43 protein-coding genes and 2 riboswitches (2 of these 45 only partly in view) are annotated in these 57,671 nt (G+C 60.4%); of the genes, 8 read left to right on the top strand and 35 right to left on the bottom strand.

Going from position 1 to position 57,671, the window contains the following annotated elements; genetic code table 11:
- The 5 genes from rho to rpoE all read right to left on the bottom strand — a co-directional run.
- Nucleotides 1-229, bottom strand: partial view of a transcription termination factor Rho gene (gene rho / locus ACFSKT_RS30925; protein ID WP_377717558.1) — the 5' portion only. 1,103 nt of this gene lie to the left of the window's left edge; 229 of the gene's 1,332 nt are visible here — the first part of the coding sequence; the start codon lies at nucleotides 227-229; its stop codon lies beyond the left edge, outside the window.
- Nucleotides 230-330: 101 nt separating this feature from the next.
- Nucleotides 331-1,584: a UDP-N-acetylglucosamine 1-carboxyvinyltransferase gene (locus ACFSKT_RS30920; RefSeq protein ID WP_377717557.1), complete on the bottom strand. Its 1,254-nt coding sequence runs from the start codon at nucleotides 1,582-1,584 to the stop codon at nucleotides 331-333.
- A 663-nt stretch (nucleotides 1,585-2,247) separates the two neighbouring features.
- On the bottom strand, nucleotides 2,248-2,646 hold the full coding sequence (locus tag ACFSKT_RS30915; protein WP_377502245.1) for a response regulator: 399 nt from the start codon (nucleotides 2,644-2,646) through the stop codon (nucleotides 2,248-2,250).
- Nucleotides 2,647-2,808: 162 nt separating this feature from the next.
- A complete protein-coding gene (locus ACFSKT_RS30910) occupies nucleotides 2,809-4,413 on the bottom strand; it encodes a CTP synthase (RefSeq protein ID WP_377717556.1) in 1,605 nt (534 codons plus the stop codon).
- A 213-nt stretch (nucleotides 4,414-4,626) separates the two neighbouring features.
- Nucleotides 4,627-5,178 (bottom strand): DNA-directed RNA polymerase subunit delta, encoded by a 552-nt coding sequence (gene rpoE, locus ACFSKT_RS30905; RefSeq protein ID WP_377717555.1) that lies wholly within the window; start codon nucleotides 5,176-5,178, stop codon nucleotides 4,627-4,629.
- Nucleotides 5,179-5,558: 380 nt separating this feature from the next.
- Between rpoE and ACFSKT_RS30900 the strand changes: the two genes are divergently transcribed.
- Entirely contained in the window at nucleotides 5,559-6,704 is a 1,146-nt protein-coding gene (locus ACFSKT_RS30900; RefSeq protein ID WP_377717554.1) for a S8 family peptidase, read from the top strand.
- Nucleotides 6,705-6,926: 222 nt separating this feature from the next.
- Here the strand turns inward: ACFSKT_RS30900 and argS are convergent, their stop codons facing one another.
- The 6 genes from argS to speE form a co-directional block, all read right to left on the bottom strand.
- Nucleotides 6,927-8,606, bottom strand: a complete 1,680-nt coding sequence (gene argS / locus ACFSKT_RS30895) for an arginine--tRNA ligase (RefSeq protein WP_377717553.1) — start codon at nucleotides 8,604-8,606, stop codon at nucleotides 6,927-6,929.
- A 74-nt stretch (nucleotides 8,607-8,680) separates the two neighbouring features.
- Complete coding sequence (locus ACFSKT_RS30890) at nucleotides 8,681-9,151, bottom strand: YwiB family protein (protein ID WP_377717552.1); 471 nt, start codon at nucleotides 9,149-9,151, stop codon at nucleotides 8,681-8,683.
- A gap of 386 nt (nucleotides 9,152-9,537) precedes the next feature.
- Complete coding sequence (locus ACFSKT_RS30885) at nucleotides 9,538-10,059, bottom strand: DNA-deoxyinosine glycosylase (RefSeq protein WP_377717551.1); 522 nt, start codon at nucleotides 10,057-10,059, stop codon at nucleotides 9,538-9,540.
- 105 nt (nucleotides 10,060-10,164) lie between these two features.
- Complete coding sequence (locus ACFSKT_RS30880; RefSeq protein WP_377717550.1) at nucleotides 10,165-10,425, bottom strand: DUF7667 family protein; 261 nt, start codon at nucleotides 10,423-10,425, stop codon at nucleotides 10,165-10,167.
- A gap of 298 nt (nucleotides 10,426-10,723) precedes the next feature.
- Nucleotides 10,724-11,593 (bottom strand): agmatinase, encoded by an 870-nt coding sequence (gene speB / locus ACFSKT_RS30875; RefSeq protein WP_377717549.1) that lies wholly within the window; start codon nucleotides 11,591-11,593, stop codon nucleotides 10,724-10,726.
- A 13-nt stretch (nucleotides 11,594-11,606) separates the two neighbouring features.
- Nucleotides 11,607-12,434, bottom strand: coding sequence for a polyamine aminopropyltransferase (gene speE, locus ACFSKT_RS30870; RefSeq protein WP_377717548.1), 828 nt, complete (start codon nucleotides 12,432-12,434; stop codon nucleotides 11,607-11,609).
- Between the two features lie 210 nt (nucleotides 12,435-12,644).
- Here speE and ACFSKT_RS30865 point away from each other — a divergent pair, with 210 nt between their 5' ends.
- Nucleotides 12,645-14,741, top strand: a complete 2,097-nt coding sequence (locus ACFSKT_RS30865) for a transglycosylase domain-containing protein (RefSeq protein WP_377717567.1) — start codon at nucleotides 12,645-12,647, stop codon at nucleotides 14,739-14,741.
- Between the two features lie 144 nt (nucleotides 14,742-14,885).
- Here the strand turns inward: ACFSKT_RS30865 and ACFSKT_RS30860 are convergent, their stop codons facing one another.
- The 14 genes from ACFSKT_RS30860 to ACFSKT_RS30795 all read right to left on the bottom strand — a co-directional run bounded on the left by ACFSKT_RS30860 (nucleotide 14,886) and on the right by ACFSKT_RS30795 (nucleotide 32,418).
- A complete protein-coding gene (locus ACFSKT_RS30860; RefSeq protein ID WP_377717547.1) occupies nucleotides 14,886-15,815 on the bottom strand; it encodes a type II secretion system F family protein in 930 nt (309 codons plus the stop codon).
- Nucleotides 15,816-15,818: 3 nt separating this feature from the next.
- A complete protein-coding gene (locus tag ACFSKT_RS30855) occupies nucleotides 15,819-16,778 on the bottom strand; it encodes a type II secretion system F family protein (RefSeq protein WP_377717546.1) in 960 nt (319 codons plus the stop codon).
- Between the two features lie 8 nt (nucleotides 16,779-16,786).
- Complete coding sequence (locus ACFSKT_RS30850) at nucleotides 16,787-18,223, bottom strand: CpaF family protein (RefSeq protein WP_377717545.1); 1,437 nt, start codon at nucleotides 18,221-18,223, stop codon at nucleotides 16,787-16,789.
- Nucleotides 18,224-18,260: 37 nt separating this feature from the next.
- Complete coding sequence (locus ACFSKT_RS30845) at nucleotides 18,261-19,115, bottom strand: AAA family ATPase (protein WP_377717544.1); 855 nt, start codon at nucleotides 19,113-19,115, stop codon at nucleotides 18,261-18,263.
- A gap of 86 nt (nucleotides 19,116-19,201) precedes the next feature.
- A complete protein-coding gene (gene cpaB / locus ACFSKT_RS30840) occupies nucleotides 19,202-19,954 on the bottom strand; it encodes a Flp pilus assembly protein CpaB (protein ID WP_377717543.1) in 753 nt (250 codons plus the stop codon).
- 43 nt (nucleotides 19,955-19,997) lie between these two features.
- Nucleotides 19,998-20,915, bottom strand: a complete 918-nt coding sequence (locus ACFSKT_RS30835) for a pilus assembly protein TadG-related protein (protein ID WP_377717542.1) — start codon at nucleotides 20,913-20,915, stop codon at nucleotides 19,998-20,000.
- 10 nt (nucleotides 20,916-20,925) lie between these two features.
- Nucleotides 20,926-21,306: a TadE/TadG family type IV pilus assembly protein gene (locus tag ACFSKT_RS30830; RefSeq protein WP_377717541.1), complete on the bottom strand. Its 381-nt coding sequence runs from the start codon at nucleotides 21,304-21,306 to the stop codon at nucleotides 20,926-20,928.
- The gene (locus tag ACFSKT_RS30825) at nucleotides 21,303-21,815 is read right to left on the bottom strand and encodes an A24 family peptidase (protein WP_377717540.1); all 513 of its coding nucleotides are present in this window, start codon (nucleotides 21,813-21,815) and stop codon (nucleotides 21,303-21,305) included. The genes ACFSKT_RS30830 and ACFSKT_RS30825 overlap by 4 nt, the downstream gene beginning before the upstream one ends.
- Before the next feature lie 84 nt (nucleotides 21,816-21,899).
- Nucleotides 21,900-22,094, bottom strand: coding sequence for a Flp family type IVb pilin (locus ACFSKT_RS30820; RefSeq protein WP_148933094.1), 195 nt, complete (start codon nucleotides 22,092-22,094; stop codon nucleotides 21,900-21,902).
- Nucleotides 22,095-22,216: 122 nt separating this feature from the next.
- On the bottom strand, nucleotides 22,217-22,411 hold the full coding sequence (locus tag ACFSKT_RS30815) for a Flp family type IVb pilin (protein ID WP_377717539.1): 195 nt from the start codon (nucleotides 22,409-22,411) through the stop codon (nucleotides 22,217-22,219).
- A gap of 52 nt (nucleotides 22,412-22,463) precedes the next feature.
- On the bottom strand, nucleotides 22,464-22,838 hold the full coding sequence (locus tag ACFSKT_RS30810) for a DUF192 domain-containing protein (RefSeq protein WP_377717538.1): 375 nt from the start codon (nucleotides 22,836-22,838) through the stop codon (nucleotides 22,464-22,466).
- Between the two features lie 56 nt (nucleotides 22,839-22,894).
- Nucleotides 22,895-22,984, bottom strand: a riboswitch (cyclic di-GMP riboswitch).
- 438 nt (nucleotides 22,985-23,422) lie between these two features.
- The gene (locus ACFSKT_RS30805) at nucleotides 23,423-29,122 is read right to left on the bottom strand and encodes a carboxypeptidase regulatory-like domain-containing protein (RefSeq protein WP_377717537.1); all 5,700 of its coding nucleotides are present in this window, start codon (nucleotides 29,120-29,122) and stop codon (nucleotides 23,423-23,425) included.
- 229 nt (nucleotides 29,123-29,351) lie between these two features.
- Nucleotides 29,352-31,586 (bottom strand): methyl-accepting chemotaxis protein, encoded by a 2,235-nt coding sequence (locus ACFSKT_RS30800; protein WP_377717536.1) that lies wholly within the window; start codon nucleotides 31,584-31,586, stop codon nucleotides 29,352-29,354.
- Between the two features lie 295 nt (nucleotides 31,587-31,881).
- Nucleotides 31,882-32,418 carry a YwhD family protein gene (locus ACFSKT_RS30795; protein WP_377717535.1) on the bottom strand — a complete coding sequence of 179 codons (537 nt, stop codon included), beginning with the start codon at nucleotides 32,416-32,418 and terminating at the stop codon, nucleotides 31,882-31,884.
- A gap of 182 nt (nucleotides 32,419-32,600) precedes the next feature.
- Here ACFSKT_RS30795 and ACFSKT_RS30790 point away from each other — a divergent pair, with 182 nt between their 5' ends.
- From ACFSKT_RS30790 to ACFSKT_RS30780, 3 genes are all read left to right on the top strand, one after another.
- Complete coding sequence (locus tag ACFSKT_RS30790; protein ID WP_377717534.1) at nucleotides 32,601-34,670, top strand: M1 family metallopeptidase; 2,070 nt, start codon at nucleotides 32,601-32,603, stop codon at nucleotides 34,668-34,670.
- 37 nt (nucleotides 34,671-34,707) lie between these two features.
- On the top strand, nucleotides 34,708-35,532 hold the full coding sequence (locus ACFSKT_RS30785; protein ID WP_377717533.1) for a hypothetical protein: 825 nt from the start codon (nucleotides 34,708-34,710) through the stop codon (nucleotides 35,530-35,532).
- A 272-nt stretch (nucleotides 35,533-35,804) separates the two neighbouring features.
- Nucleotides 35,805-35,957, top strand: a riboswitch (cyclic di-AMP (ydaO/yuaA leader).
- 4 nt (nucleotides 35,958-35,961) lie between these two features.
- A complete protein-coding gene (locus ACFSKT_RS30780; protein WP_377717532.1) occupies nucleotides 35,962-36,462 on the top strand; it encodes a C40 family peptidase in 501 nt (166 codons plus the stop codon).
- 257 nt (nucleotides 36,463-36,719) lie between these two features.
- On the opposite strand, the gene ACFSKT_RS30775 is transcribed toward ACFSKT_RS30780, so the two are convergent.
- Nucleotides 36,720-37,163 carry a hypothetical protein gene (locus ACFSKT_RS30775; RefSeq protein WP_377717531.1) on the bottom strand — a complete coding sequence of 148 codons (444 nt, stop codon included), beginning with the start codon at nucleotides 37,161-37,163 and terminating at the stop codon, nucleotides 36,720-36,722.
- Between the two features lie 112 nt (nucleotides 37,164-37,275).
- Here ACFSKT_RS30775 and ACFSKT_RS30770 point away from each other — a divergent pair, with 112 nt between their 5' ends.
- Nucleotides 37,276-41,874 (top strand): DEAD/DEAH box helicase, encoded by a 4,599-nt coding sequence (locus ACFSKT_RS30770; protein WP_377776382.1) that lies wholly within the window; start codon nucleotides 37,276-37,278, stop codon nucleotides 41,872-41,874.
- A gap of 63 nt (nucleotides 41,875-41,937) precedes the next feature.
- Here the strand turns inward: ACFSKT_RS30770 and ACFSKT_RS30765 are convergent, their stop codons facing one another.
- The 5 genes from ACFSKT_RS30765 to ACFSKT_RS30745 form a co-directional block, all read right to left on the bottom strand.
- Complete coding sequence (locus tag ACFSKT_RS30765) at nucleotides 41,938-48,273, bottom strand: fibronectin type III domain-containing protein (protein ID WP_377776381.1); 6,336 nt, start codon at nucleotides 48,271-48,273, stop codon at nucleotides 41,938-41,940.
- Nucleotides 48,274-48,507: 234 nt separating this feature from the next.
- The gene (locus ACFSKT_RS30760) at nucleotides 48,508-50,550 is read right to left on the bottom strand and encodes a bifunctional diguanylate cyclase/phosphodiesterase (RefSeq protein ID WP_377717527.1); all 2,043 of its coding nucleotides are present in this window, start codon (nucleotides 50,548-50,550) and stop codon (nucleotides 48,508-48,510) included.
- A gap of 388 nt (nucleotides 50,551-50,938) precedes the next feature.
- The gene (locus ACFSKT_RS30755) at nucleotides 50,939-51,370 is read right to left on the bottom strand and encodes a universal stress protein (RefSeq protein ID WP_377717526.1); all 432 of its coding nucleotides are present in this window, start codon (nucleotides 51,368-51,370) and stop codon (nucleotides 50,939-50,941) included.
- A gap of 127 nt (nucleotides 51,371-51,497) precedes the next feature.
- Entirely contained in the window at nucleotides 51,498-52,172 is a 675-nt protein-coding gene (locus ACFSKT_RS30750) for a PspA/IM30 family protein (protein WP_377717525.1), read from the bottom strand.
- Nucleotides 52,172-52,696, bottom strand: coding sequence for a hypothetical protein (locus tag ACFSKT_RS30745; RefSeq protein WP_377717524.1), 525 nt, complete (start codon nucleotides 52,694-52,696; stop codon nucleotides 52,172-52,174). Before ACFSKT_RS30745 ends, ACFSKT_RS30750 begins: the two co-directional genes overlap by 1 nt.
- Nucleotides 52,697-52,864: 168 nt before the next feature.
- On the opposite strand from ACFSKT_RS30745, the gene ACFSKT_RS30740 reads away from it, so the two are divergent.
- Complete coding sequence (locus tag ACFSKT_RS30740; protein WP_377717523.1) at nucleotides 52,865-53,539, top strand: response regulator transcription factor; 675 nt, start codon at nucleotides 52,865-52,867, stop codon at nucleotides 53,537-53,539.
- The gene (locus ACFSKT_RS30735) at nucleotides 53,532-54,935 is read left to right on the top strand and encodes a sensor histidine kinase (protein WP_377717522.1); all 1,404 of its coding nucleotides are present in this window, start codon (nucleotides 53,532-53,534) and stop codon (nucleotides 54,933-54,935) included. The genes ACFSKT_RS30740 and ACFSKT_RS30735 overlap by 8 nt, the downstream gene beginning before the upstream one ends.
- 83 nt (nucleotides 54,936-55,018) lie before the next feature.
- Here ACFSKT_RS30735 and ACFSKT_RS30730 read toward each other — a convergent pair whose 3' ends face one another.
- From ACFSKT_RS30730 to ACFSKT_RS30715, 4 genes are all read right to left on the bottom strand, one after another.
- Nucleotides 55,019-55,345 carry an antibiotic biosynthesis monooxygenase gene (locus ACFSKT_RS30730; RefSeq protein WP_377717521.1) on the bottom strand — a complete coding sequence of 109 codons (327 nt, stop codon included), beginning with the start codon at nucleotides 55,343-55,345 and terminating at the stop codon, nucleotides 55,019-55,021.
- 302 nt (nucleotides 55,346-55,647) lie between these two features.
- Nucleotides 55,648-56,688: an ABC transporter ATP-binding protein gene (locus tag ACFSKT_RS30725; protein ID WP_377717520.1), complete on the bottom strand. Its 1,041-nt coding sequence runs from the start codon at nucleotides 56,686-56,688 to the stop codon at nucleotides 55,648-55,650.
- Complete coding sequence (locus ACFSKT_RS30720; RefSeq protein ID WP_377717519.1) at nucleotides 56,615-57,505, bottom strand: ABC transporter permease; 891 nt, start codon at nucleotides 57,503-57,505, stop codon at nucleotides 56,615-56,617. The genes ACFSKT_RS30725 and ACFSKT_RS30720 overlap by 74 nt, the downstream gene beginning before the upstream one ends.
- Nucleotides 57,505-57,671 carry the final stretch of an ABC transporter permease gene (locus ACFSKT_RS30715; RefSeq protein ID WP_377717518.1) on the bottom strand. Its footprint extends 691 nt past the window's final position, so only the last 167 of its 858 coding nucleotides appear in the window; its start codon lies off the right edge, out of view — the gene reads right to left on this strand; it ends in the stop codon at nucleotides 57,505-57,507. The genes ACFSKT_RS30720 and ACFSKT_RS30715 overlap by 1 nt, the downstream gene beginning before the upstream one ends.

The raw sequence follows: 57,671 nt of genomic DNA, 5'->3' as shown, positions 1-57,671 counted from the left end.
TGCTTGGCAAGTAATTGATCGGTCTTAAGAATCCGAAGCCTTCCGGCAAAATCTCGAGCACGCCCTGCATGAACATGAGCCCGCTCTTCTCGGCTTGCGCGCGCAATATCGCAAATATAAGTTCCTTCTTCTTGAGCTGCCCGTAGTACGGGATCTGGTATTGCTTGGCCAGCTTATACAGCTCGGTTAGCTTCATCTCTTCCAGATCAGCGATCTGAAGATCTGTCATATTCTCACCACTTTGTCCATGATCTTGATTCCATCCATCATTGCCGGAAATGGCCCGATCTATTCCGACCCGGGCCTCCCGGCTCGCCTATCGAATGGCGACTACTCGATCTCGCGCCACACATCAGCGCCAAGCGCGCGAAGATTCTCGACCAGGTTGTCATAACCACGGTCGATGTACTCCACGCCCGAAATCTCAGTCACGCCATCCTCCACCGCCAGCGCCGCTACAACTAGCGAGGCCCCGGCCCGAAGATCGGCGGCGCGTACCTTGGCCGCGTTCAACGGACCGCCCTCGATAATGGCCGAGCGGCCTTCCACGCGAATATTCGCACCCATGCGAGAAAGCTCTGGAACATGTTTAAACCGATTGCTGTAAACATAATCACTTAATATACTGACTCCCGCCGCCTGCGTGAGCAAGCTGGTCATGGGAGATTGAAGATCGGTTGCAAAACCCGGGTACACCAGTGCCTTCACGTCGACCGCTTCGTAACGAGGCTGACCGACGATCCGGATCGATTCGTCCATCTCGTAGACATGGACGCCCATCTCCTGCAGTTTCGCCGTCAACGCTTCCATATGCTTCGGAATGACATTATCGATAAGAACGTCGCCGCGCGTCGCCGCGGCCATAATCATATAGGTGCCGGCTTGAATCCGATCCGGGATAATCGAGTGGCGGCAGCCATGCAGGCGGTCCACGCCTTCGATCCGAATCGTCTCGGTTCCCGCGCCTTTAATCTTGGCGCCCATGGCGTTCAATAAGGTGGCTACATCTATGATTTCCGGCTCTTTGGCCGCATTCTCGATAATCGTCGATCCTTTGGCCCTAGAAGCCGCCAGCATAATATTGATGGTCGCGCCCACGCTGACGACGTCGAGATAGATCTTCGCGCCCCGCAGCTCCTTCGCGACAATGCGCACGGAACCATGATCGTTGGTGACCTCCGCGCCAAGCGCCTCGAACCCCTTGATATGCTGTTCAATTGGCCTCGGCTCGAAGTTGCATCCACCCGGCAAGCCGATGGTTGCCTCGCCGAATCTTCCCAGCATCGCGCCCATGAGGTAGTACGACGCCCGAAGCAGCTTGACGTTGCCGTTGGGCATCGGCTTCGAGGTCATCGAGGCCGGATCGATGACGAACGCATCGCCATCCCAGCCTACGCTGCCGCCGAGTTCTTCCAAAATTTCGCTGTATACCGCCACATCGCTAATGTGCGGCAGATTGTCCAGTACGACCGTCGACTCCGCCAAAATGGCAGCCGGAAGCAGCGCCACCGCGCTGTTCTTGGCGCCGCTGATCTGAACGGTGCCGCGCAGCGGGCGTCCGCCGCGAACCATTAATTTTTCCATGAACTCTTAAATCCTCCCATTCGGAAAGACACTAGCGTTTCTCCCAAAAGTGAAGTGTACCGTGAATTTTCCGGATTGCTGTACGATTGCGAACTTGGCGACTCTCGGAACTTGACTCTGTGCTGTAAGCAAGAATGAGGGCAAGATGAAACGGCTGGCGCCGTCATTGCCGGCGAAGCGCATTTCATTCCTGAGAAGCTGATTGGTGTGCGTTCACAATCCGAAGATTGGGAATGCAGCATTCAGCGAAAGAGAAATACAACCTTGCTTGATAAGCGTAGAACGTATATATGCTTGTATTTCAAAAAAAACGCCGGAAGCAACGCATCCCGCCCCCAGCGAGAGACCGGCAGGCTAGCGTGCGAGCAGCTAAGCCGCCGTCCTCTGTCGAGATGCGGGATCTCCGCCGCCGAAGGGCAGCGTACGCTTCCTATGTCATATAACGCCGTGCCATGTTGGCTGCTTTACGAAAAATGATCTTGACTTGCCATCCTGTGTCATTATACCACATCGCCGTCCCGTTTTGTACAACCCGCCAATCCCGTACCAACCGCGCAATCAAAGGGATTCGCGCCTCCGCCGCGCATGCGTGGCGAACGGCTGGCGCCGCCTTTCGCAGCGAGGCGCGTTTGATTCCGAGAATATCAAAAAAGGACCCTGATATCAGGATCCCGTCGCGAACCAACTGCCCGATCCTTTGCCCCGAAGCTGCATATTTACCGCAATTCTCATCTCGTCAATGTCGAACGGCTTCGTAAAATGCATCAGCGCGCCATGATCGGTCGCTTCTTTAATCATATCCAGCTCGCCATACGCGGTCATCATGATGACTTTGATGTCCTTGTTGATGGCTTTGACGTGTTTCAATATCTCGAGCCCGTCCATACCGGGGATCTTCATGTCCAGCAGGACGAGGTCAGGCGATTCGGATCTGACGATTTCGAGCGCCAACTTGCCATTGGAAGCTTGAAAAGTATTGTAGCCTTCGCTGCTGAACACTTCCATCAGCAAGACACGAATCCCGTTTTGGTCATCGACGATCAACACTTTCTTATTATCCAACCTGAAACCCTCCCATAAATCCGCGACGCCAGGCGACACGATTTGGTCAACTCTTCCATAATCGTTAATATATTCGCGCGCAGAACCGCAATATCCTGCTTCGGCTCCGAAAAAAAACGGAGAATCTGCAATCGGCAGATTCCCCGCATCTTGGACTAGTGCTTAAGCTTCCGATACTTCCAGTGCCGCTCTTACGAAACCGCGGAAAAGCGGTTGCGGACGGTTCGGACGGGACGTGAATTCCGGATGGAATTGAACGGCCAGGAACCATGGGTGATCCGGCAACTCGACCATCTCGACGAGGCGACCGTCCGGCGACGTGCCGGAGATGCGAAGGCCGGTCGCTTCGATCCGCTCGCGGAACTCGTTGTTGAACTCGTAGCGGTGACGGTGACGCTCGTACACGAGCTCGTCGCCGTATTCGCGCTCGGCCAGCGAGCCTGGAACGGTCTTGCACGGATACAGGCCCAGACGCATCGTGCCGCCCAGATCCTCGATATCCTTCTGCTCCGGCAGCAGGTCGATGACCGGATAAGGCGTCGACGGGTTGATCTCCGAGCTGTTCGCGTCCAGCAAGCCCGTCACGTTGCGCGCGTGCTCGATGACGGCCACTTGCATGCCCAGACAGATGCCGAAGAACGGAATGCGCTGTTCCCGTGCGTAACGGATCGCATTGATCTTGCCTTCGATGCCGCGGTCGCCGAAACCGCCCGGCACGAGGATGCCGGAGACGCCCTGCAGCTTGTCCGCCACGTTCTGCTCCGTGACTTCCTCCGCGTTCACCCAACGCAATTTCACTTCCGCGTCCCAAGCAAAGCCCGCGTGACTCAGCGATTCCACGATGGAGAGGTAAGCGTCGTGAAGGGCCACGTACTTGCCGACGATCGCAATCTCGGTCGTACGCTTCAGGTTCTTCACGCGATCGACGAGCCCTTGCCATTCGGTCATGTCCGGTTCGCCCGCGTTCAGCTTGAGGTGATTCACGACGAAATCGTCCAGCCCTTGCTCGCGAAGCATCAGCGGCACTTCATACAGCGTCGGTGCATCGATGCACTCGACGACGGCGTTCGCGTCGATGTCGCAGAACAGCGCGATTTTGCGCTTCAACTCTTCGGCGATCGGCTGCTCGGTCCGGCAAACGATAACGTTCGGCTGGATGCCGATGCTGCGCAGTTCTTTGACGCTGTGCTGCGTCGGTTTCGTCTTCACTTCGCCCGCCGCCTTGATGAACGGAATCAGCGTAACGTGCACGTACATCACGTTGTCGCGGCCGATGTCGCTCTTGATCTGACGGATCGCCTCGAGGAACGGCAAACTCTCAATATCGCCTACCGTGCCGCCGATCTCGGTGATGACCACGTCCGAACCGGTTTCTTTGCCGGCGCGGAACACGCGGTCCTTAATCTCGTTCGTAATATGTGGAATAACCTGCACCGTGCCGCCGAGGTATTCGCCGCGGCGCTCTTTGGTAATAACGGTCGAGTAAATCTTGCCGGTCGTGACGTTGCTGTTCTTCGACAGATTGATATCGATGAAGCGCTCGTAGTGGCCTAAATCAAGATCCGTCTCCGCGCCGTCGTCGGTCACGAACACTTCGCCGTGCTGGTAAGGACTCATCGTGCCCGGGTCCACGTTAATGTAAGGATCGAACTTCTGGATCGTCACTTTCAGACCCCGGTTCTTTAGCAAACGGCCGAGCGACGCCGCCGTGATACCTTTGCCCAGAGACGACACGACACCGCCGGTTACAAAAATGTACTTGGTCACTGATGATACCCTCCACGCTAGTAAGTTAAAGTATAGGTTAACCCAAATTCCGCACAAAAAATGGTGCTAAAAAAAGAAAAAAGTGACACCCGAATACGGGGGCACTTTTTGACTTTTGTCGTATATCTAATGTCCGAACTTGAAGCCCATGCAATAGTTTAATATGCCGGACATCCCGTGTCAAGACCGCAAAACCTGCGATTTACGTCTCGTTTACTTCTCGCCCTCTTCGTCCGCTAAATCGTCCGCTTCTTCTTCCTCGGCCTCTTCTTCGTCCGATTCCTCATCCTCGAGCTCTTCGTCGTCAATGAGCACTTCCTCGTCGACTTCTTCTTCGGTTTCGACTTCTTCGTCGAAGATCTCTTGATCCTCGTCGTACAAGTCGAAATCCTCTTCGTCCGCCGCGTAGGTTTCCTCTTCCTCGTCGTCGTTGTAGAGATCGTCGTCGTCGTCGTCGTTGATAATGCGCGGACGCTTCGCGTTTGTAACCGGGTCCTCGTTGCGTTCGACCGGATACCAGCGCTTCAATCCCCACATGTTGCTGCCGACGCATGCGAAACGGCCGTCGATGTTAATTTCCGTATATACTTGCGCAATCACCTGGTTGATTTCTTCTTGGGACAATTTCCGGACCTTCGCAATCTCCATCATCAGGTCCCGATAATAAAACGGTGTATTGGCGGCTTTCAGCAATTCAAACGCCAAGTCGACCATCGGCATTTCCTTCACGCGCTCCGGATCGAGTTTCAACGTGAACTCGCTCATGGGTACACTCCCTCTCGTACGAATGCGAATCGTCTCTCTTCGCTGCTGCTTGCGTTCCTTTTTCAACCTATAGTAAAACCTATTTTTTTCAAAAAAGCAAGCTTGGCCGGCGCGCATGAGGGAAATGCCGCGCAAGAACTGAAAATAGCGGAGGGCTGGGCCCTCCGCTTCGACTGTATCCCTCCCGCCGCCTGCTTGCGACAAGCCGCTCTGCGGGAATCAAGAACCGCTCCCGCGGCTCTTCCTATATAGTATGAAGACCCGCGCGAATTGACACTATTCGCCGCCTATTTTGCAAAAAAAGGTCACTTGCTCATACGGCTTGGAACGCTCGGTCATACAATACCTCAGCAGTTCCGCCGTAGGAGGGGACGCCAAATTTGGACAGAACCGAGATACTCCGTTGGTTGCATCGTAAACTGGCCGCGCCCGCTACGGGCACGAAGCGGCGGATCGTCCGTTTTCGGCGGCACGGCGACTACAAGCGGTTTCTGAATGTCTGGACCGAATGGGCCGCATCATCCGCAAAACGGGAACGCGTTCGCCATTTGCCGCTTATACAAGGCTTCTCGTTCCCCGACGAGGGAGGAGCAGCTTCGTCGTCCTGCTTCCCTGCAAAGGACGTCTGGCTGGAAGTGGATCAGCCGGTCGCCGTCGACGCGCCGAACATCATGCCCAAGCCGACCACCGCGGACCGAGGCATCCCTTGGGGCGTGCAGAAAATCAAGGCTCCGCTCGCCTGGAGTTCGACGACCGGCCACCGAATCAAAGTCGGCGTGATTGACACGGGAGTCGATTTCAACCATCCGGATCTGAAGCAGTCGCTCGGCCGGGGGATCAATCTGCTCAATCGCAGCGCGCTGCCGTTCGACGACAACGGGCACGGCACGCATATCGCGGGCACGATCGCGGCGGCCAACCAGGTGCACGGCATGATCGGCGTCGCGCCCAGGGCGACCGTCTATCCCGTGAAGGCGTTCGACAACAACGGAAGCGCCTTCGTCTCGGATATCGTGCTTGGCATCGAATGGTGCGTCAATAACGGAATGAACGTCATCAACATGAGCTTCGGCATGAAGTCCCGCAGCAAATCGCTGCTCTCCGCCGTCAATCACGCGTATAACTCCGGCGTCATCATCGTCGCTTCCTCCGGCAACGACGGCAAACGCAAAGCCGTCGATTACCCGGCCCGCTACCCGCAGACGATCGCCGTCGGCGCCACCACCCGGCTGCGGCGGGTCGCGCCGTTCAGCAATCGCGGCATGCATATCGATATTTACGCGCCCGGCGACAAAATTCTGTCGGCCTGGCTGCGCGGCAAGTACAACGAAATGAGCGGCACGTCCATGGCCACCTCGCACGTCAGCGGCGCCATCGCGCTGCTGCTCGCCCAGCATCCGGGTCTATCGCCCGGCGACATCAAGGCGATTTTGAAGAAGTCGATGGTTCCGCTGCGGGGCACGAAAGTGCCGCGCGTGACCGGCGAGCTCGATATTATGCGTATGCTGCAGGCCGCCGAGCGTTAACCCATTATGCGCCATGGAGCGGCATGCGCGGGCGGCAGCGACAAGCTGCTCGGGCGAAAGGCCGCTCGTTCGCGAGGAGCGTTCATCCTCGGCTCATGCGGCAATGCGCGGATACAGCGAAATAGCATCGTTCGGAAATAAGCAAGAACCCGGAAGCGAACGCGGCAAAGCCGCGCCTGTTCCCGGGTTCTTGCTTTTGGCGTCTCGACGGACGGGCCGCTCCTACATGCGCTCCGGCGCGGATACGCCGATCAGGCGCAGTACGTTGGCCAGCACGGTGCGGACGGCCGACAGCAGCGCGAGGCGCGCCTGCGTCTGCGCGGCGTCTTCCGTGATGACGCGCTCCGCGCGGTAGTAACTGTGGAACAGCGCCGCCAGCTCGTAGACGTAGCGCACGAGGCGGTGCGGGGCGTATTGCTCCGCCGCTTCGGCGATCTCTTGCGGCAGCTCGCCCATTTTGCGAAGCAGATCGTATTCGTGCTCGGTCGACAGCTTAGCAAGATCGACTTCGGCCAGCGCGGCCAGCGAGATGCCCTGCTCTTCGGCTTGACGGAATACGCTGCAGATACGCGCGTGGGCGTACTGCACATAGAACACCGGGTTCTCGTTGGACGTCGAAATAGCCAGATCCATATCGAAATCCAGGTGCGAGTCCATGCTGCGCATCGTAAAGAAGTAGCGGATCGCGTCGACGCCGACTTCGTCCATCAAGTCTTCCATCGTGACGGCTTTGCCTGTGCGCTTGGACATCTTCACCTTCTCGCCGTTCTGGAACAAGCTGACCATCTGCGCGATCAAGACGACCAGCTTCTTCGGATCGTTGCCGAGCGCTTCCATCGCCGCCTTCATGCGGGGAATGTAGCCGTGGTGATCGGCGCCCCAGATATTGATCATCCGGTCGTAGCCGCGGGCATACTTGTCGCGGTGGTACGCGACGTCCGGCGTCAAGTACGTGTACGAGCCGTCGTTCTTCACGAGCACGCGGTTCTTGTCGTCGCCGTACGCCGTCGTGTTCAGCCACGTCGCGCCGCCTTCCTCGAACACCTGGCCGCGCTCGCGCAGCGCCTCGAGCGCCTGCACGACTTGGTTGGTCTCATAGAGCGACGTCTCGCTGTACCAGCTATCGAAGCCCACGCGGAAGCGTCCCAGGTCGCGCTTGATTTTGTCCAGCTCCCGCTCTAAGCCGTACTGGCGGAAGAACGCGTAGCGCTCGTCTTCCGGCAGCGACAGCAGACGGTCGCCTTCCTGCTCGGCCAGCTCCTTCGCGAAACCGACGATGTCCTCGCCGTGATAGCCGTCCGCCGGCATCTCGGCGTCTTGGCCGAGCGCTTGCTTGTAGCGCGCTTCGATGGACAGCGCCAGGTTCGCGACCTGGTTGCCGGCATCGTTGATGTAGTATTCGCGCGTGACCTCATAGCCCGCGAAGTCGAGGACGTTGCACAGCGCGTCGCCGACGGCCGCACCGCGCGCGTGGCCAAGGTGCAGGCTGCCCGTCGGGTTGGCGCTGACGAACTCGACCTGCACACGCTGACCGCCGCCGGCGCTTACGCGGCCGTAGCCGTCGCCTTGATCCAGCACGTCCGCGATGACCGGATGCAGGTAACTGCGATCCAAGCGGAAGTTAATAAAGCCCGGTCCCGCGATTTCGGCGGACTGAATCGACGCTTTCGCCGTATCGAGGTTCGCCACGATCGCTTCGGCGATCTGGCGCGGGTTCTTCTTCGCCAGCTTGGTCAGCTGCATAGCGGCGTTCGTCGCAAGGTCCCCGTGCGCCTTCTCCTTCGGCACTTCGATCGCGAATACCGGCAGTTCTTCCCGGCTTGCCAGTCCCGCCGTGACGACCGCGTCGGCGATGGCTTCTCTTACTTGGGCATGCAGTTGTTCCAGTACGTTGGTGGTCATTCGAACATCTCCTTTATATATGTTGGGCGTGTCGCCCCGGTCGTGGATTCCCTGTGTGCCTGCGTTCGCGCTTCCTACGGCGTGCCCGCCGATTCCTCGGCCTCGGCCAGCAGGCGAATGCGGAACTGTCCGACCGATTCTCCGCCGACCCATAGCGTATATCGCCACTCGAGGAACAGCGGCAGCGAAGGTCTTGGCAAATTGTCCGCCGTGCCCGTGCTGCTCTCGTCGCCGGTCTGCATCCAGAGCAGCAGCGTCTCCGTCTCAAGCGGGAACGTCGCGTGCTCGGACTTGTAGCGGCCCGGCAGCCGCTGGCCGGCCGCGAAGCTCTGTTCGGCCTCAATGCCGCCGTGCCGGGTCAGCCGCAGCTCGCCTTCCCTCCATCTGACGGTCGTGCGCACTTCGCCGTATGTCTCGTCCCGCTCCTCATAGCGGATGTAGACCGTCCTGTCTTTCCGGTACCACTCGCCGGTGAGCTGATGCGCCTGCTTCTCGCCGTCCACGTCGCTCTCGAGCGTGATCCGAATGCTTGCTTTATCGTTCATAGACGCCAAACCGTCCCCCTCCAATGCGCAATAGGCCGTGCCCCACGCGTTTCCTTCAGGTCAAACAAAAAAGCCCCCGTCTCCGAAAGAGACGGAAGGCTGTCCGTGGTACCACTCTTCTGAAACCCGCGTCGGCCCGCAATCGCCGGGCGGCGTTCCACTTGACAGAATAACGGCCTGTACCGGGTCTCCCTACCGGCGAGCGCCTGCGGCCTCTCGCTTCAGGAAACCGACTCCCGGGTGCGCTTCCGGCTGCGCTTCCGTACCGGCTCCCACCACCCCGGCTCGCTAAAACGGCTTCTCGCTAGCGTACTCTCCCGATCATTGTCGCTGAATTTGGTTCTATTATAGTCGTCCCCCGCCGAAAAAAGCAAGGGGCGGCATGATCAGAACGACGCGCCGCGCGCAAGGTCGACGATCGGCCGCCATGCTGCGATGCGGTCGGCGGCCCCGCGCATCTGGGGCGTCGGGATCGGACTCGTGGACGGCAGCTTCAGCAAAACGCGCCCTTCCGTGCAGGGATGATGGCGAAAATGCTTCATGAAGGTATCATGCGCTTTGCTGCCGTTAAAGACGAGGCAGCGAATGCCCGGATATGCCGCGAGCAGCTCCGGAATCGCGTTAGGCGTCTCGCCTTTAATCTTCGCATCCAAGCTGCCTTCCCGCTCGCCTGCGGCAATGACGTCCCATAACGCCAGCCGGTGCCGGGCCGCAAAAGCCAGCCGATCGTCATAATCCGGATCCGGCAAAGCCCCGTCGCCGAACAGCGCGTAGACGACCGTCCAAAAGTAGTTGCGGGGATTGCCGTAATACTCCTTCACCTGCAGGGAAGCATCCCCGGGCAAGCTCCCCATAATCAGCACCCGTGCTCGCTCGTCGATCACGGGCGGAAATGAATGTTTACGCATGGCTCTCGCCCCTTATTGCGGCCAGCAAAGATATGGCTCCGGCGAACCCGGCGTCTTGCCCAGGGCCCAGCGAAGCCAGTCACGCAAGCCCGGTACGCCTGCGCCTTATGCCTCCTCCGTCCGGCGAGAGGCCGGCGGCTGGCCGTTCATTTTCTCGATGCGCGCGCAAATCTCGTGCTGCCACTCCGCGTCGTCCGTCATGGATGCAACCAGCGATAGGTTGTACAAGTTGGCCAACTGCCTGCAATAGACGGCGTTGGCGGCCAAGCAATGCTCGAAATCGGCCGACTCTTGGTCCGACAGCTTCCGCTTCGTCCGCAGGATGTACAATTCCGCCAAACGTTCATGCACCGGTAAAATGCCCATTGTCCCACGCTCCCTTTTCGCCTTACGTGAATGTTAGCTTCTCTAGTAGCCAGTATGGCCAAAACCATCACGTTTCATAGGCAGGGAGCGCCGAAAGTTTTGCCGCGGCGCGACAGCTCCGGCGAGGGCGGATTACGCAAGCGAACCTACTCGGGAAAATCGGAATGGTAGACGGTAGATGAACAGCCAACGCGGAAACTCTATCACGCGCGGTCTTCCCCAAAACAAACCGGCCCGCCCTCGCATCAAGATGCGAAGACGAGCCGGTCGGACGCGGGGCGCTGCGCCCGAACGCGATTTACTTAATAAAGCCGAGCAGCATCTCGCGGATGACTTTGGATGCGACGATCTGCGTCATCTCCGAGTGGTCATAGGCCGGCGCAACCTCGACGAGGTCGCAGCCGACGACGTTCACGCCGGACTTCGCGATCGCGTGGACCGCCTCGAGCAATTCCTTGCTCGTAATGCCGCCCGCTTCCGCCGTGCCCGTGCCTGGCGCCGCGGACGGGTCCAGGACGTCGATGTCGATCGTCAGGTAAACCGGACGACCCGCCAGCTCAGGGAGTACCTTCTTCAGCGGCTCGAGCACCTCATACGGATGGAAGTTGATGTTCTCGCGCGCGTACTGCCACTCTTCGCGGGAGCCGGAACGGATGCCGAACTGGTAGATGTTCTTGCCGCCCATCAGGCTCGCGGCTTTGCGCAGCGGCGTGGAGTGGGACAGCGGCTCGCCTTCGTAGCTCTCGCGCAGGTCGGCGTGGGCGTCGAAGTGAATGATCGCCAGATCCGGGTACTTCTTGTACACCTCTTGGAAAATCGGCCAGGAGACGAGATGCTCGCCGCCGAGACCGACCGGCATTTTGCCATCGGCCAGCACGCCGCTCACGAATTCGCCGATGATGTCGAGCGAACGCTGCGCGTTGCCGAATGGCAGCAGCAGATCGCCGGCGTCGAAGTAGTCGATGTCTTCGAGGCTGCGGTCGAGATACGGGCTGTATTCTTCCAGGCCGATCGACACTTCGCGAATGCGGGCCGGGCCGAAGCGCGAACCCGGACGGAACGAGACGGTAAAGTCCATCGGCATGCCGTAGATGACCGCTTTGGAAGCGGCGTAATCGTCGGAGCTCAGGATAAAGACGTTACCGGAGTATTTTTGATCCAGACGCATGGTTGGGTCCTCTCTATTTCACCAAGTCTTCCACAAACTTCGGCAGAACGAATGCCGCTTTGTGCAGACGAGGGGAGTAGTATTTGGTGTCGATCTCCGGGATGGACGACTCGTCCACCGCGAGCGGATCGTGCTTCTTGCTGCCGAGCGTGAACGTCCACAGACCGCTTGGGTACGTCGGCACATTCGCCCAGTATACGCGCACGATCGGGAATACTTCCTTCACGTCGCGGTTAACGCTCGAGATGAGGTCGGACTTGAACCAAGGGTTGTCCGTCTGCGCGACGAAAATGCCGTCTTCCTTCAGGGCGTCGTAGATGCCTTGGTAGAAGCCGCGCGTGAACAGGTTGACCGCCGGGCCGACCGGCTCGGTGGAGTCGACCATGATCACGTCGTACGTGTTCTTGTGGTCGTGGATGTGCATGAAGCCGTCGTTGACGATGACTTCCACGCGCGGGTTGTCCAGCTCGCCCGCGATGTTCGGCAGGTATTGCTTCGAGTATTCGATGACTTTGCCGTCGATCTCGACGAGGACCGCTTTCTCCACCGAAGGGTGCTTCAGCACTTCGCGAATAACGCCGCCGTCGCCGCCGCCGACGACGAGCACGTGCTTCGGATTCGGGTGGGTATACAGCGCAGGATGGGCAACCATTTCATGATAGACGAACTCGTCCTTGTCGGTCGTCATGACCATGCCGTCCAGTACGAGCATCGTGCCGAATTCTTCGGTCTCGATCATGTCGAGCTTTTGAAAATCGGTCTGTTCGCTCACGTACGTTTCTTTAATTTTGGCCGTAATGCCGTAGCTGTCGGTTTGTTTCTCGGTATACCACAATTCCATGGCTGTTAGGTCCCTTCTTTCTTGTATGTTGGATTCCTATTATTCGTTAGGTCGATGGTTCACACTGTATTATAGTGCTTCCGGGGGAAAAATCAACCTTTCGCGTCCCCCCTGCGCAAAAAAAACATTTTCGCTCCTAAGGGGGTGAATAGGCGTCCCGCACGTTTTCCATACTAAGGAAAAAGAGATGCGAACGTGAGGGATGCCATCATGACCAAACCCGCTTCCAATTCGGCGCCGCGCAAACGCGGCACGCCTTGGCGCGTGCGCGCCGAACGGTGGATGCCGCTAATCCGCCGCCTTCGCAAGGCGGGCTTCGTCGCCGGATGCTGCACGCTGGCGCTGCTCCTTTTCGCCTTCGGCTTCCTTTATTATTTGCGCCATCAGACGCTCCCGGCCGCTTCGATCACGCAAACGTCCCAGATGCTCGACCTGCAAGGCAACGTCATCGATACGTTCCATACGGGCGAGAACCGGCAATCCGTGCCGCTCAAGGCCGTCTCGCGCCACTTGATCGACGCCACGCTCGCGATCGAAGACCAGCGGTTCTACGACCATCTCGGCTTCGACGTGAAGGGGCTGGCCCGGGCGGCCGTCGTCAATCTGGAGCATATGGAGACCAAACAAGGCGCCAGCACGATTACTCAGCAGCTGGCGCGGAATCTTTACCTCACGCACGAGCGGACATGGAACCGCAAAATCAAAGAGGCGATGTACACCGTTCAGCTCGAGATGAACTACACCAAGAACGAGATTCTCGGCCTGTATCTGAACCAAATCTACTATGGGCACGGCGCTTACGGGGTCGAGGCCGCGGCGCGCCTATACTTCGGCAAGCATGCCTCCGAGCTGACGCTGGCGGAGAGCGCCATGCTCGCCGGCATTCCGAAGGGGCCCAAGTATTATTCCCCTTATAATGATATGAAGAATGCCAAGGACCGACAGCGCACGATTCTCGGGACGATGGCCGCGCAAGGCTATATTACCCGGGAAGAAGCGGACGCGGCGGGCCAGGAGCTGCTCGCATTCCAGCCGCTGGGCGGCGGCCAGCAGGACGGCACCGCGCCGTACTTCCGCGACTATGTCCGCAGCGTCGCCGTCGACCAGCTCGGCATCAACGAGCGGATGTTCAGCGAGGGCGGCCTGCGCATCTACACGACGCTCGACGAGGAAGCCCAGCTTGCCGCGGAAGACGCGGTCGCCAAGGGAATTCCGACCTCGTCGCAGCAGCAGGCCGCGCTCGTGTCGATCGATCCGCGAACCGGGTACATCAAAGCGATGGTCGGCGGACGGAACTACAAGACGAACCAGTTCAACCGCGCGCTCGCGAAGACGCGGCAGCCCGGCTCGTCCTTCAAGCCGATTCTCTACCTGACCGCTCTGCAGCAGGGCGGGATGACGCCGGTCTCCCGGTACAAAAGCGAGCCGACGATCTTCACCTACGACGAGGGCCGGAAGACGTACGCGCCGCACAATTACAACGACAAATACGCCGAGGATTATATCGACATGCGGCAGGCGATCGCGAGCTCGGACAACATCTATGCGGTGAACACGATCATGTCCGTCGGGGCCGACAACGTCATCGACATGGCCCGTCGCCTCGGCATTACGGCCAACCTGCAGCCGGTGCCATCGCTCGCGCTCGGCACGTTCCCGGTCAGCCCGTTCGAGATGGCATCCGCCTTCGGTGTATTCGCCAATGCTGGCCAGCGCGTCGAGCCGACCGCGATACTGCGTATCGAGGATAGCAAAGGCGAAGTGCTGTACGAAGCCAAGCCGGTGCACAGCCAAGTCGTCGATCCCGCGCACGCGTACGTGCTGACGAGCTTGATGGAGAGCGTGTTCGAGACGGGCGGCACCGGCAGCCGGGTCGCGGCCCTGCTCAAGCGGCCTGTCGCGGGCAAGACCGGCACGACGGCGACCGACGCCTGGCTCGTCGGCTACACGCCCGAGCTGGTCACGGCGGTCTGGGTCGGCTACGACAAGGATCGGAAACTAACGCCGACCGAGGCGCACCGCGCCGCGCCGATCTTCGCGAACTATACCGAGCATGCGCTGGCCGCCGTGCCGCCGAAAATCTTCCCCGTGCCCGGCGGCGTCTCCACCGTGTACGTCGATCCGAAGACCGGCAAGCTGGCCGGCAAAGGCTGTCCGGACCGACGGCTGGAGACGTTCGTCACCGGCACCGAACCGGCGGAGTTCTGCGGGGCGCACGGCGATCAAGCCGCATCCGGCGGCGAGGACGCGGTCAAGGAGACGTCCAAATCGTGGTGGTCGCAGCTGAAGCGGTGGTGGACGGACTGACCGTAGACGGCGGCCCTGTGCCCACATGGCCGTTCAATTGGCAATAGGAAAGAGCCTCTAACCAGCGTTTGACGCGGGTTAGAGGCTCTATTTGCGGTTTATGGCGGAGGAGACTACCGTCCCTCGAGTCGCTCAACGCGCTGCCTACTTCGAGAACGTCTCGATGAACTGAATGACCGCGGGACCGAGCAGAACGATGAAGAGGCTCGGGAAAATGAAAAGCACGAGCGGGAACAGCATCTTGATCGGCGCCTTCATGGCCTCCTCCTCGGCGCGCTGCTTGCGGCGATCTCTCACCTCCTGGGATTGCACGCGAAGCACCGTCACCATGCCGATGCCGAGCTTCTCCGCCTGCAGGATGCTGCTGATCAGCACGCGCAGCTCCTCGAGCGGCAGCCGATCCCTCACGCCTGCCAGCGCCTCGCGGCGCGTCTTGCCCAGGCGGATCTCCTCCAGGCAGCGCCGAAACTCGCCGGCGAGGACGCCTTCCTTGCGGGCGACCAGCTTATGCAGCGCGGAATCGAACCCGAGGCCGGCCTCCAGGCTGACCGTCAGCAGGTCGAGCACGTCCGGGAGTTCGCGAAGCGCTAGCTTGGCCCGTGCTTTGGCCTTCAATCGCAAATAATAGCCGGGCAGGACAAGCGCAAGGCCCAGACCGGCGAAAGCCATCATCAGCCAGCCGCCCGCCGCCAATCCAAGCAAATACCCGTAGCCGCCCGCCGCGCACGGCAGCAGCACCCCCGTCGCGATTTGCAGCAGCCGGTAATCGACGGGATTCATCTGGAACGGCCGGCCCGCCTGCAGCAGCGCCAGCTCGATGCTGGCTTCCTTGCGCTCCTCCAATCGCCGGCTGAAGGCGCGCCGCATCATCCGCAAGCCCGGCTTCAGCAGCCGGCTCACCAAGGAACGCTCCTCGCCGGGCGCGGAGGAAGGCTCCGGCTCGCGCGGTTTCTCCTCCAGCGTCCCGCTGACCTGGGCCAGCCTGCGCTTGAGCCGGCTGCTCCGCTCCTCCCGCAGGACATACAAACCGTAGACCACCAACGTAACCGTCAAGCAGAACGCCGCATACAGCATCGGTTACACCTCGATCCGGGTCATTTTTCGAATAAGCATAAAGCCGATCGTTCCCGACACGCCGCCGCCGGCCAACAGCCCCATGCCGATCGGATGCCGGAACAGCGTGCCGATGTAGTCGGGCTCGATCAGATAAAGCAGCACGCCGAGCACGAGCGGCAGCAAGCCGATGACCATACCCGAAAGCCGGCCCTGCGCGGTCAGCGTCGTTACTTGCCGCTGAATGCGACCTCGGTCCCGAAGCGTCTGCACGATCGTCTCCAGAATGACGGCTAGATTGCCGCCGATTTGACGCTGGATGAGAATCGCCTGGACCAGCAGGTCAAGATCCTCGCTCGGCATGCGCTCGCGCCAGTTGCTCAGGGCATCCTCGACCGTCGCCCCATACTGCATCTCCTTCAGCACGATATCCGCTTCCTCGCGCATCGGCCCCGTCGACTCTTCCACCACCGTCTTGAGCGCCTGCACGAAGCTGAAGCCTGCACGAAGCGATCCGATGACGGTGGTGAGCATGTCGAGCAGGCTGTCGTTGAAGGCGGCCAGCCGCTTGCGGCGAAGCCGGTTCACCATCCAGCCCGGGAGCATGAAGCCGGCGGCGGCGCCGACGATCACTAGCGCAAGCTGCCCGGTCAGCAAGTACAAAAGACCGCCGCCGAGCGCGATGCTCAACCATTGGAACAGGATATACTCTTCCGGCTTCATCGCGATCCCGGCCAGGCTTAACCGCTCTTCCAACCGCTGGCTCTTCTTCTTGGTCAGCACTCGCTCGCGCACCGCTTGCTTGGACAGCTGCAGCTGGACGAGCAGGCCGAACTTCCGGCGCCCGAGCGGCTTCTTATCGTGCAGCACCAGATAATGCCGCAGCCGGTTCTCCATCCGCTTGTCCGTCTGCAGCAGCTGCAGCGCGGCGACGAACATCAGCAGACTGGTCGCGAACACCATCGCCGTGAGGATGACCGCCATATGCCCACTCACTCCTCTTCAATAAATACGGATGCCGGAATATGCATGCCCGAGCTCTCCAGCCGCTCGTAAAATTTCGGCCGGACACCCGTCGGCGCCAGCTTGCCGACGATCTTGCCCCGCTCGTCCACGCCGGTCTGACGGAAGGAGAAAATATCCTGGAGCACGATGACATCGCCCTCCATCCCCTGCACTTCGGTAATGTTGGTAATTTTGCGGGAGCCGTCCTTCAGTCTCGACTGCTGGATGATAATGTCGATCGCGCCCGCGATCTGCTCCCGAATGGCCTTCACCGGCAGCTCGATGCCCGCCATCAGCACCATCGTCTCTAGACGAGCGATCATATCGCGCGGGCTGTTCGAGTGGCCCGTCGCCAGGGAGCCGTCGTGGCCGGTATTCATCGCCTGCAGCATGTCGAGCGCTTCCCCGCCGCGCACCTCGCCGATGACGATCCGCTCCGGACGCATCCGCAGCGAGTTGCGCACCAGATCGCGAATGGTGACGGCCCCCTTGCCCTCGATGTTGGGCGGGCGCGATTCCAGCGACACGACGTGCTCCTGCCACAGCTGCAGCTCGGCCGCGTCCTCGATCGTCACGATCCGCTCGTCGCTCGGAATGAAGCCCGAGAGCACGTTGAGCGTCGTCGTCTTGCCGGAGCCGGTGCCGCCGCTGACGAACATGTTCAGCCGCGCTTTGACGCACGCCTCCAAGAAAATCGCCATATCCCGCGTAATGGTGCCGAAATCGATTAAATTCTCGATCGTAAAGGGGTCCTTCGAAAATTTGCGGATCGTGATGGTCGGGCCCTTGAGCGATAACGGCGGGATAATGACGTTCACGCGCGAGCCGTCCGGCAGCCGGGCGTCCACCATGGGACTACTCTCGTCGACGCGGCGGCCGATCGGCGAGACGATTTTATCGATAATATTCATCACGTGCTCGTCGTCGCGGAACTGCACGTAGGACAGCTCGATTTTGCCATTGCGCTCCACGTACACCTGGTTAGGGCCGTTCACCATGACTTCGCTGATGTCCGGATCAAGCAGCAGCGGGTTGATCGGCCCGAAGCCGGTCAAATCGTGCAGCAGCTCCTCCACGACCTTCTTGCGGTCGACCTTGCCCCGCAGCGACTCGTCCTCCATGATAATCTCGATGGCCATGGCGTCGATCTTCGGAATGACCGCCTCGACATCCTCGTCCTTCAGGTCGTTCAGCACCTGCTTATGCAGCTTGTTCTTCAGCTCCTGGTGCTTCGAGATCGACGCCTGCGCCTCCTTCGGACGCGGATCGGTCCCCCGGATCTGCCGGAAGGTCGCCAACAGGTCCTTCCTCGGCGCCCTGCCTGCGGCAGCCGGGTCCGGGGTAGGGGCAGCGCCTGCTCCGGTCTCTGCCGGGTCCGCTCCGGCGGCCGCGGCTTTGGCTTGGATTTTATCGAGTAAGCTCATGATTCCGTCCATCCTCTCGCCTGTGTATTTCGACCCGCTACGCTTTGGCCGCCTTGCCGAACAGCTGCTGGAAGAAGGAGCTCTGCTTCGGCTTGAACGTCGAGATTTCCCGCCGCGAGATAAGTTGCTCCGCCATCTTGAACACCGTCTTGGCCAGCTCCGACTTCGCTTGGTTCAGCACGAACGGAATGCCGATATTGAGCGACTGCGCAGCCAGTTGAAAGTCGTTCGGGATGTAGGTCGCGCTCTCCATGCCGAGAATTTCCGGCACGTCCGCCGCCTTCAGCACGCTCTCCATCGTCGAGCGGTTCACGATCAGCTGCGTCTTCTCCCGAAGACCGAGCACCTCGAGCGTCTCCAGCATCAGCTTCGTATTCTTGACCGCCGTCATCTCGAGCGTCGTCAGCATGAACACATGGTCTGCCTTCTCGACCAGCTGCAGCGTCCGCTCCTGCAGCCCGGCCCCCGTATCCACGATGACGTAATCATGATGGGCCAATAATAGGTCGCTCACCCGGTCGATCGCCTCCGCCGTTACGAGATCCGCCAACTCCGGCCGCTCCGGCGCGGCCAGCACCTTGACGCCCGAATGATGGTGGATGAGATAGCCTGCCAGCGCATGGCGGTCCAGCTGCTCCAGATTGCCGATGGCATCTTGAATGGTGAAGGTGGGGTGAAGGTCGAGCGCAAGCGCCACGTCGCCAAACTGGAAGCTCGCGTCCAGCATGCCGATCTGGATATTCTTCTTCGTCAGGGCGACGGCCAAATTGACCGCCAGCACGGTCCGCCCGATTCCTCCCTTGGCGCTGCAGACGACGATCATCTCGCCGCGCTTCCCCTCCGATGCCCCGGCCATGCCGCGCTCTCCGACGCCGCGATCCGCTTGGTTCATCTCGACCATCCTCCTCTGCCCGATTTCCGCTCTCGTTCGACGCTGGCAACGTCATCCGTCTGCCGCGGTTCGGTTCCTTGTTGACGCTATGATTTGCTATTGCTTCCCGCGGGCTTGCCGACCGTCGTGCCGGATTTGGCATCCGTCGTCTTCCCCGCCACGCCTGCCGGCGCCTTCGGCCCGACCGCTACGCTGCCGCGCAGCATCAAGCTCACCGTGCCCGCTTCGTCCGCATGGACCACTTTGACGCCATCAGCCGGCTTCACTTCCAGCGTGACGGTGGCGTACTCCACGTAAGGCGTATCCGACCTTGCTTCCACCATGCGTCTGCCGATGGCCAGTACGCGCACGTTCTCCAGCAGCAGCGTCGATTTCATCGTCTGGGCCGCCTTCTCCTGAACGGTATACACCACGTCTACGTAGTCGCCGGGCTCGATGAGGTTCGAGACGGATTGGACCAGGTTTACCCCGACGGCCGCCGCCCGGTAGCCCTCCCGAATTTTCTTGGACACCACCAGCGCTTCATCCTGCCGGTCCTGCAGATGGTGGGGGAGGATCACCTCGCCCGGCACCAGCGCCGACGCCGTCACTTTGCCCGCGGCCGCCGCCGGATCCCGCAGCGCCGTCCCGTTGATGGCCGTAGCCGGCACCTCGACGAGCTGCAGCATGCCGCCGGACAACTGGGTATTCTCCGCCAACGCCTGCTTTGCCGCCAACACGCGAATCATCGCTTTGCCCGACTCCGCCCGCTCGTCCACTTTCTTCATATAAGTAAAGAAAAGCGCCGTCGTCGCCAAGCCCATCAGGACTGCGGCCACTAATATGATTTTCGATCTCATGCGCGTCCCCCGTCCTCCGCTGTCATCTTGATGTCCTGTAACGCTATTCAATCAACCGAATCGCGTAAGCGCCTTTACTCGCGATGTCCGGCGCGGCATAACCGGTACCGGCCCGCTCAATGAACATGCCCGTGATGGACGTATCCTTGCTCGACATCGGTTCGAGAATGTAGAAATACGCGAATCCTCGAACCTCGATCGATTTCAGTTGATTCGACGAAAATTCATGTGGCTTGTAAACCGGAATCAATATGACTCGGGAAGAGTCCCGATGCCAATACTCCCCGACCGGATACGGGTCCTGGTCGATGCGCAAATTGATGCTGTCGCGCGTCTTGCCCGCCACGTTCCCGGTCTGGGTGTCAATGATATCGCCCGCTTCGATCTCGCTCGGATACCCGAACTTCAGATTGCTCTCGTACGTCGTTGCGCCCGGCCCGCCGAGCGCCAGAATGCCGAAGTAGCCCGCTTCCACCCCGGAGTTGTCCACCTTGAGCTTGTACGGCTTCAAGTACTCCAGCGGAATCGATTCATCGATGCCGAGCGGCGCTACGCCGGCGGCCCTGCCCATCGGCGCAATCCGCGCCGCCGCTTCCGCCGAGACGGTTGCGGTATCTTTGCCGAGCAGTCTGGCGAAGCCGAGTCCGATCTTCTTCTCCAACTTCACGCGCACCGTGGACATCGGCGCGATCTCGGTGCCGGTCAAGCTGCTCTGTTCCCCGTGCGCGGCCAGAATCGATCCGATCACCGCCTCCGCGGCTCCAACCTGTCCGGTTAGTTCCTGCGCGCCCGACAACGCGGCTGCATTGGCGGTTTTCTGCAAATGACTCTTCGTCGCGTACATGATCCCGCCATCCACGACAAGCCCGGCAATCGTGAGCAAAAACATCATCGATAAGCCGGCCCAGACGATCGTGCTGCCGCGTTCTTCCTTTATAAAAGCGCCAAAATCCGTTTTCATCGTGAACCTCCTACTCCACCCGAATGGTGGAATGGGCTGAAAGAACCGGGGCCGGAATGACCCGCGTCATGACGGGCGTCATCAGCGGAAGCGAATAGCGCAGCGTCACCGTCACGTTCTCCCCGGATGCCCGGGTAGACTGACTCGGCGTAATCGTCACCGTCATGCTTGCCGGGTCCCCTACCCGAAGATGTGCTTTGGCATAGGCCGTCATGTCGCCGTCGCTTCTGCCCAGTCCGCCGAGGCGAGCCGTCTCCTGCACGGTCATTTGCAAACTGGAGTAAGCGAAGAGCAGCCTGCCCAAGTCCGCGATTCCGCATAGAAGCAGCATCAGCAGCGGCAGCAAAAGCGCAAACTCGACTAGCGACTGGCCGCGCTCGTCCCGTATCATCCCGCTCCCCATCCTTCCATCATAAAACCGAGTACGCATCCGGCCGCGATCGCCACCCCGTATGGGTACGTGCCGGAGACGAAGTGTCCTTGCAGCGGCAGCTTCAGCCGGTACCGGATGCATACCAAAACGTACTGCATGTAACGGATTCGCGCCCGAAAACCGTTCTTGAACAACACGATCGCAAGCGCCATGACAGCCCCGAACAGCGCCATGTAGACCGATGCGGCCATCACGAAGCCCGCTCCTTTCAACGCCCCGACGAGCGCAAGCAGCTTGACGTCGCCCGCTCCCATGCCGCCGAGAAGATAAGGGATGAGCAGAATCGCGAACCCCGCGCCAAGCCCGATCAGCATATGAAGCAATCCGCTCCAGCCGTCCGTCGCGGCATGATATACGACCGCCAGCACCAGCGCCGGAGCGATGACGTTGTTATAAATTTTGCGGCTGCGCACATCGGTGACGACGCATAGCGCCAGCACGAGCAGCATAATCGCGTTTGCCCACATCTTCGCGTCCACCTCTCAACTGGTTTCGTCCAAAAGGAAAGGCCGCACGCCACTAGTTGACGCACGGCCCTTAGGCAAGGAAGCTTAAGGCGTTCCGCCCATTTCCGTCACGCCGGTGTTGACCGTATCCTCCGCGTTGTCGAACAGGTCGATAATATGACCGCGCAGTGTGATGAGCGCCGTCACGACCGCCACCGCGATTAGCCCGAGCACCAATCCGTACTCCGTCATCCCTTGACCTTGCTCATCGTTCCAGAAGCGGCGAATGCTGTTCATCATGTTGTTAGCCTCCTAAGAATGGTTGTTGTCTCGTGGTTGCGGTTCAAAACAACGGCTTCCGTGCTTTCTTCGTCCGTCTGCTTGTCATCCTATATCCGATCGTACCAAGGATCGACCAAAAATTAAGGCGTGCCGCCCATCTCCGTAACGCCCGTGTTAATCGTGTCTTCCGCATTGTCGAACAGGTCGATAATGTGGCCGCGCAGCGCGATCAGCGCCGTGACGACCGCGACCGCGATCAGACCTAGAACCAATCCGTACTCCGTCATCCCTTGGCCTTGCTCGTCGTTCCAGAAGCGGCGAATGCTGTTCATCATGTTGTTAGCCTCCTAAATTTGTGGTGTCGATCAAAATTCAGTTTACTGCTCGTTAAGGTTCCAAAATCGCGGTCTGTCCCAGCTCGACCTTCGCGGCTGCCAACGTGCCTGCCGGAAGCTCCACGACGGAGCGGGTTCCCGCGAACGCCGCACCGACCCTCCCCGGCCGGAGCCGATGCTCCATGCCGACGACGACGCCTGCCTTGTCCAGATGAAGCACGTCCAGGTCGTAGTTCATAAAGAACATGTGGACTGACTTGCACGGCTGAATATGAAGGCCGCTGCCGCTTGGGAGAGATTGCCTTCCTACGAGGCCTCGCAGTCTCCGCCAAAACGTGTAAGCGCATTCAATTTGGTCGCCAAGCCGTTCCCCGCTCTCCCGAATGACCAGCTTCATCCGGGTCGCCACCTCCTTTTGCGTATGCAAAATAGCCCACCTTTAGGCCCGAAAGGAGGGTTCGAAAAAAGAACTCCCCTGCATCTTTCGGCAGCTGGCTGGCATCCCGCGTCTTCCGCGGCTTAGCCCCTGTAGCTTTGCGTCGCCGGCTTTCGCCGGTTTTGCCTTTATCGAGATCCAGCGAAGTTCGTCTTGCTTGTTCGCCGTTCCGATATCTTGATCACATCTTACCCCGAGGTCCTATACTCCGTAATCCGACAAAATCCCCTATTTTTAGATTATCCGGATAAGGTCCAAATTCCCTCGAAATAGTAGTCTTAATAGACTAAATGTTGATTAGTAATGATTCTTTTCTCCCTATCAGACAATGAAACAACCCTAAAGGAACTAGGTAACATTAACCAATCAACGTGATCCGATTATTCATGCGACCAAAGGTCTGTTCTCCTGGCTGTTAGATGCGCTGCCGCCGCATGAATGTCATGCGTAAATAGCGGCGATTAATTAAAGCGTTTATGAAGCAGAGCATGTGATATTTTCACGGAAAAAGGGCGCCCCCCGTCACCTGCGGACGGCTGCGGGACACCCCTTGATCTGGTTCCGGGCTCAGCCGGCTATTCCTCGTCATCGTCTTGCAAAATCGCGTCCAATACTGTCACTTGACCATTGAAAATAAGGGCGCTTTTCGTGAGCGGACGTTTGTCCGGATAGGTGAACTGCACATCGTAGATACCGGCAGCCAGATTGCCGATGTAATACTGACCGGCCGTGTTCGTAATGACCGCGCGTACGAGCCGCCGATTCCGGTCGAATACTTCCACGAGCGCTTTATAGAGCGGGCGCAGCCTCTCGTCGCGCACCGTGCCGCGCAAGTCGCCCATCTCCTCGGGCATGCTGATGCGAACTTCCCCGCCCATACGCGGATCGAACACCACGACAGCCGATCCAAGCATGAGCGAGCTTGTCGTAATGACGAGCGTCTCGCTCGGCAATCCGCTCACCGCGAATCGGCCTTCCGGGTTGGTTACCGTCACGGCGAGTACTTCATTATTGGCGTTCAGCACCTGTACGACTGCCCCGTTCATCACATTCTGCGCCGTGTTCGTCACGGCGCCGACGATGGTCGTCGGGTTGGCGCGAAGGCTGACATTCAACACGCGCGCGCTTCCCGGTTGAAGCGTTATTGCGTTCGACTCGCTTTGAAAACCGGATTGCGACGTCCGCACGATGTAGTCGTCGGCCCGCAAACCGCCGATAAGGTAAACGCCTCGGGCGTCCGAGAGACCGCTGCGCACCACGATGCCCGTGAACGCGTCGATAACGTCGATTGTCGCGCCGGCAATCGGCAAGCCGTTCGATTGCTGGACGATCGTGCCGGACAGGGAAGCGGGATTCGGCGTGAGCGCAAAATTCAACGTAGTCGTCTGACCCGGTCCGACGTGCGCCGACGTTTCCTCCGTCCCAAAATTGGGCTGACTCGCAATGACGGTATAGTTGGAGGCCGGTACCCGATTAATCGTATAGTTGCCTTGCGCGTCCGTCAGGGAGGAGGCCACCGCCTCGCCGAACGTATTGAACAGCCGAATCTCGATTGCGGCGCCCGCGATCGGCTGCCCGGTCGCGGCGTTCGCCACATTCCCCTGGATGGTCGCGGGATTGCGGGAAAGCACGAAACTGAGCGGCGTCTGTAGATCCGGCGCGACTGCCTCGGACAGAATCTGCGTGAAGAAGCCAGAAGCCTCTGCCGTTACGGTATAGCGACCCGCCCCCAAATCTTGAATGAGATACGCGCCGCGATTATCCGTCAGCGCGGTAGCCACGACGGCATCCGTATCATCTCTCCTGACCGTCACGACGGCTCCTTCCACGGCAGCGCTCGTGTCCAGATCGGTGACGTAGCCGGCCAGCGATCCCGGATTCGGGACCAACTGCAGCACGGCGCTCGTCGACTGGCCGCGGTTCAAGTTGACGACCGATGCGCCGGTTCCGAACCCGGCTGCGGATACGGCGGCGACGAAGGTGCCGGCCGGCAGATTATCAAGTGCGAAAGCGCCGTTCTCATCGGCAATCCCCGTCGCCACAACCAGATCGTTCAAATCGCGCACAATAACCGTGCTGCCGCCTAGGGCGGCTCCGGTCGCTTCGCTTCGCACGATCCCGCTCAGCACGGCCGGCTGCGATTGAAGATTGAAGTTGGCGGTCGCCGTTTGGCTCGCGGCAACCGGCACCTGCTGCGATTGGGCGACAAAGCCGTCGGCAGTCGCGTTGACGATGTAGTTGCCCGGCGCGACTTGAAAGAAACGGTACGACCCGTCGACGTTCGCCAGGAGGGTCTGCAGCAGCACGCCATCCTCCGTATAGAGCCTCAAACTAACGTCGCCGCCTGGCAGAATGGCGCCCCCCGCGTTCACGACGCCGGCAATCTCGCCCGCCAGCGGGCTAAGCGCGAGACTGGCGCTCGTCGTCTGATTGGCGGTCACGATGACGCCGATCGCGGAGACGGCGAAGCCCTCCGCGCTCACGATGACGGTATAGCTGCCCGGCGCGAGATTCTCCACCAGATAGTTCCCGAAAGGACTGGTCGCCACCGTTGCCACCGGCACGCCCAGTTCGTCTAGAATTCGAACCTCGATCGTCGCTCCCGGTACAGGCTGCCGGGTCTGGGCGCTCGTAATTTGTCCCGAGATGCTGCCGACCAGCTGCTGAAGCCGGAAGTCCAACCCCGCGACATTCTCGCCCGGCGTAACGCCGACGCCGCCGACCGCGGTGGCAAAGCCCGGCGCGCTAACCACGACGGTTAGATTGCCTGCCGGAAGGTTGCCGATGGCATACTCCCCGTTCAGGCCGGCAAGGACGACGCCGAGCAGCACGTTATTCGCATCGAACACTTTCACCTCGGCCGTATTAATCGGATTGCCGCCGGCATCGGTCACCCGTCCGCTGACCATGCCCGGATTGGGCGTCAGGCTGATCAGCGCGTTCGATGTCTGCCCGGAGAATACGGTGGCGCCGACCGTTTCCGTCGAATAATTCGCCGCCGTTGCGCGAATCAAGTAGTTGCCTGGCGCGAGGTTATCGAATAGGTAGCTGCCTTCGGCCGTCGTGACAACGGATAGAATGAACACGTTATTCGCATCAAGCAGCTGCACCAGCGTCCCCGCGGACGACGGCGATACCGTTCCGGTTATGGCGCCCGGATTCGGCAGAAGACCGAGGTTAACCGGCGAGGTGGTGTCCGACTGGACGATCGCGCCGATGATCTGGCCCTGAAAACCGTCCGCAAAAGCGCTCACGATATAGTTGCCGGGCGGCAAGCCCCGGACAGTATACGCCCCGCCGCTGTCCGTCACGACGAGATCGTACAAAAATCCGTTCGCATCCGCGATGCGCACCGTCGCGCCGGCAAGCGGCAGTCCCGTGGCCGTATTGAAAACGGTGCCCGCGACGAAGCCCGGATTCGGCAGCAGCGCGATACTCGCGTTCTCCGTCTCGGCCGCTTCGAGCATGACGGTTGCCCCATTGGTCTGAAAGCCTGCGGCCGTCGCAATGACGGTGTAGCTCCCCGGCGGCAGCGAGTCGACGGCGAAATTGCCGCTTGCGTCCGTAAACCCGGTCGCGACTGCAATCCCGTTGGCGCGAAGAAGCCGAACTTCAATGAACGCGTTGGGGATTGGCGCGCCGGTCGCAAGTTCAACGACGACGCCGCTGATCGTCCCAGGCGAAGGCGCCAGCACGAAATCGGCGGCAGCGGTCGCATTCGGCTGCACGATCGCTCCGCTGACGGAAGTCTGGAAATCCTCGGCCGAAGCGGTCAGTACATAATTGCCCGGATCAAGATTGTCGATCGTATACCGTCCCGCGCTGTCCGTCACCGTCCGGGCCACGATCGGGCCGGCGGCGCTGTCTTGCCGGACGATAACGGCCGCGCCGGCAATCGGCGAACCGTCCGTTCCCGTTACCGTACCGCCGATCCCGCCCGGACTCGGCTGCAGCGCGAAGTTCAGCGTCGTCGTCTCGAACGGTTCAATGACGGCGCCGAGCAGCAGCGTGCTAAAGCCGGGCACTTCCGCCGTCACGGTATACAGATTGGGCGCCAGACCTGCCACTTGGTAGACGCCGTTCGCGCCGGCGGTCGTTGTCGCCACGATCACATTGTTCTGGAAGACGTTGATGACCGCGCCCGGCTGCGGCACTTGGCCCGCATCCGTCACGATGCCGTTCAGCGTGCCGGCGAGCATGAACAGGGTCACGTCCAGAACGGTCGTCTGATTGGAGAGGACGATTGCGCCCTGCGTCTGACTGGCGAAGCCTTGCTGACCGAAGTTCACCGTATAGGAGTTCGGCGGCAAGCTCGGGATCGTAAACGCGCCGGCGCTATCCGTAAAGGCCGTCGCGATCGTAATGCCTTCGTTCGTTACGACGCGGATGCTCGTGCCGGCAAGCGGCGTGTCCGCCGCGGTATGGACGATACCGGTCAGCACGCCCGGCTCCGGCTGCAGGATCAGGTTCACGACGCTTGCTTCGCCCGCGGCCAACGTGACGCCAACCTGCGCCGCCGAGAAGTTCGGCGCGCTTGCTCGAACCCTATAACTGCCAGGGGCCAAATTGTTGAATGCATAGTTGCCTGCCGCATCTGTCGTCGTCGTTGTCACCAGCTGCCCGAACGGGTCCACGATATCCACATTGGCGCCGGGGATCGGGCTGCCGTCGGCGCCGAGAACGGTTCCGGTGACCAAGGCCGGGTTCGGGGATAGCGAGATATTGACCGTTTCCGTCTCCGCCGGAGTCAGATTGACGCCGGTCATCGCCGATTGGAACGCGTTCGCCGCGATGACCACCGTATAGTTACCGGGCAGCAGCCCGCTTATCGCATAGTTTCCGGCCGGATCCGTCGTCGCCTGCGTAACGACCACATTAAAGGCGTCTTGTACCGTAACCGTCGCCCCGGCAATCGGAACGCCCCCGGTCGATACCGTCCCTTGCAGCGCGGCAGGCAGCGGTTGAAGCAAGATGTCTGCCGTTGTCACTGAAGCTGGCGAAACGAAGACCGGCTGCGAGCTTATCGCATAGTCGGCGCGCGTCGTGAGGAGGACATAGGGGCCGGATGCGATATTCGCAAACCCGTACGAACCCCCGGCATCTGCGGATGTTACCGAGACAGTCGCGCCCTCTTGCGTTTGCAGCGTGATGACAGCACCGGGCAGCGGCAGCCCCGTCGATTGATCCAACACCCGCCCCGCGATACCGCCGGTCTGCACGACCGTCGCCGACGCGACGGCGGTGGCCGTCGGAATCCGGTTGCCCGTGAAGCTGTCGATCCCGTCGACCAACGCCGTATTCAGCGTTCGCGTCCCGCCGCTCGTGCTCGTGAACTGCCCGCTGAAGGTGACAGTCAGCGTCGCGGTTTGCCCTGCGGGCAAGTTGCCGATATTGTAGCTGATCGTCTGCGTCGATGGATCATAGGTCGCTTGGCCGATACTGACGCCGGTGATTTGGACGGACGATACTTGATCGAAGCCGATCACGTCGGTCATGAATACCGTGGTCGCCGTGCTTTTGCCGGTATTGCTGACTTGAATCGACTGCGTGTAGGTGGATATTTCGCCGGTAATGGTCTGTGCGGGACCGGAGATTGTCGTCTTGGCGATCGCGAGCTCGGCGCGCACGTCGGACGACTCGATCGTCACCGGCGGGGTGAACGCCTGCGCGAACGTAAAGCCGTTGTTGAGCAGCGAGTCCTTGTTATAGTTATTATTGTTCGCCGAGGTAAAGAAAAACAACCGGATCTGCGATGAATCGGTAATGCCCAAGAATTGAAACAGCGTCGCTGCGCCGATAAAGAAATCCAGGAAAAAATCCGGATTTCCTCCGAAATTGGAGCCGTCGCCGGTCGCTCGCACGCGGGCGATATCGTAGTTGATAATCGGGCGGCTGTAGTTGGGCGTACCCCCACCCAGACCTTCCGCCGGGTCGTTGAAGGAATTAAACTCCTTGATGACGTTCTGAATGAGGTTGACCTGTGTATTGAGGCCATTGACCGCGAGCAGCCACTCGTAGGTGCCCGGCACACCGTCGGTATCGAATAACAGTCCCCAGGCGAAATTGTCGAAGCCGCCGGTTCTCGTACGCGGGTCGGCGTTCAGCCGCAGCCTAAAAAACACGTTGGTCCCGTCGTAGGAGTAATAGGCTGCCGGAAACTGCGCGTTTCCGACGATGTCCGTACTTGCAGGAGACTGGTCGCCAGGCGGATCGAACAGCACGATATTGCCGCTCAGCAATACAGGGGTAAATTGGGCGTCAGTGGGGAATAGCACAGGAACCCTCCCGATAGGTAGTAATGGATGCACAACATCCTATGCGCCATTACCTAATGGCCGAAACGGTTAAATATCTCCACTGGACTGATTTTGGGCCGACTTCATCCTGACGTCCGCGGCCCTATCAAACAAAGCGGCCTTCACCCCGCATATTGCAGGATGAAGGCCGCTTGAACCAGCTGTATGGGGGTGTATAACTTAGAAGGCCTACCGAAAGGAACACCGTTTATTCCGTTTTGTTCCCCTTCTTCTTCCACGGCAGCGCTAGCTTGCGCTTCGCCCCGCTGCGTTCCTTCGGTTGTTTCGCCTTCTTCTCTCTCTTCGCTTTCTTCTTCGGCAGCTCGATCGCAGCGGCGGCCGCGGATTCGCCCGTTACCTTGAACTTCAAGAGCGCCTGTTGCAGCTCGATCGCCGTCTCGCTCAGCGAGCCGGAAGCGTTCAGCACCTCTTCCATGGAGATAACTTGCGCGCCCGCCGACTCTGCCGCTTCCTGCGCCTTCTCGGCCGCCCGCCCGGCATAACCAAGCGATTCATGCACCGACGCGGCGACTTGCTCGGTGCCCGCGGACATTTGCTGCGTAGCCGCCGAGATCTCCTCGACCTGCGCAGCCACCTGCTCGACCTCGTTCAAAATCGAGGCAAACATGCCGTTGACGGCATCCATGAGCGCCAATCCTTCGCTCGTCTCCGCCACGCCCTGCTCCATCCGCGCCGCGGCGTTGGCCGCCGACTGCTGCATGGACACGACCAGCTGGCCGATATTGGAAGCAAGCTGTCTCGATTGGTCGGCCAGCTTGCCGACCTCGCTTGCGACGACGGAGAACCCTTTGCCGTGCACGCCCGCGCGAGCCGCTTCGATATTGGCATTCAGCGCCAGCAAATTCGTCTGCTTGGCGATCCCGGTAATCAAATCGACGATGGAGCCGATCTGTTCGGACTGCTTGCGCAGCTGGGCGACCGCTTCGGCCGTCGCGCCTGCCGTTTCGCGGATCGTATGCATCTGTCCCGCCGCCTTCACGACCGTATCGCGGCCGTTCTTCGCTTCGTTCGATACGGCGGCTGCCGCTTCGTTCACGACGGCGGAGGTGACGGCGATCCGGCTGATGCCTTCGGCCATCTCGGTCATGGCCGTCGCGTTCTGTTCCATGCTCTGGGCTTGATGCTCCGCTTCGCCCGCCATCTCCCGCATGACGGCGGCGATCTGATTGGCCGCGCCAACGGAATCATGCGCCGTCCGTTCCATTCGGGCGGAAGAGCCGCTCACTTGTTCGGCTATGTTCTGGTTGCGGCGAAGGACGTCCGCGAACGATTCGGCCATGCGGTTGAACGCTTCGCCGACGCGCGCCAATTCGTCCTTGGTCTTCAACTGGACGCGGACGGTCAGATCGCCCTGCGCCATGCGGGAGCTGTCCTGCTCCAGACGGTTGACGGTTTGCTTCACATTCAGGTAGAACGCGATAAAGAAGATGAGCACCAGCAGCAGCACCACGCCGACGATGGCGATCATCGTGTCGCGCTCGACTTCCATCTGGTCGATCCGCTTGTCGATGAGCTTGCCAAGCAGGACGAGCGCCTCGTCGTACAATGCCGACGCCTCGTCGACCGCCTTCGTACCGTCGGCGAAGAAGGAGGAGGAACCTAAGCTGTTCTTGCCCGAAAGGACTTCCTGCATGACCAGGGCGCTAAGTCGCTGCGCCGCCTCCGTGCTGCTTCCGACCCGCTTCTCCATGGAGCCGATGTCCGCGCTGCCGTCCATCGCGTTACTCCAGTCGTGGCCGATTTCGTCCACCAGTCGGTCTATGGCATCCGCTTGCTTGACCAAACTCAGCTGCGCGTCCGGTGTCATCGGCTCTCCGGCCAGAATCGAACGGCCGAGTCCGCGCGCGAGCGCTTCGTTCTCCATCAGCGACGGAAGCCGGTTAATGATCATGTTGACGAGCGAGAAGGAGCTGAGCTCCGGGTCCATCGTCATGTTCGAGCCGTCGGAGATATCGACCTGCATCTCCAGCAGCTGTTGAATCAGTTTGATATGCCAAGCCACGCTCTCGTCTACGGTCAAATCCGCGTACTGCTGCTCCAGCAGCGCCCAACCGGATTTGAAGCTGCTCCACTGCGCGCTCGTGCCGAATGCCTCGCCGTACTTGGCGTCCATGGCGTCGACAAGCCCGATGCGCTGCTTCATCTCGGCTTTGATCGCCTCGACTTGGCTGGCCGCCAGCTTGCTGCCGTTATCAACCATGGTGCGGCTCTTCTGCATCTGCATCATGAGCGTCTTCACGGGCGCAAGATACGTGACGCCGTCGCGTTCCTGCTTCGACACTTCGATCGACGATTGCAGCGTGCGGAACAGATCGACGGACAGGATTGAGATAGGGATGAGGACCAGCAGTCCGATCAGAAGGAACTTTTTAACATAGGACAATCGGTTCATGATGTATACAAACGGAGCGAAGACTTTCACGATAGCTCCCCCTTCGATGATTATAGTACTAGTTTAATAGGGGAAACCGTTTGCATCAACAAAAATTGACACGAATTTTCGCTTCTCGACCTAGTGAGTTAGACCCATTCCTACTAAAAATAGGATTTGAAAACCATTCCTTATCCGATTGTTCCTTGCCTAACCAAATAACGGCTGCCATCGTGCATGCGTTGCACGGATTTGGGCGGCGGGGCAGCCCTGCCGAAACGTTAAAAAAGAGCCTCTGATGCCGCGTCGGCACCAGAGGCTCTCCTCCCGTTCCTTATTTATAAATCTACGCCAACGCTTCCTTCAGCACGTCCGGCGAATTCGCCCACCACTCCGCGTTATGGCTGACGAGCAGCCCTTTCAGCGCGGCCCTCTCGTCGGCCGTCAGCTCATCCAGCATGTAGCGCCGCTTGATCGCGTAGTCCAGCCGATTCACGTGGTCGGCGAGAATCTTCCATCCGCGCTTCGCTTCCGTATCGATCAGCATCGGGCAAGCGGTCGCGCCCGCGTAGTACGAACCGTGCTCGTTGCGGTCGACCGCGACCCATACAATGTAGCACAGGCGTCCGTTCGGCGTGTCTTCCTTGTTCGGCGTGAACTTGATGCCGCGTTCGATCTTGCTCTTGGCGTGCATCGCGCCTACATCTATATAAGCCTCTCCGTTATCGATCATGACGCAGGACACTTGGCTCAGGTCGATCGTGCCCGCGCCGAAGCCCTTGTGCGCCTTGTTGCTGACGACGTTCAGCGCGAGCTGCTTCTTCTCCTTCTTCGGCGCTTCTTCCCCCGCCGCCGGCTGCTGGCCTTGCTCTTGTTCAGACATCTATTCCAGGCTCCCTTCCCTTTGAAAACCGCGCTCCGAATGCGCGGCTCTACCTTGCTTAAATCCAATATTGGCGCGGGTTTGCCCCGCATGTCCACACATTAATTCCATTTTAGCTAATAATCCTGGAAAAGCAAACATATACATGCCTTAGATGCTTGTCAACGGGAGGGAATCGTTCAATGACGCCACGTCTTGCCAAACGCTTACTGCTCTTCGCCGTCGCCGCCGCCCTGCTCGGCGTATCGGCGCGGGAAGGGTTCGGGGATGCCTGGGTATCGCAATATACGTACGCGTTCGCGCCTGCTCAAACGGATGCTTCGCTTACGGCCAAGCCCGAGCCGGTCCAGACCGCGCCGAAGCCGGCGACGCCCGCGGTCCCCGTTCCCAAAACGACGCTCCCCCAGACGAACGCGCCCGTGCCGGAATCGGTGCTCCGGCCGAAGCCGGTCGCGCTCAGCAAACGCGTGGTGGAGTACCACATCGACGTCAAACTCGACGAACAAAGCAAATCGCTCACGGGCGAGCAAACGCTCACATGGACAAACCCCGGCAAGTCCGCCGTCTCGGAGATGTACTTCCACCTCTATCCGAACGCGTTCGAATCGCCGGAGACCAGCTTCATGCGGGAATCGGGCGGCCAATTGCGAAGCGACAAGGCGACGGCGGACGGCGTGGGCAGCATGACGATCGATTCGCTCCAAACCGAAGGAGGCGACAGCCTGCTGCCAAGGCTGCATTACGTGCAGCCCGACGACGGCAACGCGAGCGATAAGACGCTGGCCAAGCTGCGTCTGCCCGATGCGATCCCGCCCGGCGGCAGCGTCACGCTGAGGCTCGGCTTCACGGTCAAGCTGCCGCAGGTGTTCGCGCGGATGGGCTACCACGACGATTTCGTCATGGCCGGACAATGGTTCCCCAAGCTGGCCGCTTACGAGACGGCCGGCATGCGAGGCCGGACGGCCGACGGCTGGAACGCGCACCAGTATCACGGCAACTCCGAGTTCTACAGCAACTTCGGCATTTACAACGTGCGGATTAACGTGCCGGCGGACTATACGGTCGCCGCAACCGGCTTCCAGACGAAACCAACTAAAGCGGACGGCGGACGGCGGACGTTCCAGTTTTACGCCGACGACGTGCACGATTTCGCCTGGACCGCTTCGCCCGACTTCATCTATAGCGAAGAAGCCTACTCGACGACCGGCATTCCAGGCGTCCGCATTAAGCTCTACCTGGATCCGAAGCACGCCGAACACAAGGAACGCTACATGCATGCGGCCAAATCCGCGCTCGGCAAATTCGCCCAGTGGTATGGCACGTATCCGTATTCGACCTTGTCCATCGTCGTGCCGCCGGAAGGCGCGGGCGGCGCGGGCGGGATGGAATACCCGACGCTGGTTACGAGCTTCGAGGCCGATTCTCCCGATCCGTCCATCGACAGCCTGGAGCGCACGGTCGTGCATGAGATCGGCCACCAATATTGGTACGGCATGGTCGCCACCAACGAGTTCGAGGAAGCGTGGCTGGACGAAGGCTTCACCTCGTACGCGGAGGACAAAGTCATGGAGAGCGCCTACGGCATCGAGCCGAATCTGACGCTGGAAGCCAGCTATATGACCAACCCGGCCCCGCTCAAGCAGCTGTCATGGTCGTATCACAGTTCGGACAGCTATGCGGAGAACGTGTACATGCGTGCCAAGCTCGTGCTGATCGGCATTGAGAAGCAGGTTGGCGCTTCGACGATGCGCAAAATTTTGCGAACCTACTTCCAGAAGTATAAATTCAAGCACCCGTCCACGGCCGACTTCCAAACCATCGTCGAGCAGGTGACCAAGACGGAGTGGGACGAATATTTCAGCCATTTCGTGTACGGCAAAGATATGGCCGACTACGCGGTCGAATCGATCGCCGTGCGTCCCGTCGCCGAGAACGGGGACCGTCAGTATGAATCCACCGTGCTGGTCAAGCGGCGCGGCGGCGCCAACGGGCCCGTCCCGGTCGTGCTCCAGTTCGCCGACGGCACGACGATGCCGAAGATCTGGGAAGGCAGAGAAAGCCAGATGGTGTTCAAAGTGGTGCACCCTTCCCCGCTGCTCTATGCAACGGTGGACCCGGACTACGACAACGTGCTGGATAACCGGCATATCAACAATTACTTGAAGGCGGAGGTGCCGGAGAAAACGCGCACCCGGTGGGGAATCGGCTTAACGAAGCTGATCGAAGGCTTGTTTGCATCGCTGGCCTGGTAACGGGCGGCTGGATAGACAACGAAAGGAGGATCGAGGCATGAGGCGGCATTTAAAGCAAGGCTGGTGGCTGACGGGACAGCACTTTTTCATCGTCATCGTCCTGTTCCTGTACGAACTGTTGTGGGGCTTCTTCCTCTACCGGACCATCGATTCGATCGTGACGCCGCTGCTGCAGCGGTATCCCGGCGCCGAGGCCGGCGAGGACGCGGTAAGGCTGTTCTTGACGGAGGCGCAGTTCCAACTGATGAAGACCGACCTCATTCATCCTTATTTGTGGCTGTTCGCGACGCTGCTGGCCGGGCGCATGCTGATCACGCCTTTGGTCAACGCGGGTCTGTTCTATTCTCTTCACGCATCGGAGAGCGAAGGCGGCACGCGTTTCCTCGCCGGGATCCGCGCAGCCTGGAAGCCGGTTATGCTGCTCTACTTTCTCGAGGTCGCGCTGACGATCGTGCCGGGCATCTGGCTGGTGCCGCGTCTGTATGACGCGCTGATCGCAAGCGACACGCTCGCCGAGCTGAGCGCGAGCGCGCTGCCGCTGGCCGGCGGATGGTTCGCGGGGGCCGTGCTGCTGCACCTGCTGTTCCTGGCCATGCAGTTCGGCGCGGTGACGGGCAAAGGCGCCTTGGGCGGACTGGGCGAGGCGGCGAAGAAGCTGCTGCCTTTCGCCGGCATCTCCCTCCTCATGTGGGCGATCGGGCTGCTGCTCAGTCTCACGGCCGCCTCGGTGTCGATGCTGTGGGCCGGGCTGCTCGCACTGATTCTGCACCAAGGGTTCCACTTCGTGCGCACGATCATGAAGGTATGGACCGTCGCGGCGCAATTCGCGGCCTGGCAGTCGAATGAAGCCAAAGAAGGTTGAGAATTGAAGGCGAAGGGCAGTGCCGACAAGGTGCTGTCCTTTGCTGTTGGATTAGGAAGCTTGCGCGTGAAACGAAGGCGTATCGGGAAGGTTCGTGCCTGTATGGGGGCGCTAAGCGGAAGAACTGTCGATTGGACGGACGACCCTAGTAGGGAAAGAGAAAAAACGATACGATATAATAGCAAAAAAGTTGCACTCTTAGAATTCTAATGTGTGAACAAACTGTGAACTTAGAAGGGAAATTGTGAAAATGATCGAATTCATAACGCGGAATGAAAAAAATGCCGAATTCTCGCAAGAGAAACGGGGGAACCATCTTTGGGTGAATTGATCCCGGCGGATGCAGCAGCATACGCCCGAGGCGATCATAGGGTACCTTCAACCGAACCCCACAGCTAACCTCGTAGGCACCGGAAGGGGTTTCTATTCTTGAAGAAGTTTTCTGCTCTGCTGATTGGCCTGGCCATGATGCTCACGTTCCAAGCTGGAAGCGCATTCGCGGATTCCAAAATGGACGGCGTTATCGCCAATCTGATCGGCACGCCATACAACTATGGCGGCACCACGACCAAGGGGTTTGACTGCTCCGGATTCACGATGTACGTCTTCAAGAAATTGAACGTCTCGATCCCGCACGCGTCTTCCTCTCAATCCAAGCTGGGCAAGAAAGTGGCGAAAGCCGACTTGATCCCAGGCGATCTCGTATTTTTCAATACGAGCGGCAAAGGCATTTCGCATGTCGGCATTTACGTTGGAGACGGTAAGTTCGCTCACTCGTCTTCCAGCAAGGGCGTAACTATCAGCGGACTTAGTGATTCCTACTATCAGAAGCGCTATGTCACGGCCCGCCGCGTTATGAGTCCTGAAACTTTTGAGAAATATGCCGACGAGCCGTCGGACGAAGTGGTCGACACGACTGACGTCGACTAACTCGCGACCGGGATCAATCGCCCCCGCGATGATCCCAAACAACGAGCCGCCGTGTTTGTTCCCCCGGACAAGCACGGCGGTTTGCTGTTCCGCCGCGCGTGCCGGTATTAGTTCTTCTTCACCACTCGCGGCGACCTATGAAACAAGCCAGGGTCCATGATCACCGGTTTTTCAATAATTATTTGATTATTCGGATAATTTGAAGGGTAATATCATGCGTGGGCATATTGCGCGGGAAAGTCGCCGCTTATGCTTCGTTAACCATACGATCTACGGCCGTGAGCGCCGATCTCATAACGGACCCACCAAAACGTCCGCCCGACCTGTACGTCCAGCGCCGTCCCCACCTCCGCGAACAGCTGATGCAGCTCAAAAGCCGATGAGCACCCTTCGCCCCTTCGGTCGGCAATGACGACCATCGCCCCTTCTCCTAAACGCGCGTGCCACGCCTCCAGAAAGGCATGCCGCTCCTCGACCTTCAGTTCGCTCATGCAAAAGCAAGCCAGTCCCGCTTCATAGGTGCCCGATAGGCCTGTCAATTGGCCCGACCGGATCGTCTTGGTCGCCGGCGGCAGCAATCTCGGCGTTCGAGGTCCCGCGACGCGCAGCACCCGCCTGCCTTCGAGCGCGCGGCTAAGCGCATCCTCGACCTGCCTCCATTCGTTCCATCTCTCTTCCAACGTCTCCCGCCATCTTTGCATACATACCCTCCCGATTGGTGTTACTTCTAAAGGTATGAGACGCCGCTCAGTTTCTGAACCAAAAACAGGTATAATGAGAGCATCACTTCTTCCTGAAAAGGAGCTGACTTCGATGCCTTCTTCCTCCGATGCGCTGCAAGGCTTTCATCCTATCCTGGCCGGCTGGTTCGACCGCGCGTTCGGCGAGCCGACCGACGTCCAGCTGCAGGCATGGGCGTCCATTCGAAGCGGCGCGCATACGCTGATCGCCGCCCCGACCGGGTCGGGCAAAACGCTCGCGGCGCTGCTGCCCTGCCTGGACCTCATCGTCCGCGACAAACAAGCGTCCGGCGGCAGCTGGTCCGGCGGCGTGCGCACCTTGTACATCACGCCTTTAAAGGCGCTCAACAACGATATCCAGCACCATCTGGTCGGCTTTATCTCGGAGATTGAGCAGTACGCGGGCGAACGGGCCGCGGAAGGCGGGAACGGCGGCGAATGGCCGGGCGTCACGACGGCCGTCCGTACAGGCGACACGCCTTCCGCCGAACGGGCGCGCATGGCGCGAAGGCCGCCCGAGGTGCTCGTAACCACGCCGGAATCGCTGTATTTGCTGCTGACCTCCGCGAAAGGACGGGCCATGCTGCGGACCGTCCGCTCCGTCATCGTGGATGAGATTCACGGCATCGCCGGAGACAAGCGCGGCGCGCATTTGACGCTCTCGCTCGAGCGGCTGACCGCGCTATGCGAGCACCGCGTTCAGCGGATCGGCGTCTCGGCGACCCAGAAGCCGATGTCGCGCATGGCGAGATTTCTCGGCGGGTGGGAGGCTGCGGATAGCATGGCCGAGCCGGATGATCGAGCTAGTCAAGGCTTGCCGGATAACGATTCGCCGGTCTCTGCGAATTGGACTGCTGCCCGCCTCGGCGAGGAGACGGATGACGCGCAGCCGCTTCGGCACGCGCTGGGCTACCGACCACGGCCCGTCTCGATTATCGAGAGCCTGATGGCCAAAACGATGCACGTGCGCGTGACGATGCCGGACTTCAGCCGATTCGCGCAATCGCGCGAGGCGGCGGTGTGGACGCCGATCGTCGAACGGCTCCTGCAGCTGATGGCGGGCGCGACGTCCGTGCTGCTTTTCGTGAACAGCCGGCGGCTGTGCGAGCGGCTTGTGCTGCGTCTGAACGAGCAGGCGGGGGAAGACTTCGCCCGCGCCCACCACGGGTCGCTGGCGCGCGATCGGCGCCTGGAGGTCGAGTCGCTGCTGAAGAGCGGCCGGCTGCGCTGCCTGGTCGCCACTTCCTCGCTGGAGCTCGGCATCGACGTCGGACACGTCGACCTCGTCCTTCAGGTCGACCCGCCCATGGACGCCGCCTCGGGCATCCAGCGGATCGGCCGCGCCGGCCACGCGGTCGGCGATATCAGCCGCGGCGTGATACTCGCCCGAAGCCGCAGCCAGCTGCCGGAAGCCGCGGTGCTCTGCCGCAGCGTCGTTCGGCGCGAGATCGAAGCGATCGAGCTCTCGCGCCGGCCGATCGATGTGCTCTCGCAGCATATCGTGTCGGCCGCCGCGGCCGAGGACATCGCCGTGGACGGGCTGCATGCGCTCATCTGCGGCAGCGAGTGCTACCGCGAATACCCGCGGGCAGAGCTCGAATCGGTCTTAAAGGTGCTAGCAGGCTTCTATCCGTTCGCTCGGCCGCTGATCGATTGGGATCGCGAGCGGGATGTCGTCACCCGTCTCCCGCTCACCCCGGTCGCGGCGGTCACCGGCGTCGGCACGATCCCCCAATCCTCGGCGTATCCGGTCCATCATACGGATAGCCGCGTTCATCTCGGCGAGCTGGACGAGGAATATATTCATGAAAGCCGGCCGGGCGACGTATTCCAGCTCGGGACGTCGTCGTGGATGATCAGCCGTATCGACCATGACCGCGTGTACGTCCAGGAAGCGCCGAACCGCTTCAGCGAAATCCCGTTCTGGCGCAACGAGCCCGGCGGTCGCAACGTGCGGCTCGGCGTGCGGCTGGGCCGGTTTCTCGGCGAGTTGTCGGCGCGGCTCCGGCTGCGAGACACGCAGACGGACGAGCACGATGGGGCGGAACATCTGCTTGAAGCGGAGACCATTCGCTGGCTTGATGCCGAATACGGGCTCGACCGCACGGCCGCCGAGCAGCTCATCGATCTGGCGCGCGCCCAGCATAAGGCGCTGGGACTGCCGACCGACAAGCTCATACTGATCGAGCATTACCGCGACTTGACCAACCAGACGCGGGTCGTCATTCACACGCTGCTGGGCCGCAAGCTAAACCGGACGTGGCTGCTCGCGATCGAGCGGCAGTTCGGCCGGCTGCTGCCGTACAAGCTGTACGGCAATGCCAAAGACAACGGGATCGAGCTCGTCCTTGCCGAAGGCGACAACTTGTGGCTGAACAAGCTGTGGCACATCGCCGCGGATTCGTTAGAAGAGCTGCTGACCGAGGCGATCGCGGGCTCGCCGATGCTCGGCATCTCGTTCCGCCGGATCGCCGAGACCTCCCTGCTGCTCTCGCGCAGCTTCACGCGCACGCCGATGTGGCAGAAGCGGCTGCGAAGCGAAGAGCTGCTGAAGCAGGCGCTGCCTTATGCCGATCAATTCCCGTACCTGCTTGAAGCCATGCGGGAGAGCTTGCATGTGTACTTGGATGCCGAGGGATTGAAGCGGCTGCTGCGAGATATCGCGGCGGGCGAGGTCGAGATCGTCGTCAAGGAAACGAAAGCGCCGTCCCCCTTCGCCGCGCAGTTCATCGCCGATTACGTGAACGCGCAAATCTACGAGGGCGACGGCTTCAGTGCGGCGACTCAATTGCAGCTGCTGAGCGTCAGCCGGACGATGGCCGGCGCCCTCTTCGGCGAGGCCGCGCTGCGCGATGCGGTCGATCCGGCGGTCGCGCAGGCAGAGCGGGAGCGGCTGTCCGCGGGACAGGGAGCGCTTCGGCGGCCGGATGATCTCTATGCGGCGCTGAAGCAGCGCGGCGATCTCGCGACAGACGAGCTGGCCAAGCTGCTCGAGGCGGATGCCGCCGCTATGGCCGAGGCGCTGGAGACGATCGTCGCCAGCGGTCGAGTCGTCTCCTACCGCTTCGAGGATGCAGGGGAACGTTGGATTTGCGCGGATGAGCGGGAACTATATGAACGATTCCCCGGCGGAGAAGATGCCGCCGTCTTCATCGCCGGCCGCTTCGCCGAGCATCGGTTATCGTTCACCGATACGGAGCTGATGGAGCGGTATCCGGCGCTCCAGGCGCACGACGCCGCGGCCGTAGTCGAACTGCTGCTTCGGCACGATCTGGTCGAGCAGGCGCCGTTCGCGGAGCATGCGGACGAGCGCATCTGGACGAGCCGCCGCATCGCGAAGCGGCTGATCCGGCTGACGTTGGAGAAGGCCCGCAAACAGGCCGAGCCCGCCGAGCCCGTTCGCTGGTGCACGGAGATCTCGCGGCTGCAGCACGTGCTCGAGGGGACTCAGCTCGCGGGCATCGACGGCTTGCGCGCCGTCATCGGCCAGCTGCAGGGGTTCTATCTGCCGGTCTCCCACTGGGAGAGCCTCATCTTCCCTTCCCGCGTGAACGGCTATCGCAAAGAGGATCTCGATCTGTTGTGCGCATCCGGGGAAGTCATCTGGCTTGGGCGCAAGGAAGAGGGGGAGAAGGAGGGCAAAATCGCGTTCTTCCTCGCGGAGTCTCGCGCGCTCTATCTCCCCTGCTTGAAGCAGGACGCCCCTGCGGCCGATTCGAAGCATCCCGAGCTGCTCGCGCGGCTGCGGGAAGGCGGCGCCATGTTCCTGACGCGGCTCGGACGGGAGAGCGGACTCGCGCCGTCCGAGCTGCTCCCGGCGCTGATCGATCTCGTCTGGGAAGGCGCGGTCGCCAACGACCAATTCGCGCCGCTGCGAATCCACGCCCAGACGAAAGGCAAGCAGCTCGCCAAGACCGGCTCCGGTCTCGGGCGCTGGTATTGGACGGGCAGCCTGCTCGAGGAAGATCGTCGGCCGGATGACCGCGATGATGGGCATAGCGGGAGCGATGGCGGCGAGACGGAATCGCTTCTGCAGTGGACCCAGCACCTCCTGGATAGCTTCGGTCTCGTCTCCAAGGAGCTTGCGGCGCATGTCAGCCCGTACGGCTGGGATGCGCATCTGCAAGCGCTGCGTCAGCTGGAGCATCTCGGCATCGTGACGCGCGGCGTGCTCGTCGCCGGCGAGCCGGCGCTGCAATTCGCGCGGCGGGAGCAGTTAGCGGCCGTTGGCCGGCAGCAGGTGCCCGGGGAGACGGACGGCTATACGATCATCTCGGCCGTCGATCCGGCGAATCCGTTCGGCTTGAGCACGGATTGGCCGGAAGTGCTTGGCGCCGGATTCGCGCGCAAAAGCGGCAACTATATCGTCCTGCAGGGCGGACGCTGGCGGTATTGGATCGAGAGCAACGGACGCAAAATCGTGGCGCTCGCGCAGGAGGGGGAGAAGCCGAACGCGGACGGCGGGGTTGAATGGTCCGGCGGAAAGCTCGATGTCCCCGGCCTCAAGCTGGTGCTTCGCACCGTGCTGCGCCGCGGGAACTTGAGCAAAATTAAAATCGAGCAGTGGAACGGCGCGGCGATCGCGGACTCCCCGGCCGCCGGCCTGCTGCAGACGCTTGGGGCCGAGCGGGACAAACAGACGCTGGTGCTGTGGCCGAGCAATTTGCAATAAATGCGAAGACGCCAAACAACAAAAACGGCCGGAATGACAACGTCATTCCGGCCGTTTTGCATGCTAGACCAAAGGCAAGTATAGATAATAACCATCGCTGAGCCAATTGCCCAAGACGCTGTCGATCGATCTGGGTTTGAATCTCACCTGCAAGGAGAGAAAACTACTGTTCTCCACGCCAAGTTCATCCCAGTTGTCGACGAACACGACTAATTCATTCTTCGCGGTCCCGCGCTCGATCAACGTCACATTCAAAGCGCCAACCGGTTCGCTGCCTTCCATCACGAGAATCTCCTCGATGATCGTCGGATCGAGCACTTCCGTCTGCAGCAGCCGCAACGAGAGATCGGCTTCAAAGCTTAGCGTAATGCGATCCTCTTCGAGATCAGGGGTAATCGTCACATCGAGCGGATCGGCTTCCAGCAAAAGCTCGGGATCCCCGGACGGGGCTTCGATCAGCTTGGCGGTAACGCTGTGGACGAAATAGACGCCCGGATCGTCCTCGGCGCCTTCTTCCAAAGGAGCCAGCCCGATCGTCAGGATTTGCCCGCCCTCTACAGGCTGCCAATCGAAATCGAACACTCTGCCTTCAACGGCATCGATAAACGCCTCTTCTACTTGGCTTCTGGCGTATTCCAAGAGTATTTCGCTAAAACTAATCTTGAGCGGCGCGTCGACCGCCAGATAAGCCGGACTCAATGCCGCTTCTCCGTCATGATAAGCGCTCTCCACGACGAATGGATGGAAGTCAAGGTAATAGACAAACTCCACCGATTGCGACTCCGCAACGACCACGTTCTCTTCCGTTAACAAGGCCGCGTCCTCAACCGACGAAGCTTCGTAGTCGTCATCTTCATAAATATCAAAGCCAACCTCGCTTTGTAAATACAGGCGCAATTGCCCTGCGGTCAGGCCGGCCGGTAGATGAATGACCATCGCATCATTGTCGATCTCAACCGAATCCGACGCGTACTCGCCAACATGCAACGGCGGTTCGACGTAGAAGATCGTGATTGGGCGGGACGGAGCCGAGACGTTGCCCGCTGCATCGACCGCAAACAGGACATAAGCTTCGGCATTCAGTTCCATGGCTTCAAACGTTACATCCGACTCCGAAAACTCCCGCTTCAACCCTCTCTCGCCGGCCACAATGGCCTCCAGCTCGTATACGCTGACATCCGAGGTTACCTCTTCGTTGGCCGGTATGATATAGATCATGCCCGATTCGTTGCTTTGCGCGTAAATGCGTCCGGTCTGCATCGGGATCCTCTCGGCTAGTTGGCCTTCGGCATCTTCGCTTGTCGAGATCTCAATCGTAGGCGCTTCAACATCCGACTCCTCATACTCTTCGATGTAAATCGAGTCGGACCACGTCGATACTTTCAACGCCTCGTCCACGGCGTAGAGGACGAACTCGCCGGTACCCAGTTGGCTTGCCTCGAAAACGATGTTCTCTTCCACAAATGGTCGGCTGTACCCGACCTCGTCCGAGACTAGGGCATTCAACGCCTCCAACGTCATCTCCGGAGAGGCTTCCCAGGCCGGGATGACGAAAATCGTGCCCGCTTCCGTGCTATTGGCCCAAATGCGGCCGCCATTCAGCGGAATCGTCGTGCCATATTCGCTGGTCCACACCGTTATTTCCGGCATAAACTGATCTTCTATGCCGATCGTGCTTGACGGCGCGGATACATTACCCGCCTCATCGACCGCATAGAGGACGTGGTCGCCTTCGCCCAAATCCCAGGCTTTAAAGAGAACGTACTCCGATGTAAAGGTGCTTTTCAGCCCTTTTTCTTGCGTGATCAATTGTTCCAGTGCCTCGGCGGTAACGCTAACCGGCAACGCGTCTTTAAGCACCGCATAAACTGTGCCTGGTTTCGTGCTGCTCACCCAAATGCGGTCCTTCTCCAACGAGATCTGGGCCAATTGCTCGCCGGATTCGCTCGTCTTGTAAGTCACCGTCGGCGCCGTTAGATCTTGGACCGCAATCGCGCTGGTGGGCACCGACACATTGCCGGCTTCGTCGACGGCCAGTACCGCGAAACTGCCAATACCTAGGTCGCTCGCCTCGAACACCGCATCGGCGTCCGAGTAAGGCTCCTTGCGCCCATGCCCCTGCAGCACGAGGGACTCTAGTTTCTCTTTCGTTCTTGCCGACTCGACGTACGAATGAGGAATTACATAGATGAATCCGGCTTCCGAGCTGCTTGCCCAGATGAGGCCGCCCTCTAACGGGATCGTCGTGGTCAGCTTGCCATCTTCGCTTGTTGCGACCGTCACCGTCGGCGCAGTTAAATCTTGGACCGCAATCGCGCTGGTCGGCACCGACACATTGCCGGCTTCGTCGACGGCCAGCACCGCGAAACTGCCAATACCTAGGTCGCTCGCCTCGAACACCGCATCGGCGTCCGAGTAAGGCTCCTTGCGCCCATGCCCCTGCAGCACGAGGGACTCTAGTTTCTCTTTCGTTCTTGCCGACTCCACGTACGAATGCGGAATGACATAGATGAATCCGGCTTCCGAGCTGCTTGCCCAGATGCGGCCGCCCTCGAACGGGATCGTCGCGGTCAGCTTGCCATCTTCGCTTGTTGCGACCGTCACCGTCGGCGCCGTTAGATCTTGGACCGCAATCGCGCTGGATGGCACCGACACATTGCCGGCATCGTCGACGGCCAGCACCACGAAGCTGCCAATACCTAGGTCGCTCGCCTCGAACACCGCATCGGCGTCCGAGTAAGGCTCCTTGCGCCCATGCCCCTGCAGCACGAGGGACTCTAGTTTCTCTTTCGTTCTTGCCGACTCGACGTACGAATGAGGAATGACATAGATGAATCCGGCTTCCGAGCTGCTTGCCCAGATGAGGCCGCCCTCTAACGGGATCGTCGTGGTCAGCTTGCCATCTGCGCTTGTTGCGACCGTCACCGTCGGCGCCGTCAGATCTTGGATCGCAATCGCGCTTGATGGCTCCGATACGTTGCCTGCTTCATCGACCGCAAACAGTACGTACCGGTCTAAGTTAAGCTCTCTAGCGTTAAACGCGACTTCGCCTTCTCTGAACGGGCGTTTCGTTCCGTGCGAGTCTGCAACCAGCTTCTCAAGCGCTTCCGCGGTTCTATTCGTGACCTGATCGGCGAGCACTGCATAAATCATGCCCGCTTCCGAGCTATTCGCCTTAATCACTCCGCCTTGCGAGATCACTTCAGCCACGCCGCCTTCGCCATCTTCGCTCGTCCAGACCGTCAGCGTCGGGGCCGCCATATCCTTGACTTCGATGGGGTTGCTTGGCACGGACACGTTGCCTGCTGCATCTGCCGCCAATACCAAAAATTTGCCGGCCCCCAAATCGCTCGCGGAGAACGTCGCGTCGGCGCCCGTAAACGGTTGTTTGCGGCCCAGCTCTCGTTCGACGAGCGAGTCTAGGTCGTCCACGGTTCGAGCCGACTCCACGTAGTCCCAAGGAATGACGTAAATGTCGCCAAACTCCGTGCTGCGGGCCGCGATAGTTCCGCCTTCCTGCGGAATTACCTCCGCCGGATCTCCGGGTTCATCCTCGCTCGTTGTTACCGTCACCGTCGGCGCCGTCAGATCGCGGATTGCGATCGCGACCGACGCGGACACGTTGCCGGCTTGATCGACCGCAAACAGCGCGTAGTCGCCGATGCCCAGCTCGCCCGCCTCGAAAACGACGTCGGTCGCGGTGAACGCGCGTTTCTGACCGAATCCGTCCGCAACCAACGCAGCCAGCTTCTCCGCGTCGACTCCAAGCGTCACCTTGCCTGCGAGTACCGCGTAGATTGCGCCCGCCTCCGTGCTGATGGCCGTTATCGCGGCTTCTTGCGAGATGGTCTCCGCTTGGCCGCCCTCAGGATCCTCGCTCGTCGTGACGGTTAACCATGGGGCCGTCGTATCTCGGATTGCAATCGACTGGGAGGGCGCCGACACATTCTCGTTTCCATCTACCGCAAAGAGAACATATTCCCCGACACCGAGCTGTTCGGCTTCGAACCGAACATCCGCCTCCGTGAACGGACGCTTCAGGCCTTTACCGCGCGTAACCAAATCATCCAGGGCAGCCGCGGAAACCGCCGCCGGCACCTGGTTCGCAAGCACTGCATAGATCGCGCCCGACTCGGTGCTGCCCGCCCAAATACGGCCTCCATCGAGCGGGATCGCAGCTGCCTGCTCGCCCGACGCGCTCGTCTTGACCGTCAACTCGGGAGCCGTCAAATCTTCAATCTTAATCGCGCTCTCCGGAAGCGACAAGTTGCCGGCCTCATCGACGGATACGACGACGAATAGACCAGGCCCCAGCGAACTGGCCGGGAACGTGACGTTCGCTCCCGTAAAAGCCTGCTTGCGCCCCCACTCCCGTGAAACAATGTCATCCAACTGAGCAACCGTTCGTACCACCTCGACGAAATACGCTGGAATCACATAGATTGCGCCATTCTCCGAGCTCCACGCTACGATGCGCCCGCCATCCAACGGAATCTTGCTTGCCGGGGGCTGACCGATGACGTCCCCGGTTGACACCATAAGCTTCGGTCGCGACTGATCGATCCAAATCGCGCGTTCCACCTCAACGCTCGCCGACATCGCCGTTAAGACCTCGCCGTCCTGCATGTACGCCGCGATCTTGACGGTATCGTCCAACAACTTCTCGCCGAGGAGATAAGACGTGATATCGACGGATATCGTTACCGTCTCCTCCGATGCCGCACGGTTAAGGGCACCGATCTCGTCGCCGTTCAGCTCATGAACGAACGATTCGAAATTCCCTTCGCCGCCGCGGATGTCTACCACGACCCGGTCGCCGAGTTCGTAATCCGTCTCCGCCCCGTGATTGCCCGGCAGCTCAACGTCCACCGTGACTGGCGCTTCCGACCAGTCCAACTCCTCGCGCGCCGGCCGATTGAACACATACAGACCTTCTTCGTTCAACGGGAACTCAGCTGACAACGCAACCGCCACAGGCGGCAGCGGAGCAGACTTCGCCGCGATCTCCACCTTGCGGCTAGCCGACGCCTGCCCCGAAGCATCCTTGGCATGAATCTCGTAGCTCCCCGCCTCAAGCAAGGCGGTAGGCAGGCTGCATCCATCGGCTACGCTGCAGTCAAACGCGACATCGTTCGCCATCCCGCGCTTCGTCAAATACACCTTCGCTTGCGGGTCATTCACCGTGACTTCGATTGGTTCGCCCTGCACGACGCGATCCGGCGCGGTCAGAATGATCGGCGCAACGTCGATGCCGAATGTTTCATTCGACGGGCTGCTCACCGCCGCGCTGCTTTGGGAGGCATTCGCGCCATTGCGCACGAGCGCGCTGTAGCTAATCGCGGCAAGATCGGCTTGCTGCTCTTCCAGGAACGAAGCAACGTCGAAATCAAACGAATCCGCTTCGGCCGTCCGCTTCATGCGGGCCACGTCCGACGCCTTCAATGTATAGGTGTAGGAGGTTTCCCCCACCGTCAGCACGATCGTATCGCCCGGGCGATAATCGTCGAAGCCGCCCTTCGCGCCCGGCAGCGCGACACGCAGCGAGGCACCCGCAGCGCCTTCATCCGTGCCGAGCTTCTGCCGGTCCGCTTCGCTGAAGAGGCCGTCCGCGAGCAGCGATCCCGGCGTTAGCCCGACCGACAGCGGCGCCGGTACCGTACGGTACTTGGCCCCGACCGGCTTGAAGGCCGCCAAGCTCGCCTCGATCCGGACCCGCGCTGCGTCGAGGACGCGCTGCGTTGATGATGCCGACGCGGCCACGGTCAGCGCGTGCTCCCGGGATGCGCCAAGTTGGCTGCGTTCGGCGTCCGTCCGACCTTGCGTCGCCGCCAGCATCGCGTCCGCCTGGGCGATCGCCGCCTGCAGCCGCGTCCGATCCGGCAGACCCAGGTCCAGCAGGGAAAGCAGGAACCGCACGTCCGTGCCGTCCAATCCGGCCTGTCCGGCAATATTGGCATCGCCCCTTGCGGCCTTCAACCGGTTCATATAGGTCACCGCATCGGCCAGCGCAAAGCCGCTGCCCTCGGGGTCAAGCTCGTTCTTCAGCTTGAGCGCCCCGGATTCGGTGACGATCCGGTACGACGCGAGCTCCGCATTGCCGGAGCCTGCCACGATCCCCGCGCCAAACACGGTATTCGCCGCCACCGCGACGTCGACGTAATCACCGGCCGCCGTCTGTTCCAGCACCACGAATACATCGCGATCTTCCGCATACGCCTCGGCAACGCCGCCGGACTGTCCACTCAAGCCGAAGGCTTCCTTCGGCAGCGCCAGCGCATCGCCCGCCCCGGCAAGCACCCGGTCGAACGTCAGCACGAGCGTCCGCTCATCAGCCATTCGCCCCGCGATCGCCGCCGGAGCGCCGGTCTCGCTTGCCGCGATGGCGTTGGCATGGCCCATATCGATAGGAACAACGCCCCATATTAATAGAAAAGCTAGTCCAAACCCCGCTATCCTACGCAACTTGATCACCCTTTAGTATGAGTTTTCCTAGCGCTAATTCTATCATATTCCATCTGTAGTCGATATGAAGGATTGCGAATTTCCTAAAGGATCCCGGTTAGATCGGGATGCAAAAAAGGGCCATCAGCCCCAAGAGTCGTCCTCTTGGCCCGATAGCCCTACCGATCTGTCTTATTTTACACGCATGAGCGTACCGCTCACCTGACGGTCGACGAACCATTGTTCAATACTCTTTGTGTCCATCGGCTTGCCGTAGTAATAGCCCTGCATGATGCTGCAGCCACGCGAGAGCAGGAAGTCGATTTGCTCCTGCGTCTCCACGCCTTCGGCGACGACCTGCAGCTTCAAATGGCCCGCGATCGCGATGATTGTGCTAATAATCGCCTGCTTGGATTCCATGGCGCTCTGACGAACGAAAGACTGGTCGATCTTCAGCACGTCGATCGGAAGCTCGTCCAGACTGCCCAGCGAGGAGTACCCCGTCCCGAAGTCATCCATGGAGACATGGACTCCCAGCGCGCGCAGCTGCTGCAGTTGCTCCACGGTGTCCGCCACCTCCTGCATCGCGATCGATTCGGTAATCTCCAGCTCGAGCAGCGAAGGGTCGAGCCCTGACGATTCCAGCGCGTCGTGCACCATCTGCACCAGCGCGCCGCCTTCGAACACGCGGATCGACATGTTCACCGATATCCGAACGTGCGCCATCCGGCGCTTCTGCCAATTCCGGTTCTGGGCGCATACGTCGCGGAGCATCCAGCGCGTCATCGGCACGATCAGCCCGGTCTCTTCGGCGATCGGAATGAACTCCACCGGGGACACGAGTCCAAGCTCAGGATGCCGCCAGCGCATGAGCGCCTCCAGACCGATCAGTTGGTTCTCCTTAGCATCCCATTTCGGCTGGTAGCAGACGAACAGCTCTCCGTTGACCAGCGCCTTGCGCAAATCCCGCTCCAGCTCCAACCGACGCACGTACTTGCGGTCGATGTCCTCGTCGAACAGCCGGTATTGGTTGCGCCCGAGCTCCTTGGCCTGATAAAGCGCCATGTCGGCGGTCTTGAGCAGCGCCGTCCGGTCCGTGCCGTGATCGGGCGCCAAGCTGATGCCGATGCTGATCGTCAGATGGATCTCGCTGCCCGCGACGTCCATCGGCTTGCGCAGCACGCGGACGATATTCGCCGCCAATTCCAGCGCGTCTTCCTTCGAGCCCTTGGCCGAGGCCACGAGGAATTCGTCACCGCCCAGCCGGAACACGGTCTGGTCGCCCGTCACCGCCTGTTTCAGCCGCTCCGCCGCCTCTTTGATCACGATGTCGCCGGCGTCGTGCCCGAGCGTATCGTTGACGTTCTTGAAGCGATCCAAGTCAAGGAAAAGCAAAAAGCCGGTTTCCTTTCCATTAAAGGAAGTCTCAAAATAATGCAGCAGGCGATGGCGGTTAAGCAGTCCAGTTAGCGCGTCATAATAAGCCATGCGCTCCAATACCGTCCGATCGAAGAACATGACGCCAGCCGATATCGCCAAAATAAGAAAGGTCGCCATCACGACCGTGATCAGCATTAAAAACTGAGGCGGAGAATCGCCGACGGCGTGGTGGACGGCCATGGCTTCGGCGCTCATCTGAAAATTCGTCGCGAGCATGCCCGTATAGTGCATCCCGCAGACGGCAAGACCCATGACGAACGAGCAGATTAGCTTCCAATAAGAGAAGCCTTGCACGTTTCTTAATTTGCCGAACAAGAAGAGCGCGGCGTACGAAGCGCCGACCGCAATGCCGACCGACAGGAACACCATCGACGCGTTGTACGTCACGATCACAGGCTCTTTGATCGCCGCCATGCCGGTATAGTGCATCCCGACGATGCCAGCGCCCATGTACAAGCCGGCGAAAACGCGCCGCCAGTATCGGATGTTCGTAAGCGCCGTCACGCGGAACGCGATGAAGGAGGCGCCGATCGAGAAAATCATGGAGGCGGCCGTCGTCCACACGTCGTACTGCACGTTGACGCCAAGATGAAAGGCCATCATGCCGACGAAGTGCATCGACCAGACGCCGGCGCCCATGATAAAGGAGCCGATGAACAGCCAGACGGTCCGGCTCCTGCCGGATACGCGGGAAATCTTGCCTGCCAAATCGAATGCGGAGTAGGAAGCGGCAACCGCGATGAGAAAGGATAAAGCAACAATCCAGTTATTATAGTGTCCTTGCATGTCATCCATATTGCTCTATCCTCTCCAGTCAGCCCATTCCTGATGTTACAGTTATTATAAATGATAATGATTCTAAAAAGAATCATCAGTATTCGCCAATTCGACAAAATGAGACAAATAATTAGACCAAATTCGACATTCATCGCTTAATTGCTTACGCAAAAGGCAGTGTCAACGCATAGCGGCGACGCGCGATGCATACCGGAGATTTAGAGGCGTGCATAAATGTGAAACTTATGCCAAAAAACCTTGGCCGCCTGTCCGAAGACAAGCAGCCAAGGCTAACCGAATCGGCCGCGTCGAAACCGATCGAAACCCAGAAGCTTGCGCGGCACGCCGCGCCCAAGACGCTTCGAAAGCGCGTCGGCGGCTATCCAATCCCGACGTCCGAACCGTCTTACTTAATGACAAGCACGGGCACCGACGCATGCTGCACCACATTGTGGCTGACGCTGCCCATCATGAACTCCCGCAGGCCGCCGAGTCCCCGGCTGCCGATGACGATCAGCGCGGCGCCGTTCTTGTCGGCGTACTGCAGCAGACTGTCGGCCGGACTACCCTGCATCAGCGTAAGCGAAGCATGGGGCAGGTGCGCCGTCCGCTTGCCGGCTTCGGCCAGCAGCGCTTCGGCCCGGTCGTACATCTCCTTCTGCATCTCGGCCGGCGCGTAGATCGTCGCTTCGGGCACGACCATATACGGCACGTTGTAGACGTGTACGACGCTCAGCCGCTCCGCCAGACCATTCTCGGCCAGCTTGATGGCGTATTCCAATGCCCGCCAGGCTTGGACCGATCCATCGAATGCCGCGACCACATGGGAAAATAACATGGGAGAACCCTCCTTCTGTCTTTTACCTTAGGAGGATTATTACCCGTTACGCCGGCCGGCAACGCAAAGACACGGCATTCCCGGAGCCAATCGGGTGGGATGCCGTGTCCGGGATTCAGAATTCCCGTTAGCCTTGCGCGCTTGCCCTTCGCTGCTGCTTCATCGCGTCGAGCTCCAGCTTCACGCTGTCCTCGAAGCCGTCCAGCCGGGCCGAAGCCGCAGCGCCCCACTGCCCTTGTACTTGCTTGCGCGCCGTCGCGGACGCTTCCAACTGCCACACCTTCTCCTCCATGCGGGCGAAGCCGCGCGCCGCCTGGTTCGGATCGAACGCGCTAAGCGTGCTGCTCGCCCGCTCCATCGCTTGCGCCGCCTGCACCCGGGAGATCAGGTACTGCTTCTTCGCCTGCAGGGCGTCGTACGTATGCTTCATCTGCTCGATCTGCTCGCGCAGCTGAGCCGTCTGTTCCTGCAGCGATTGGTACTGGCTGCGGTAATGCGCAAGCCGCTCCTGATGGATGAGCTTCTCGCGAATCGCGATGGTCGCGATGGCGTCCTCTTCGCGGTCGACGGCCAGCTCCGCCTGACGGCTGCGCTTGGCCAGCAGCGCCTCGGTCTGCTCGATGAGCGCGGCGTGCTTGCGCTCGGCCAGCAGCTGCAGCGACAGCGCCTGCACCGCCCGGTCCAGCTGCTCCTCCAGCTCGCGAATATACTGCTTCACCATGTTGATCGGATCTTCGACCTTGTCCAGAAAGCTATGCACGTCGGATTGCACGATCGTTTTCACTCGTTTGAAGATACCCATTATTTGTTCGCCTCCTTATCCAGTTGCCGTTCCCATTGATCGAGTATGTGGACTTGATGATGTGCGGACGACGGCGCAAGCCAATCCGCCGAAGCCGTTAACTCAAGTGGTTCGTTCGATGTTGTTCTTCTGCGCATGAAGACGTAAGCCGCGACCGCAAGCGCCGTAATGACGATCGTCCAGAACGACAGCAGCGACCAGAGCGCCAGCAGCGCGAGGAGGGCGCCGCCCCATTTCAGCACCGACTTGCCTTTCGCGAACAACGCCGCGCCGATCAGCAGCACGCCGATCTTCAGCAGCAGGTGCGCGAAGGAGAAGCCTCCGCCGTGTCCGCCGCGAATGCCTTGCTCGATGCGAGGGCCCCCGCCCAAGAACGGGCTGCCGCCGCGTCCGAAGCCGGCCTCGTGCCCGCCTCTTGGCCCGTGCATGCCGCCATGCGTCCAGCCGGAGCAGATGAGCAGGACAACCACGGCCAGCGCCGCGAGCAGCGGCCATTTCAACTTTTTCCATCCCGCGGATTTCATTTCGTTCTCACCTCCTTGGCGTTTCGTACAACCCTAGCCTACAAGCGTTTGGTGAAAAAACGGTGAAACGGAACATTCATGTTCCGGTCAGGTTTATTTCAGCTTGATTTCAGCTTGTCCTGTTAAGGTATTCGCACACGCGCAGGAAGAAAGCGAGGGGATCGAACGATGAATCTATTACTAGCGGAAGACGATATTCGTCTCGGCGAATTGATCGTACATATGATGAGCGTCAAGACCGGCGGCCGGATCGATTGGGTCATGACCGGGGAGGAAGCGTACGATTATGCGATGGCCGCGGCTTACGACGTGGTGCTGCTCGACTGGATGATGCCGGAGGGCGACGGGGCGACGGTGTGCCGAAGACTGCGCCAAGCCGGGTATGCCGGCGCAATCCTCATGCTGACTGCCCGGGACACGCTTCAGGACCGGGTGGCGGGCCTCGATGCAGGGGCGGACGATTACCTGATCAAGCCGTTCGAGATCGACGAGCTGCTGGCGAGGGTGCGGGCGCTGACCCGCCGCAATTTCGCGCCATTAGTGGAAGAGACGGTGCAGCTCGGCGCCATGCGGCTGAACCGGAGCAGTCATGAAGTGCAGCTCGGCGATCATCGGATTGCGCTCACGCCAAGGGAATTTCAAATCGTGGATCTGCTGGCCGTCAACCGGGGACGGGTGCTCACGCGCGAGCTCATTCTCGACCGCATCTGGGGCTACGATTCCGACGTCAGTCTGAAGGTCATCGACGCGACCGTCAAGCTCGCGCGCAAGAAGCTGGAGCTGGCCGGGCAGAAAGGGCTCATCCAGAGCGTCCGCGGCGTCGGGTACCGTATCCATGCGTAGGCGGCTCGGCTGGCGCAAGAAGGAGCGCCCCGGCGATATCATCCGCCGGACCAGATGGCGGCTCACCGCCCAGTACAGCCTGCTGCTGCTCCTGCTGCTCGGCTTGTTCGCGGGGGCGGCGTATTCGCTGCTCGAGGCGTCGGCGCGCAGCGAGCAGGAGAGCAGCGTCCAGGCGCTGCTGGAAGACGAATTCCGGCTCATTAGCGAGCACGACGGCAATACGCGGGGCAAAGGCTTCATGGCGGAGATGGACGACTATTTCGCGGTTGGCGGCGACCAGGCGTTCTATTATTGGATCGACGCCCAAGGCAGTCTTTTGTTCGGGGACGAGAACCAAAGCGGTCTGCGCGAGCAAGCGCTTCAGTCGTTCCGGCAGTGGAATGACGGCGAGGACGAGCCCCGCGTCATCGAACTTCGCGCGCAGAGCCGGCTTCGGCGGGATCGGGACGCCCGTCAGGAAGGCGGCGAGCGCACGCCTTACCTCGTCGCCAGCCGGACGATGTCCGCCGGCGGACGGGAGGTCGGCACGTTGTTCGTGGGCATCGACATCTCCTCGCAGGAGCGTATGCTCCGCAGCGCGGCGTTCGTGCTGGGCGGTCTGACGCTTGTATTCGGGATCGCGGCCGTCTATATCAGCCACTTGATGTCCAAGCGGGCGATGGCGCCGATCGAGCGGTCGCTTGCGCGCCAGCGCGAATTCGTCGCCGATGCGTCGCACGAGCTGCGAACCCCGCTCAGCGTGCTGCTCGCGTCGATCGAAGCGCTCGGCATGAGCGCTCCGCCTTCTTCGGGACGGGGGGAAGCGGATCGATTCGCCGCGCGGACGCTCGGATATATGAAGGAGGAAGTGAAGGGGATGACGCGCTTGGTCGGCGACCTGCTGCACTTGGCGCGAACCGATTCGGGCGCGGCTCAGCTGCGGTTGGAATGGTTCGATCTGAGCGCCAGCGCGGAGCGGACGCTGCAGGGCATGACGCCGCTATTCGAGGCCAAATCCATGCCGCTGGCTTTCCACGCGCCGGAGCAGCTGCCGGTCTACGGGGACGAGCAGCGGCTGATGCAGCTGCTCGTCATTCTCCTCGATAACGCGCTGAAGTATTCGCCTTCGGGAAGCCCCGTCCAGGTGACGATCGCCGAAGAGCGGACACGCCAGCAGCGCGCGGTCATGCTATCGGTCGCCGACCGGGGCGCCGGCATTCGGCCCGAGGATCAAGCGAGAATCTTCGAACGGTTCTACCGGGAAGACAAAGCCCGCTCCCGCCAGCACGGCGGCCACGGGCTGGGACTTGCGATCGCGAAGCAGATTACGGATGCGTGCGGCGGCACGATCCGCGTCAAGAGCGCGCCAGACGAGGGAAGCACCTTCACGGTCCGCATGCCGGCCGAATTCCGGTAATGCGGCCACAAGCAGAAGAACCTCCAACCCGCTTCACGGCTGGAGGTTCTTCCTTGTTGCTCGGACATACCGAGCGCGTAAGATTACACGTTCGCCGTGCCGCCGCGCACCGTCTTCACTTCATACATGCTGACGTTCGAGCTGATGACGTATTCCGGCTTCGGCTTGCCCGCGTTCTGGCGATGTCCTTGGATATGCACATCGCTCTTCTCCCAGTTCTTCCACGCCTCTTCGGACTCCCAGCGGATCATGACGAGCACTTCCTCTTGGTCCTTGGCGCGCTTGTTCACCATGACGGTGCGATCGATGAAGCCCGGCATGCCTTCAATCGGGCTCTCCTGGCTGAAACGTTCGACCACTTGCTCGGCATGGCCTTTCTCGATAATGATCTGTCTCGTTTGAATTAACATGCGCGCACCTCCGCGTAAAATAAAATCGAATTTGTGCAAAATAAGCCTTGTTGACGGAATAGGTTCTGCTGAAATGGCTGCCGGGCAGCCGATCAATTGCATACATTTGTATACATACCTATTCTAAATGATAGTGATTCTCAATGTCAATGAAAACGAAACCGACCGCAGTCTCCCTCATACGAACGGCACTTCCTATAAAGCGAATAACCCGCCGCCTCATGATGCTCATGACGGCGGCAGGCTTCCTATAAATAATCATCGGGCGCTCAATCAGTATGCGCATTCTATCGGCAAGCACGCTAGGAGCTCTTCCGAAGCGGCTTGCACGCTTCTTGCGGGATATACAGCCGCACGTCCGCCGCTTCCTGCAGCCGCCGCGAATGCGCGTCATGCAGCGCGTCGACCGTCACGATGCCGAGCGCCCCCGCTTCGACCTCGAACCGCTTGATGCTGCCTAGGATGGAGACGCCGCTCACTCGGCCGCTGACGACCACGCAGGCTTCCTCGACGCCAGCCGGCGCCTCCGAAGCCGGCCGAATGCCGATCGCCTCCGGCCTGACCGCGAACAGCTCGCCCGGCGGCCAACCGGTCAGGCCCGCGTCCGCGAGCCGTGTCCGCTCCCACACGTTATAGCTGCCGATGAAGCGGCTGACGAACTCCGTCGCCGGCGCGGCGTAGATGTCCTCCGGCGCCCCCTCTTGCTCGATGACGCCTCGATTCATGACCACGATGCGATCGGAGATCGTCAGCGCTTCCTCCTGATCGTGGGTCACGAACACGGTCGTCATGCGCAGCTTGCGCTGAATGGCGCGGATCTCCCCGCGCAGACTGCGCCGGATTTGGGCGTCCAGGGCGCTGAGCGGCTCGTCGAGCAGCAGCACCTTCGGGCGCTTCACGAGCGCCCGCCCGAGCGCGACGCGCTGCTGCTGGCCGCCCGAGAGCTGGGCCGGGTACCGGTCCTCCATGCCTTCGAGGGCGATTATGCCGATCATCTCCTCCACGAGCGGCATATAGGCGGCGCGCTTCATACCCTCCATCTTAAGCCCGAAGGCGATATTCTCGAACACGGTCATATTCGGGAAGAGCGCGTACGATTGGAACACCATGCCGACCTGCCGCGCCTTTGGCGGCAGCGCCGTGACGTCGCGTCCTCCGATCACGATCGAACCCTCGTCGATGTCGGTTAATCCCGCGATGGCCCGCAGCAGCGTGCTTTTGCCGCAGCCGGACGGTCCGAGCAGCGTCACCAGCTCGCCTTCCCCGATCTCAAAATGGACCCGATTCAGCACGGGTTGCTGCTGATACGCCTTCTGCACGTTCCCGATCCGAACGAAGCTCATGACGATTCCTCCTTTGCGGCTGACGGCGTCCTCTGCCGGGCTTCCAGCGCCCGAGCTTCAGGATAAGGCCGGATAGAATCAGAATAAGCGCGAAATACGCGATGACGACCGCGCTCGCCGTCTGGCCGGTCGATTTCATTTCGTTATACAAATACATCTGCACCGTCTCGTACTCGCCGCCGACGAGCATCTTGGCCATGACGAACTCGCCGAATATAATCGAAAACGACAGCAGCGCCGCCACCATCGTACCCGGCAAAATATTCGGCAGGATGACCCGGCGGAACGCGGTCCATCGTCCCGCCCCGAGCATCTCCGCCGCCTCCATCAGCTCGCCCGCCCGAATCGTGCGCAGGCTGCCCCGGACACTCTGGTAGATGTACGGCTGCACGAGCGTAAGATAGACCCCGATCAAAATCCACGGCGTGCCGGTGATCGGCAGCGGACCGCGGGAATACAGCTTCATCAGCCCGATGGCCGAGACGACCGGCGGAAAGGCGAACGGCAGCAGCGCAGCCGCCTGCATCGCCCGCTCCCACTTCGGAAAGTAGACGGCGAGCACGAAAATCGCCGGCACGAGCACGAGCAGCGACAGCGCCACGCTGACGGTACCGACGAAGACGCTGCGCCCGATGGCCTCCAGAAAACGGACGTCGGTGAGAATCTGCCGGTACCACGCCAGCGTGTACCCGTCCGGCAGCAGCTCGGACTGCCACTGCTTGGCCAGCGAGAACACCAGCGTCGCGGCGATCGGCAGAAACAAGTAGACCATCAGCAGCGCGATGACGGAACCATGCCACAGCTTGCTTCGCTCCATTATAGCCCCCTCCTTCTCGAGAGCCGGCTCATCCATTCGTTCAGCAGAATCGCCGACAGCATGATCGCGGCGAGGATCACGGCCAAGGCGCTGCCCAGCTCGAAATTCGGGAAGATATCGCCGGAGACGAGCGCCGAGATGCGGATGGAGAGCAAATTGTATATCG

This window comes from Paenibacillus xanthanilyticus (genome assembly GCF_042682185.1).
In the GTDB taxonomy this organism is placed as follows: domain Bacteria; phylum Bacillota; class Bacilli; order Paenibacillales; family Paenibacillaceae; genus Paenibacillus_Z; species Paenibacillus_Z xanthanilyticus.
The sequence above is the reverse complement of the archived record's forward strand: the minus strand, read 5'-3'. Positions and strand labels throughout refer to the sequence as shown.

Bases quoted from the DNA above. Each gene is read 5' to 3' on its own strand.
- ACFSKT_RS30760 (WP_377717527.1), bottom strand. From the start codon at position 50,550: ATGGATGACATGCAAGGACACTATAATAACTGGATTGTTGCTTTATCC.
- ACFSKT_RS30735 (WP_377717522.1), top strand. From the start codon at position 53,532: ATGCGTAGGCGGCTCGGCTGGCGCAAGAAGGAGCGCCCCGGCGATATC.
- rpoE (WP_377717555.1), bottom strand. From the start codon at position 5,178: ATGAGCGAGTTCACGTTGAAACTCGATCCGGAGCGCGTGAAGGAAATG.
- ACFSKT_RS30860 (WP_377717547.1), bottom strand. From the start codon at position 15,815: ATGCTGTATGCGGCGTTCTGCTTGACGGTTACGTTGGTGGTCTACGGT.
- ACFSKT_RS30785 (WP_377717533.1), top strand. From the start codon at position 34,708: ATGAGGCGGCATTTAAAGCAAGGCTGGTGGCTGACGGGACAGCACTTT.
- ACFSKT_RS30885 (WP_377717551.1), bottom strand. From the start codon at position 10,059: ATGCGTAAACATTCATTTCCGCCCGTGATCGACGAGCGAGCACGGGTG.
- speB (WP_377717549.1), bottom strand. From the start codon at position 11,593: ATGCGTCTGGATCAAAAATACTCCGGTAACGTCTTTATCCTGAGCTCC.
- ACFSKT_RS30825 (WP_377717540.1), bottom strand. From the start codon at position 21,815: ATGTGGGCAAACGCGATTATGCTGCTCGTGCTGGCGCTATGCGTCGTC.
- ACFSKT_RS30850 (WP_377717545.1), bottom strand. From the start codon at position 18,223: ATGAGCTTACTCGATAAAATCCAAGCCAAAGCCGCGGCCGCCGGAGCG.
- ACFSKT_RS30865 (WP_377717567.1), top strand. From the start codon at position 12,645: ATGACCAAACCCGCTTCCAATTCGGCGCCGCGCAAACGCGGCACGCCT.
- ACFSKT_RS30790 (WP_377717534.1), top strand. From the start codon at position 32,601: ATGACGCCACGTCTTGCCAAACGCTTACTGCTCTTCGCCGTCGCCGCC.
- speE (WP_377717548.1), bottom strand. From the start codon at position 12,434: ATGGAATTGTGGTATACCGAGAAACAAACCGACAGCTACGGCATTACG.
- ACFSKT_RS30835 (WP_377717542.1), bottom strand. From the start codon at position 20,915: ATGAAAACGGATTTTGGCGCTTTTATAAAGGAAGAACGCGGCAGCACG.
- ACFSKT_RS30745 (WP_377717524.1), bottom strand. From the start codon at position 52,696: ATGAAATCCGCGGGATGGAAAAAGTTGAAATGGCCGCTGCTCGCGGCG.
- ACFSKT_RS30750 (WP_377717525.1), bottom strand. From the start codon at position 52,172: ATGGGTATCTTCAAACGAGTGAAAACGATCGTGCAATCCGACGTGCAT.
- cpaB (WP_377717543.1), bottom strand. From the start codon at position 19,954: ATGAGATCGAAAATCATATTAGTGGCCGCAGTCCTGATGGGCTTGGCG.
- ACFSKT_RS30720 (WP_377717519.1), bottom strand. From the start codon at position 57,505: ATGGAGCGAAGCAAGCTGTGGCATGGTTCCGTCATCGCGCTGCTGATG.
- ACFSKT_RS30890 (WP_377717552.1), bottom strand. From the start codon at position 9,151: ATGAACGATAAAGCAAGCATTCGGATCACGCTCGAGAGCGACGTGGAC.
- ACFSKT_RS30820 (WP_148933094.1), bottom strand. From the start codon at position 22,094: ATGATGAACAGCATTCGCCGCTTCTGGAACGATGAGCAAGGTCAAGGG.
- ACFSKT_RS30730 (WP_377717521.1), bottom strand. From the start codon at position 55,345: ATGTTAATTCAAACGAGACAGATCATTATCGAGAAAGGCCATGCCGAG.
- ACFSKT_RS30755 (WP_377717526.1), bottom strand. From the start codon at position 51,370: ATGTTATTTTCCCATGTGGTCGCGGCATTCGATGGATCGGTCCAAGCC.
- ACFSKT_RS30770 (WP_377776382.1), top strand. From the start codon at position 37,276: ATGCCTTCTTCCTCCGATGCGCTGCAAGGCTTTCATCCTATCCTGGCC.
- ACFSKT_RS30765 (WP_377776381.1), bottom strand. From the start codon at position 48,273: ATGGGCCATGCCAACGCCATCGCGGCAAGCGAGACCGGCGCTCCGGCG.
- ACFSKT_RS30815 (WP_377717539.1), bottom strand. From the start codon at position 22,411: ATGATGAACAGCATTCGCCGCTTCTGGAACGACGAGCAAGGCCAAGGG.
- ACFSKT_RS30740 (WP_377717523.1), top strand. From the start codon at position 52,865: ATGAATCTATTACTAGCGGAAGACGATATTCGTCTCGGCGAATTGATC.
- ACFSKT_RS30880 (WP_377717550.1), bottom strand. From the start codon at position 10,425: ATGGGCATTTTACCGGTGCATGAACGTTTGGCGGAATTGTACATCCTG.
- ACFSKT_RS30920 (WP_377717557.1), bottom strand. From the start codon at position 1,584: ATGGAAAAATTAATGGTTCGCGGCGGACGCCCGCTGCGCGGCACCGTT.
- argS (WP_377717553.1), bottom strand. From the start codon at position 8,606: ATGACCACCAACGTACTGGAACAACTGCATGCCCAAGTAAGAGAAGCC.
- ACFSKT_RS30795 (WP_377717535.1), bottom strand. From the start codon at position 32,418: ATGTCTGAACAAGAGCAAGGCCAGCAGCCGGCGGCGGGGGAAGAAGCG.
- ACFSKT_RS30855 (WP_377717546.1), bottom strand. From the start codon at position 16,778: ATGGCGGTCATCCTCACGGCGATGGTGTTCGCGACCAGTCTGCTGATG.
- ACFSKT_RS30725 (WP_377717520.1), bottom strand. From the start codon at position 56,688: ATGAGCTTCGTTCGGATCGGGAACGTGCAGAAGGCGTATCAGCAGCAA.
- ACFSKT_RS30830 (WP_377717541.1), bottom strand. From the start codon at position 21,306: ATGATACGGGACGAGCGCGGCCAGTCGCTAGTCGAGTTTGCGCTTTTG.
- ACFSKT_RS30845 (WP_377717544.1), bottom strand. From the start codon at position 19,115: ATGAACCAAGCGGATCGCGGCGTCGGAGAGCGCGGCATGGCCGGGGCA.
- ACFSKT_RS30775 (WP_377717531.1), bottom strand. From the start codon at position 37,163: ATGCAAAGATGGCGGGAGACGTTGGAAGAGAGATGGAACGAATGGAGG.